This is a genomic window from Spongiibacter marinus (genome assembly GCF_016906995.1).
Lineage (GTDB): Bacteria > Pseudomonadota > Gammaproteobacteria > Pseudomonadales > Spongiibacteraceae > Spongiibacter > Spongiibacter marinus.
In genome coordinates this window covers 1-57,671 of record NZ_JAFBBD010000011.1, presented here as the reverse complement: position 1 = coordinate 57,671, position 57,671 = coordinate 1, and the positions used below count along the sequence as shown (strand labels likewise).

At 51.8% G+C, this 57,671-nt stretch carries 53 protein-coding genes, 1 tRNA gene and 4 pseudogenes (1 of these 58 running past the window's edge); 28 read left to right on the top strand and 30 right to left on the bottom strand.

Features of this window, described 5'->3' with window-relative positions; all coding sequences use genetic code 11:
* Nucleotides 1–923, bottom strand: partial view of a tRNA uracil 4-sulfurtransferase ThiI gene (gene thiI / locus HNR64_RS15720; protein ID WP_204997360.1) — the 5' portion only. 532 nt of this gene lie to the left of the window's left edge; 923 of the gene's 1,455 nt are visible here — the first part of the coding sequence; it begins with the start codon at nt 921–923; its stop codon lies off the left edge, out of view.
* 382 nt (nt 924–1,305) lie between these two features.
* Between thiI and glnA the strand changes: the two genes are divergently transcribed.
* The 4 genes from glnA to ntrC all read left to right on the top strand — a co-directional run bounded on the left by glnA (nt 1,306) and on the right by ntrC (nt 6,037).
* Nucleotides 1,306–2,712 carry a glutamate--ammonia ligase gene (gene glnA / locus HNR64_RS15715; RefSeq protein WP_204997359.1) on the top strand — a complete coding sequence of 469 codons (1,407 nt, stop codon included), beginning with the start codon at nt 1,306–1,308 and terminating at the stop codon, nt 2,710–2,712.
* Between the two features lie 117 nt (nt 2,713–2,829).
* Nucleotides 2,830–3,330, top strand: a complete 501-nt coding sequence (locus tag HNR64_RS15710; RefSeq protein WP_204997358.1) for a DUF4124 domain-containing protein — start codon at nt 2,830–2,832, stop codon at nt 3,328–3,330.
* A gap of 218 nt (nt 3,331–3,548) precedes the next feature.
* Nucleotides 3,549–4,622, top strand: a complete 1,074-nt coding sequence (gene glnL / locus HNR64_RS15705) for a nitrogen regulation protein NR(II) (RefSeq protein WP_027873073.1) — start codon at nt 3,549–3,551, stop codon at nt 4,620–4,622.
* A complete protein-coding gene (gene ntrC, locus HNR64_RS15700; RefSeq protein WP_027873074.1) occupies nt 4,619–6,037 on the top strand; it encodes a nitrogen regulation protein NR(I) in 1,419 nt (472 codons plus the stop codon). Before glnL ends, ntrC begins: the two co-directional genes overlap by 4 nt.
* 20 nt (nt 6,038–6,057) lie before the next feature.
* Here ntrC and HNR64_RS15695 read toward each other — a convergent pair whose 3' ends face one another.
* The 4 genes from HNR64_RS15695 to HNR64_RS15680 form a co-directional block, all read right to left on the bottom strand.
* A complete protein-coding gene (locus HNR64_RS15695) occupies nt 6,058–6,525 on the bottom strand; it encodes a tRNA (cytidine(34)-2'-O)-methyltransferase (RefSeq protein ID WP_204997357.1) in 468 nt (155 codons plus the stop codon).
* A gap of 90 nt (nt 6,526–6,615) precedes the next feature.
* Entirely contained in the window at nt 6,616–7,101 is a 486-nt protein-coding gene (gene secB / locus HNR64_RS15690) for a protein-export chaperone SecB (RefSeq protein WP_204997356.1), read from the bottom strand.
* A gap of 38 nt (nt 7,102–7,139) precedes the next feature.
* Nucleotides 7,140–7,397 (bottom strand): glutaredoxin 3, encoded by a 258-nt coding sequence (gene grxC, locus HNR64_RS15685; protein WP_027873077.1) that lies wholly within the window; start codon nt 7,395–7,397, stop codon nt 7,140–7,142.
* A 6-nt stretch (nt 7,398–7,403) separates the two neighbouring features.
* Nucleotides 7,404–7,820 (bottom strand): rhodanese-like domain-containing protein, encoded by a 417-nt coding sequence (locus HNR64_RS15680; RefSeq protein WP_204997355.1) that lies wholly within the window; start codon nt 7,818–7,820, stop codon nt 7,404–7,406.
* A gap of 211 nt (nt 7,821–8,031) precedes the next feature.
* Here HNR64_RS15680 and gpmM point away from each other — a divergent pair, with 211 nt between their 5' ends.
* The 3 genes from gpmM (at nt 8,032) to HNR64_RS15665 (ending at nt 12,207) form a co-directional block, all read left to right on the top strand.
* A complete protein-coding gene (gene gpmM / locus HNR64_RS15675; RefSeq protein WP_204997354.1) occupies nt 8,032–9,585 on the top strand; it encodes a 2,3-bisphosphoglycerate-independent phosphoglycerate mutase in 1,554 nt (517 codons plus the stop codon).
* Nucleotides 9,586–9,622: 37 nt separating this feature from the next.
* Nucleotides 9,623–10,750, top strand: coding sequence for a murein hydrolase activator EnvC family protein (locus tag HNR64_RS15670; protein ID WP_204997353.1), 1,128 nt, complete (start codon nt 9,623–9,625; stop codon nt 10,748–10,750).
* Nucleotides 10,751–10,869: 119 nt separating this feature from the next.
* The gene (locus HNR64_RS15665) at nt 10,870–12,207 is read left to right on the top strand and encodes a S41 family peptidase (protein WP_204997352.1); all 1,338 of its coding nucleotides are present in this window, start codon (nt 10,870–10,872) and stop codon (nt 12,205–12,207) included.
* On the opposite strand, the gene HNR64_RS15660 is transcribed toward HNR64_RS15665, so the two are convergent.
* On the bottom strand, nt 12,201–12,917 hold the full coding sequence (locus tag HNR64_RS15660; protein WP_204997351.1) for a hypothetical protein: 717 nt from the start codon (nt 12,915–12,917) through the stop codon (nt 12,201–12,203). The two genes, HNR64_RS15665 and HNR64_RS15660, sit on opposite strands and share 7 nt — an antisense overlap.
* Nucleotides 12,918–13,107: 190 nt before the next feature.
* Here HNR64_RS15660 and HNR64_RS15655 point away from each other — a divergent pair, with 190 nt between their 5' ends.
* Nucleotides 13,108–13,353: a Rho-binding antiterminator gene (locus HNR64_RS15655; RefSeq protein WP_204997350.1), complete on the top strand. Its 246-nt coding sequence runs from the start codon at nt 13,108–13,110 to the stop codon at nt 13,351–13,353.
* A 60-nt stretch (nt 13,354–13,413) separates the two neighbouring features.
* On the opposite strand, the gene hisF is transcribed toward HNR64_RS15655, so the two are convergent.
* The 4 genes from hisF to hisB are packed head-to-tail and all read right to left on the bottom strand — an operon-like array spanning nt 13,414 to nt 16,246.
* Nucleotides 13,414–14,190: an imidazole glycerol phosphate synthase subunit HisF gene (gene hisF, locus HNR64_RS15650; protein ID WP_204997404.1), complete on the bottom strand. Its 777-nt coding sequence runs from the start codon at nt 14,188–14,190 to the stop codon at nt 13,414–13,416.
* A gap of 28 nt (nt 14,191–14,218) precedes the next feature.
* Nucleotides 14,219–14,950: a 1-(5-phosphoribosyl)-5-[(5-phosphoribosylamino)methylideneamino]imidazole-4-carboxamide isomerase gene (hisA, locus tag HNR64_RS15645; RefSeq protein ID WP_204997349.1), complete on the bottom strand. Its 732-nt coding sequence runs from the start codon at nt 14,948–14,950 to the stop codon at nt 14,219–14,221.
* Between the two features lie 21 nt (nt 14,951–14,971).
* Complete coding sequence (gene hisH, locus HNR64_RS15640; protein ID WP_204997348.1) at nt 14,972–15,640, bottom strand: imidazole glycerol phosphate synthase subunit HisH; 669 nt, start codon at nt 15,638–15,640, stop codon at nt 14,972–14,974.
* Between the two features lie 12 nt (nt 15,641–15,652).
* Nucleotides 15,653–16,246: an imidazoleglycerol-phosphate dehydratase HisB gene (hisB, locus tag HNR64_RS15635; RefSeq protein ID WP_027873086.1), complete on the bottom strand. Its 594-nt coding sequence runs from the start codon at nt 16,244–16,246 to the stop codon at nt 15,653–15,655.
* Nucleotides 16,247–16,327: 81 nt separating this feature from the next.
* On the opposite strand from hisB, the gene HNR64_RS15630 reads away from it, so the two are divergent.
* From HNR64_RS15630 to HNR64_RS15605, 6 genes are all read left to right on the top strand, one after another.
* Nucleotides 16,328–16,729, top strand: coding sequence for an acetyl-CoA sensor PanZ family protein (locus HNR64_RS15630; protein ID WP_204997347.1), 402 nt, complete (start codon nt 16,328–16,330; stop codon nt 16,727–16,729).
* Nucleotides 16,722–17,792, top strand: coding sequence for an A/G-specific adenine glycosylase (gene mutY / locus HNR64_RS15625; RefSeq protein ID WP_204997346.1), 1,071 nt, complete (start codon nt 16,722–16,724; stop codon nt 17,790–17,792). The genes HNR64_RS15630 and mutY overlap by 8 nt, the downstream gene beginning before the upstream one ends.
* Complete coding sequence (locus HNR64_RS15620) at nt 17,789–18,061, top strand: oxidative damage protection protein (protein WP_204997345.1); 273 nt, start codon at nt 17,789–17,791, stop codon at nt 18,059–18,061. Before mutY ends, HNR64_RS15620 begins: the two co-directional genes overlap by 4 nt.
* A gap of 84 nt (nt 18,062–18,145) precedes the next feature.
* Nucleotides 18,146–18,221 (top strand) — tRNA-Phe (locus tag HNR64_RS15615).
* A gap of 176 nt (nt 18,222–18,397) precedes the next feature.
* A complete protein-coding gene (locus HNR64_RS15610) occupies nt 18,398–19,627 on the top strand; it encodes a tyrosine-type recombinase/integrase (protein ID WP_204997344.1) in 1,230 nt (409 codons plus the stop codon).
* A 54-nt stretch (nt 19,628–19,681) separates the two neighbouring features.
* On the top strand, nt 19,682–21,001 hold the full coding sequence (locus tag HNR64_RS15605; RefSeq protein WP_204997343.1) for a restriction endonuclease: 1,320 nt from the start codon (nt 19,682–19,684) through the stop codon (nt 20,999–21,001).
* Nucleotides 21,002–21,206: 205 nt separating this feature from the next.
* On the opposite strand, the gene HNR64_RS15600 is transcribed toward HNR64_RS15605, so the two are convergent.
* Nucleotides 21,207–21,518: a hypothetical protein gene (locus HNR64_RS15600; RefSeq protein ID WP_204997342.1), complete on the bottom strand. Its 312-nt coding sequence runs from the start codon at nt 21,516–21,518 to the stop codon at nt 21,207–21,209.
* A gap of 835 nt (nt 21,519–22,353) precedes the next feature.
* Here HNR64_RS15600 and HNR64_RS15595 point away from each other — a divergent pair.
* Nucleotides 22,354–23,424, top strand: a complete 1,071-nt coding sequence (locus HNR64_RS15595) for a site-specific integrase (protein WP_204997341.1) — start codon at nt 22,354–22,356, stop codon at nt 23,422–23,424.
* Nucleotides 23,425–24,028: 604 nt separating this feature from the next.
* A pseudogene (locus tag HNR64_RS17580) lies at nt 24,029–24,270 on the top strand (DUF4172 domain-containing protein); the annotation flags it as partial.
* 38 nt (nt 24,271–24,308) lie between these two features.
* On the opposite strand, the gene HNR64_RS17260 reads toward HNR64_RS17580, so the two are convergent.
* The gene (locus HNR64_RS17260; RefSeq protein WP_232787438.1) at nt 24,309–24,545 is read right to left on the bottom strand and encodes a hypothetical protein; all 237 of its coding nucleotides are present in this window, start codon (nt 24,543–24,545) and stop codon (nt 24,309–24,311) included.
* Between the two features lie 68 nt (nt 24,546–24,613).
* On the opposite strand from HNR64_RS17260, the gene HNR64_RS17575 reads away from it, so the two are divergent.
* Complete coding sequence (locus HNR64_RS17575) at nt 24,614–24,844, top strand: Fic family protein (protein ID WP_198571511.1); 231 nt, start codon at nt 24,614–24,616, stop codon at nt 24,842–24,844.
* Nucleotides 24,845–25,085: 241 nt separating this feature from the next.
* On the opposite strand, the gene HNR64_RS15570 is transcribed toward HNR64_RS17575, so the two are convergent.
* The 4 genes from HNR64_RS15570 to HNR64_RS15555 form a co-directional block, all read right to left on the bottom strand.
* Nucleotides 25,086–26,702, bottom strand: a complete 1,617-nt coding sequence (locus HNR64_RS15570; RefSeq protein WP_198570205.1) for a long-chain fatty acid--CoA ligase — start codon at nt 26,700–26,702, stop codon at nt 25,086–25,088.
* 81 nt (nt 26,703–26,783) lie between these two features.
* Complete coding sequence (locus HNR64_RS15565) at nt 26,784–27,974, bottom strand: iron-containing alcohol dehydrogenase (protein WP_198570204.1); 1,191 nt, start codon at nt 27,972–27,974, stop codon at nt 26,784–26,786.
* 43 nt (nt 27,975–28,017) lie between these two features.
* Nucleotides 28,018–29,538, bottom strand: a complete 1,521-nt coding sequence (locus HNR64_RS15560) for an aldehyde dehydrogenase family protein (RefSeq protein ID WP_198570203.1) — start codon at nt 29,536–29,538, stop codon at nt 28,018–28,020.
* Nucleotides 29,539–30,445: 907 nt separating this feature from the next.
* Nucleotides 30,446–31,453, bottom strand: coding sequence for an AraC family transcriptional regulator (locus HNR64_RS15555; RefSeq protein ID WP_204997339.1), 1,008 nt, complete (start codon nt 31,451–31,453; stop codon nt 30,446–30,448).
* 168 nt (nt 31,454–31,621) lie between these two features.
* On the opposite strand from HNR64_RS15555, the gene HNR64_RS15550 reads away from it, so the two are divergent.
* Nucleotides 31,622–31,942 carry a 2Fe-2S iron-sulfur cluster-binding protein gene (locus HNR64_RS15550; protein WP_204997338.1) on the top strand — a complete coding sequence of 107 codons (321 nt, stop codon included), beginning with the start codon at nt 31,622–31,624 and terminating at the stop codon, nt 31,940–31,942.
* Here HNR64_RS15550 and HNR64_RS15545 read toward each other — a convergent pair whose 3' ends face one another.
* From HNR64_RS15545 to HNR64_RS15520, 6 genes are all read right to left on the bottom strand, one after another.
* The gene (locus tag HNR64_RS15545; RefSeq protein ID WP_204997337.1) at nt 31,943–32,467 is read right to left on the bottom strand and encodes an IS630 family transposase; all 525 of its coding nucleotides are present in this window, start codon (nt 32,465–32,467) and stop codon (nt 31,943–31,945) included.
* A gap of 131 nt (nt 32,468–32,598) precedes the next feature.
* Nucleotides 32,599–33,081 carry a DUF3336 domain-containing protein gene (locus tag HNR64_RS15540; protein ID WP_204997336.1) on the bottom strand — a complete coding sequence of 161 codons (483 nt, stop codon included), beginning with the start codon at nt 33,079–33,081 and terminating at the stop codon, nt 32,599–32,601.
* An 11-nt stretch (nt 33,082–33,092) separates the two neighbouring features.
* Nucleotides 33,093–33,935, bottom strand: coding sequence for an alpha/beta fold hydrolase (locus HNR64_RS15535; protein ID WP_204997335.1), 843 nt, complete (start codon nt 33,933–33,935; stop codon nt 33,093–33,095).
* A 6-nt stretch (nt 33,936–33,941) separates the two neighbouring features.
* Nucleotides 33,942–35,327, bottom strand: a complete 1,386-nt coding sequence (locus HNR64_RS15530) for a wax ester/triacylglycerol synthase domain-containing protein (RefSeq protein WP_204997334.1) — start codon at nt 35,325–35,327, stop codon at nt 33,942–33,944.
* Nucleotides 35,328–35,339: 12 nt separating this feature from the next.
* Nucleotides 35,340–36,809 (bottom strand): HAD-IB family hydrolase, encoded by a 1,470-nt coding sequence (locus tag HNR64_RS15525; RefSeq protein WP_204997333.1) that lies wholly within the window; start codon nt 36,807–36,809, stop codon nt 35,340–35,342.
* 63 nt (nt 36,810–36,872) lie between these two features.
* Entirely contained in the window at nt 36,873–39,287 is a 2,415-nt protein-coding gene (locus HNR64_RS15520) for a glycerol-3-phosphate 1-O-acyltransferase (RefSeq protein ID WP_204997332.1), read from the bottom strand.
* A 406-nt stretch (nt 39,288–39,693) separates the two neighbouring features.
* On the opposite strand from HNR64_RS15520, the gene HNR64_RS15515 reads away from it, so the two are divergent.
* Nucleotides 39,694–40,572, top strand: a complete 879-nt coding sequence (locus HNR64_RS15515; protein ID WP_204997331.1) for a LysR substrate-binding domain-containing protein — start codon at nt 39,694–39,696, stop codon at nt 40,570–40,572.
* Between the two features lie 500 nt (nt 40,573–41,072).
* Here the strand turns inward: HNR64_RS15515 and HNR64_RS15510 are convergent, their stop codons facing one another.
* Nucleotides 41,073–42,491 (bottom strand): cytochrome P450, encoded by a 1,419-nt coding sequence (locus HNR64_RS15510; protein ID WP_232787437.1) that lies wholly within the window; start codon nt 42,489–42,491, stop codon nt 41,073–41,075.
* Between the two features lie 14 nt (nt 42,492–42,505).
* The gene (locus HNR64_RS15505; RefSeq protein ID WP_198570196.1) at nt 42,506–42,826 is read right to left on the bottom strand and encodes a 2Fe-2S iron-sulfur cluster-binding protein; all 321 of its coding nucleotides are present in this window, start codon (nt 42,824–42,826) and stop codon (nt 42,506–42,508) included.
* Between the two features lie 132 nt (nt 42,827–42,958).
* Here HNR64_RS15505 and HNR64_RS15500 point away from each other — a divergent pair, with 132 nt between their 5' ends.
* Entirely contained in the window at nt 42,959–44,002 is a 1,044-nt protein-coding gene (locus HNR64_RS15500; RefSeq protein ID WP_204997330.1) for a transcriptional regulator CypR, read from the top strand.
* 58 nt (nt 44,003–44,060) lie between these two features.
* Here HNR64_RS15500 and HNR64_RS15495 read toward each other — a convergent pair whose 3' ends face one another.
* Together HNR64_RS15495 and HNR64_RS17570 are read right to left on the bottom strand one after the other, a co-directional pair.
* Nucleotides 44,061–44,462 carry a TetR-type transcription factor C-terminal domain-containing protein gene (locus HNR64_RS15495; protein ID WP_232787524.1) on the bottom strand — a complete coding sequence of 134 codons (402 nt, stop codon included), beginning with the start codon at nt 44,460–44,462 and terminating at the stop codon, nt 44,061–44,063.
* A 33-nt stretch (nt 44,463–44,495) separates the two neighbouring features.
* A pseudogene (locus HNR64_RS17570) lies at nt 44,496–44,675 on the bottom strand (TetR/AcrR family transcriptional regulator); the annotation flags it as partial.
* Nucleotides 44,676–44,924: 249 nt separating this feature from the next.
* Between HNR64_RS17570 and HNR64_RS15490 the strand changes: the two are divergent.
* Genes HNR64_RS15490 through HNR64_RS15480 form a run of 3 tightly spaced genes read left to right on the top strand, consistent with a single transcriptional unit; the run spans nt 44,925 to nt 46,778 of the window.
* The gene (locus tag HNR64_RS15490) at nt 44,925–45,398 is read left to right on the top strand and encodes a PaaI family thioesterase (RefSeq protein WP_204997329.1); all 474 of its coding nucleotides are present in this window, start codon (nt 44,925–44,927) and stop codon (nt 45,396–45,398) included.
* Nucleotides 45,399–45,406: 8 nt separating this feature from the next.
* Complete coding sequence (locus tag HNR64_RS15485; protein WP_204997328.1) at nt 45,407–45,898, top strand: PaaI family thioesterase; 492 nt, start codon at nt 45,407–45,409, stop codon at nt 45,896–45,898.
* 7 nt (nt 45,899–45,905) lie between these two features.
* Entirely contained in the window at nt 45,906–46,778 is an 873-nt protein-coding gene (locus HNR64_RS15480) for an alpha/beta fold hydrolase (RefSeq protein WP_204997327.1), read from the top strand.
* A 638-nt stretch (nt 46,779–47,416) separates the two neighbouring features.
* Here the strand turns inward: HNR64_RS15480 and HNR64_RS15475 are convergent.
* Together HNR64_RS15475 and HNR64_RS15470 are read right to left on the bottom strand one after the other, a co-directional pair.
* Nucleotides 47,417–47,866, bottom strand: a complete 450-nt coding sequence (locus HNR64_RS15475) for a hypothetical protein (protein WP_204997326.1) — start codon at nt 47,864–47,866, stop codon at nt 47,417–47,419.
* A gap of 29 nt (nt 47,867–47,895) precedes the next feature.
* Nucleotides 47,896–50,397, bottom strand: a complete 2,502-nt coding sequence (locus tag HNR64_RS15470) for a TonB-dependent receptor (protein WP_239547918.1) — start codon at nt 50,395–50,397, stop codon at nt 47,896–47,898.
* Between the two features lie 1,214 nt (nt 50,398–51,611).
* On the opposite strand from HNR64_RS15470, the gene HNR64_RS15465 reads away from it, so the two are divergent.
* The 3 genes from HNR64_RS15465 to HNR64_RS17245 all read left to right on the top strand — a co-directional run bounded on the left by HNR64_RS15465 (nt 51,612) and on the right by HNR64_RS17245 (nt 53,273).
* Nucleotides 51,612–52,814, top strand: a complete 1,203-nt coding sequence (locus tag HNR64_RS15465) for an alkane 1-monooxygenase (protein ID WP_204997325.1) — start codon at nt 51,612–51,614, stop codon at nt 52,812–52,814.
* A gap of 96 nt (nt 52,815–52,910) precedes the next feature.
* A complete protein-coding gene (locus HNR64_RS17250; RefSeq protein ID WP_232787435.1) occupies nt 52,911–53,084 on the top strand; it encodes a rubredoxin in 174 nt (57 codons plus the stop codon).
* A 27-nt stretch (nt 53,085–53,111) separates the two neighbouring features.
* Nucleotides 53,112–53,273 (top strand): rubredoxin, encoded by a 162-nt coding sequence (locus tag HNR64_RS17245; protein WP_232787434.1) that lies wholly within the window; start codon nt 53,112–53,114, stop codon nt 53,271–53,273.
* A 133-nt stretch (nt 53,274–53,406) separates the two neighbouring features.
* Here HNR64_RS17245 and HNR64_RS15455 read toward each other — a convergent pair whose 3' ends face one another.
* Nucleotides 53,407–53,544: an IS3 family transposase gene (locus HNR64_RS15455; RefSeq protein ID WP_198570188.1), complete on the bottom strand. Its 138-nt coding sequence runs from the start codon at nt 53,542–53,544 to the stop codon at nt 53,407–53,409.
* Nucleotides 53,545–54,196: 652 nt separating this feature from the next.
* On the opposite strand from HNR64_RS15455, the pseudogene HNR64_RS17565 reads away from it, so the two are divergent.
* A pseudogene (locus HNR64_RS17565) lies at nt 54,197–55,280 on the top strand (IS256 family transposase); the annotation flags it as partial.
* Between the two features lie 64 nt (nt 55,281–55,344).
* Here HNR64_RS17565 and HNR64_RS17560 read toward each other — a convergent pair.
* A pseudogene (locus tag HNR64_RS17560) lies at nt 55,345–55,440 on the bottom strand (hypothetical protein); the annotation flags it as partial.
* A gap of 368 nt (nt 55,441–55,808) precedes the next feature.
* Between HNR64_RS17560 and HNR64_RS15435 the strand changes: the two are divergent.
* Nucleotides 55,809–56,819, top strand: coding sequence for a helix-turn-helix domain-containing protein (locus HNR64_RS15435; protein WP_198570186.1), 1,011 nt, complete (start codon nt 55,809–55,811; stop codon nt 56,817–56,819).
* The last annotated feature ends 852 nt before the right edge of the window (nt 56,820–57,671 follow it).

The window sequence follows — 57,671 nt, the reverse complement described above, 5'->3', positions numbered from 1 at the left end:
TGATCGATCACAGAGAGGTTGGTTAGCGTCTGACTACTCACCTGAGACACCGCCTCACCAGTCACCAGCGCTGGCGCCTCCAGCTCCGCCGCAACCTGCTCGGCAGCGCGCAACATCATGCGCTTGAGAACCACCCCCATCTGTGAGTTCTCAACATTCTTCAAAATTTCGGCGACAACATCTTCAAATGGCACGCTGATAAATTTCACGCGATGCGACGCACCAAACTTCTGCCAGAGGTACAGCGCGACTTCTTTTACCCCCACCTCGTGCTCACGACCACCGAGATTGAAAAAGCAAAAATGCGTGCGCATGCCCCGTTTCATTGTCATGTAACTGGACACCGTGGAATCAAAGCCACCGGAAATCAGGCTAACAACGGAGTCGACGGTGCCGATGGGGTAGCCACCCAGCCCTTCGTGGCGTCGCCTGACAACAAAGAACTGATTGTGACGGACTTCGACGCGCACCACTTCATCGGGGTTTTTCAGCTTCACCCCACCCGTTTCTGAATACTGATTTAAGCCACCACCGACGTAGCGTTCAACCTCATTGGAATTGAACTCGTGATCACCCGTGCGCTTGCAGCGCACCGCAAAGGTTTTACCACGCAAGCTATCGCCAACGGCGTCCCGGACCTTTTCATAGATATCGCGCACATCTACCAGGGGGTACTCTGCCACCTCGACGACATGAGCAATGCCCGGGGTATTGCCCAACACTGCCAATATCGCCGCAATATCGGCGTCGGCACGACACTGGGTTTCAATAGTGATACGGTCCCATTCACGAACGATCTGGAGTTCAGGGTCAATCGGGATCAGCAGCTTGCGCAGGTTATCGCGCAACTGTTTGATGAACTTTTTGCGAACAGGCTTGCTCTTGATGATAATTTCAGGGAAGAGCTTTACGATGAACTTCATTGTGGCACCACGGAGATAGCTGGGCGGGCATTATAGCGGTTCACTTAAAACGCTTCAGCTCCGCAGAAACCCCGACAACGCACCAAAATGAAACACCAGAGCACTATATTGGTGCGCACTTTTTGGTAAAACGCACAGTTTTCAGGCAAAGTGGGTTTTTCGCTCGGATTTTGAACAAAAAACCAGCACAAAAATATGGCACGCATATTGCTCTATAAATTTCGAACAGAAACAGCGGCGCCACGGCCCGCAGCGCATATGCGTGTTTACTTTCGGTTCTATGCAGATGTCGCTATGCGGCACGCGGCAATGAACCTATAATCGCCACTGCTTTCGGCCACGCCGAATCGACTACAAGACTCTATATTGGAGGATGTTAAGAATGTCAGAGAACACTCTGAAGTTAATCGCCGATAATGACGTGAAGTGGGCGGACCTGCGCTTCACCGACACTAAAGGTAAAGAACAACACGTCACCATGCCGGTGAGCGAAATCGACGCGGGCTTCTTCGAAGAAGGCAAAATGTTCGATGGCTCATCGATCTCAGGCTGGAAAGGCATTAACGAGTCAGACATGATCCTCATGCCGGACGACGAGGCCTCTGTTCTCGACCCCTTCACCGACGAGCCCACTATTATCATTCGCTGCGGCATCGTTGAGCCTTCTACTATGCAGGGCTACAACCGTGACCCACGCTCTATCGCTCAGCGCGCCGAAGACTACATGCGCTCTGCCGGCATCGCCGACAGCGCACTGTTTGGTCCCGAGCCCGAGTTCTTCGTGTTTGACGACGTGAAGTGGAAAGTGGCAATGGAAGGCGCGAGCTACGCGATTTCTTCTGACGAAGCCGCCTGGGTTTCTGGCAACAGCTTCGAAGAAGGCAACACTGGTCACCGCCCTGGCGTTAAAGGCGGTTACTTCCCCGTACCACCCGTCGACAGCCTGCACGACCTGCGCGCAGCAATGTGTAACGCAATGACCGACATGGGTCTGGAAGTTGAAGTACACCACCACGAAGTGGGTACTGCTGGTCAGTGTGAAATCGGTGTTGGCCCTAACTCTGCTGTGAAAAAAGCTGACGAAGTACAGGTACTTAAGTACTGCGTACACAACGTCGCTCACGCCTACGGCAAGACCGCTACTTTCATGCCCAAGCCCGTTGTCGGCGACAACGGTAGCGGCATGCACGTGCACATGTCACTGAGCAAAGACGGCCAAAACCTGTTTACTGGCGACGCTTACGGCGGCCTGTCTGAAACAGCACTGTACTACATTGGCGGTATCATCAAGCACGCTCGCGCGATCAACGCCTTTGCCAACGCTTCTACTAACTCGTACAAGCGCCTGGTTCCCGGCTTTGAAGCACCGGTTATGCTGGCTTACTCAGCACGTAACCGCTCAGCGTCTATCCGCATTCCATTCATCACTAACCCGAAAGCACGCCGCGTAGAAGTTCGCTTCCCAGATCCCTCTGCGAACCCCTACCTGGCCTTCGCGGCCCTGCTGATGGCTGGCCTTGACGGTATCCAGAACAAGATCCACCCTGGCGATGCGGCAGACAAAGATCTGTACGACCTGCCAGCAGAAGAAGCGGCTGAAATCCCGACTGTTGCGTCTAGCCTGGAGCAAGCGCTGCAAGCACTGGATGCAGACCGCGCCTTCTTGACCGCTGGCGGCGTATTCGACGACGACATGATCGATGCTTACATCGAGCTGAAGTCTGAGGAAATCGAGCGCCTGAACATGACAACTCACCCCGTTGAGTTCGACATGTACTACAGCGTTTAATACGCCTTGTGCGAAAAAGCCCGCTTCGGCGGGCTTTTTTTTGCCTGTCATTTTTTAAACCTTGCCGCGCCTATCAACTCGTCGCACACTACAGAAAAGTGATAGCGAGGGCTTTTTATGTATCGTCTGCTGAGCCTTATTTGCGTAGCGAGCGTGCTCTGCAGCCCACTGCATGCAGAAATCTATCGTCATACCGACGAACAGGGCCGCACCGTTTACAGCGACTCTCCCCGCGACGGCGGCAGCCCGGTCGATCTACCCCCGGTAAACACCACGCCGGCTGTGTCGCCGCCACCACCGGCCAAGCTGGACCGCCATGCCACCCCCGTACCGGCCTCAGTCAAGGTACAAATCATCCAGCCGCGCGACGGCCAGGTATTCCCCAATGGCCGCATTCCCACCACCGTTAATGTAAAACTCGAGCGCCCCCTGCGCGGCGACGAGAGCCTGCGCATCGCCGTCAATGGCAAAACCCTTAGCCGGGGAAGCGCCACCTCTGCACGCATTGAGCGCCTGAACCGCGGCCGGCACCAAATCAGCGCAGAAGTCCTCGGCCCAAACGGGGAAAAGCTGAGTCGAGACACTGTTTCAGTCGTGGCCCACTGGCCAAACAACTGACCCTCCAGCCAAGCTATACACAAAGCACCAAATTGGTGCACACTAAGACAATAGCGGCGGTCGAGCGCGCCATCGCGGGGCCAGCCCCAGCGGCGCAGCACCGCGCCACGCCATATACAACGCCCAATTAGCGCCCACTCAATAACAACGCCCCCATTCCGGGGCACTGGCCTAATTATTGCTTTGCAATGAACCATAATGAAGACAGTGGCGAGCCCATGCCCCCAGCGAATTTGCACCACCACATACTCGACAACCTGAAAACGGCGATCCTACTGGTCGAGCCCAACCTCACCGTGAGTTATATCAACCCGGCGGCAGAGTCGCTGCTGGCGGTGTCTGACCAGCGCATCCACGGCGAGGCCATCACCCACCTTTTTCACGAAGACGAAGACACCGTCGTGAAACTGCTGGACGCCATCAACAACCGCGAGGCGTTCACTAAACGGGAAACAGTATTAACCCTGCGCTCCGGCGACGAGATCACGGTGGACTATGCGGTAACGCCGATCGTGGAACACCCGCGAACGTCTCTTATCATCGAGCTGCAGCCGCTGGATCGACTGCTTCGCATCAGTCGCGAAGAAGGCCTGCTATCTTCCCAGCAAAACAGCAAAGCGCTGCTGCGCGGCATTGCCCACGAAGTGAAAAATCCGCTCGGCGGCTTGCGCGGTGCGGCGCAGCTGCTGGCACGCGAACTCGACGACCCGCGCCTGCACGATTACACCAATATCATTATCGAAGAGGCCGACCGCCTGCGAAACCTGGTCGACAATATGCTGGGGCCCAATAAGATGCCCAACCAGCTGCCCACCAATATCCATGAAGTGCTGGAGCGCGTGCGCCAGCTAGTGGAAGTTGAGGGAGGCGAGGAGTTAAGCATCATCCGCGATTACGACCCCAGCATCCCGGACATCATTGGCGATCGCGAGCAATTAATTCAGGCGGTACTCAACATCGTCCGCAACGCCCTTCAGGCACTGAAACAATCCCCTCCTGAAGGCGGCGCACAAATTACCCTGCGCAGCAGAACGCTGCGCCAATTTACCATTGGCTCTCACCGCCACCGACTGGTGTGCCGCGTGGACATTATCGATAACGGCCCGGGCATACCCGAAGACCTGGCACCGTCGATATTCCTGCCAATGATCAGCGGCCGCGCCGACGGCTCTGGGCTTGGACTGTCGATCTCACAGTCCATTCTCAACCATCACCAAGGCCTTATTGAATGCCACAGCGAACCCGGTCGCACGGAGTTTTCGCTGTTTATACCCGTGGAGCAAAACCGATGAGCTATAGCAACACCGTATGGATTGCCGACGACGACAAATCGATTCGCTGGGTACTCGAAAAAGCCCTCAACCAGGCCGGCATTGAAACCCGCAGTTTCGAAAATGGCGATGCCCTGCTTGCTCAGCTGGAGTCGGGGGTGCCCGACGCGGTTATCAGCGACATCCGCATGCCGGGTATCGATGGCTTAAAACTGCTGTCGCGCATCAGCGACATCCACCCCGGTTTGCCGGTGATTATTACCACGGCCCATTCAGATTTGGATAGCGCCGTTGCCTCCTATCAAGGAGGCGCCTTTGAATATCTGCCCAAACCCTTTGACGTCGACGAGGTATTGGCAACAACCCAGCGCGCCCTGCAACACGCCAATAAAAACCGCCCGGTACTGCCCGAGGAAGTGCCGCTGGAGAGCACCGAAATTATCGGCGAAGCACCCGCGATGCAGGAGGTGTTTCGCGCCATTGGCCGCTTGTCCCAGTCCAATATCACGGTACTGATTAACGGCGAATCCGGTACCGGTAAAGAGCTTGTCGCCCAGGCCCTCCACCGCCACAGCCCGAGGGCCAGCAAACCTTTTATCGCGCTGAATATGGCTGCGATCCCCAAGGACCTGATGGAGTCGGAACTCTTTGGCCACGAAAAAGGGGCCTTCACCGGCGCCACAGCCCAGCGTCGCGGACGCTTTGAGCAGGCCGATGGCGGTACGCTTTTTCTGGACGAAATAGGCGATATGCCCGCCGAAACCCAAACCCGCCTGTTGCGGGTACTCGCCGACAGTGAGTTCTACCGCGTGGGGGGGCATACCCCGGTGAAAGTCGATGTTCGCATTATCGCAGCCACCCACCAAAACCTTGAAAAGCTGGTGCAAGACAACAGCTTCCGCGAGGATTTATTTCATCGCCTAAACGTTATCCGCATCCACCTCCCCAAACTTGCCGAGCGCCGGGAAGACATCCCCAAGCTGATGCAGCACTTCTTTACCATTGCCGGCAATGAACTCAATGTGGAGCCCAAGCGCCTGCTGCCCGACACCGAGGAATACCTCAGCCAACTCGATTGGCCCGGCAACGTTCGGCAATTGGAGAACACCTGCCGCTGGCTAACGGTGATGGCATCGGGGCGGGAGATTCACCTTAATGACCTGCCCCCCGAATTGCTGGAGCACAGCGACAGCGAAGCGGCGCCCGCGGCTAACTGGCAGGAGAATTTACGCCGCTGGGCCGACCAAGAATTACTACTGGGCAGGGATAAGCTGCTGGATCGCGCGGTACCGGAGTTTGAGCGAATCATGATCGAAACGGCGCTCAAGCACACCCACGGCCGACGTCGCGATGCCGCCAACTTACTCGGCTGGGGGCGCAACACCCTCACCCGCAAAATCAAAGAACTGGATATGGGTGGCGATGAGGACGAGTAGTCCTGGCTAGCGCAATACCGCTACCGAAGCGCGCCGGCAAACCCCTGCTGGCGCCATGCTTCATAGCTGACCAGAGCCACCGTATTTGACAGATTTAAGCTGCGCGCGCCCTCCATCATGGGCACCCGCAGGCAGTGATCCGGACCGAGTTCATCGCGAATCTCAGCGGGCAGGCCCGCTGTTTCAGAACCGAACAGCAACACATCGCCGGGCTGGAATGCCACCTCGGCATAGTTGCGCTGCCCCTTGGTCGTCAACGCAAAAATGCGTTGCCCCGCCACCGCCTGGCAAAACGCGGCATAGTCGGCGTGGCGGCTAACCCGCGCCATGTCGCTGTAATCCAAGCCCGCACGCCGCAGTTTTTTCTCTTCCAAGTCAAAGCCCATGGGCTCGATCAAATGCAGATGGCAGCCGTTGTTCGCCACCAAGCGAATGATATTGCCGGTATTCGGCGCGATCTTGGGTTCGTGCAAAGCAATATGGAACATGGCGCATTCACCACAGCAGCAGGAAAGAAACAGGCCGAGACAGACATCCCGGCCTCGCCGCGCAGGGAGCGCGGCTGATATGCAGAGAGTTTAGTGAGTGGTCTCTTCAGCGGCAGCTTTTTCATCCGCCTGCGCTTTGGCCTGGCGGTAAAGCGCCTCAAAATTCACCGGCTGCAGTGCCAGCGCCGGGAAACCGCCTTTTACTGCCAGCGCATCAACAGACTCACGCACGTAGGGGAATAGCATATTCGGACAGGCTATGCCCAGCAGCTGGCGCAGCGCCTCACCTTCAATGCCCTCTGCGACAAACAGGCCAGCCTGCTGCACTTCAACCAAAAACGCGGTCTCGTCTTCTTCCAGCTTGGCAGTCACTGTCACCGTCAGCGTCACTTCATAGCTGTTTTCACCCACGGGCTGGCTGCGCGTGTTGAGGTCCACGTGCATTTTCGGCTTCCAGCTTTTGGTGAACACCACAGGGCTGGACGGCGACTCAAAGGAAGCATCTTTTATGTAAATGCGCTGCAATGCGAACTTGGGCGTATTGTCTTGTGCTTGGGCGTTTTCTTGTTCAGCCATTGTCGGGTCTCGACTCCTGATAGGTAAATTTTCGTTATTTAACTGGCTGCCAACAGGCGATCCAGCTTGCCGCCACGCTCCAGCGCAAACAGCTCGTCACAACCGCCAACATGGGTTTCACCCACCCATATCTGCGGCACTGTGCGCTGCCCCGTACGGGACAACAATTCTTGGCGCAGGTCGCTGCGGCCGTCTACCGGCACTTCGTCGTAGGCAACCTGTTTGTGCTCAAGCAAGTGCTTGGCGCGCACACAGAAAGGGCAAAAGCGAGTGGTATAAATAGTGACCTTCGCCATAAGCCCTTAGCCTTTCACCAGCGGCATCTGCAGTGCCTGCCATTCGCTAACACCACCTTTTAAACGGTGCACATTGCTGTAGCCCAGCGCCGCCAGCTTTTTACCTGCCGCACTGGAGTGCTGACCCAATTTGCAGATCAACACCAAGGGCTGCTCCTTGTCACCCGCGACGCGGTCAATCTCCTTGTCCAACTTGGCAAAGGGCAGGCTCACCGCATCTAAAATGTGGCCCTTGTTGTACTCAGCCTTGTCGCGCAGGTCGATCATCAAGGCCTTTTCTTGATTAACGAGGTTCACCACCTGCTGTGGCGTCAACGCGCGACCTGCTCGGCGTGACTCGTGAAAGCTCAATAGCATAAGGCACGACAGCAGGGCAGCTACCAGCAGCCACTGTTCAGCGATAAATAAAATCAGTTTTTCCATGAATTCTCTCGAATCACTCGTGTGAACATCGTCAAAAAAGCCGTAGGCCGGCGCGCGAAAAGGCCAGAGTATACACCGCTAAACGGGAATTCTCACCACGCCAAGCGTGGCCGCCTCCCAAAGGAAAAGTTACAATGCCTTATTTCGTTTTCACCGCGCTACACGCGAGCGGCGATGAGACCTCAACGACTTAAGAATGGATTTTCTACGCATGGCTGACCCACAGGTAAAACAACCCGTCGTTCTGATTATTCTGGATGGCTTCGGCTACCGGGAAGCACCGCAGGACAACGCCATTTACCACGCCAATACGCCCAATTGGGACGCACTGTGGAAAAACCAGCCGCACACCCTGATCTCAGGCTCAGGGCTGGATGTTGGTTTGCCAGACGGCCAAATGGGCAATTCGGAAGTCGGCCACATGAGCCTGGGGGCAGGCCGCATCATCTACCAAAATATTACCCGCATTGACAAAGAAATTGCCGATGGCAGTTTCTTCGACAACGACGTTTACAAAGCCAATATCGACAAAGCGGTCGCCGCTGATAAAGCCGTGCACATTTTCGGCCTGCTATCCCCGGGCGGCGTCCACAGCCACGAAAACCATATACTGGCAATGATCGATATGGCCGCTCAACGCGGCGCCAAAAAAGTGTATGTACACGCCTTTCTAGACGGCCGCGACACACCGCCACGCAGCGCCCAGGCCTCGCTGGAAAAAGTCGACGCCAAATTTGCCGAACTCGGCTGTGGCAGGCTGGCGTCAATGATCGGCCGCTACTACGCCATGGATCGCGACAACCGCTGGGACCGCGTTGAAAAAGCCTATCGCCTGCTGACCGAAGCAGAGGCCGAGCACCGCTACAGCACTAGCCAAGACGCCCTGAGCGCCGCCTATACTCGCGACGAAAACGATGAATTTGTCGCCGCCAGCGTTATTCAAGCCGAGGGCCAGGACAGCGCCGCCATTGCCGATGGCGATACCGTCATCTTTATGAACTTCCGTGCCGACCGCGCTCGTGAAATTACTCGCGCGTTTGTGGAAAACGATTTCGATGGCTTTGAGCGCCGGGTTCGCCCGGCGCTTGCCGGCTTTGTCATGACCACCGAATACGCCGACAGTATCGACGCCCCCGTGGCCTACCCGCCGGAGAATATCCAAAACAGCCTCGGTGAACTGCTGGAGAAACACGGCAAGACACAGCTGCGGATCGCCGAAACTGAAAAATATGCCCACGTTACGTTTTTCTTCAGTGGCGGCCGCGAAGCACTCTATCAGGGTGAAGAGCGCAAGCTGATCAACTCCCCCGACGTTGCCACCTACGACTTAAAGCCGGAAATGAGCGCCCCGGAAGTCACTGAAGAGCTGGTCGCGGCCATACGCAGCGGCAGCTACGATGCGATTATCTGCAACTATGCCAACGGCGATATGGTGGGCCATACCGGCGTTTTCGACGCCGCCGTAAAAGCCGTGGAAGCACTGGACGACTGCATTAAACAGGTGACCGATGCCGTTCGTGAGGTCGGTGGCCACTGCTTGATTACCGCGGACCACGGCAACTGTGAGCAAATGCTCGACTACGACGCCGACCAACCACACACTCAGCACACCACCGAGTTGGTGCCGCTGGTGTACGTGGGCGACGACACCGCAACCCTGACAGCCGAAGGCGGGCGCCTCGCTGATATCGCACCGACGATGGTCGCGCTGCTGGGCATTGCTCAGCCGGAAGAAATGACCGGCAAGAACCTGATCAGCCACTGAGGAATTGCGAATTAGCAGCAAACTGGCACATCTAGGGATGCCGTTCATCGTCCTGCTGTTCGCTGGCCTGCTGGCCAGTACCAGCCTTGCTGAGGATGAAGCCGCCACCCGCCAACAGCTGAAAGACCTCAGCCAGCAGCTTCATTCGCTGAAAAAACAGCTTGGCAGTACCCAGAAAGAACGTAGTCGTGCCGCGCGGGAGCTTCGCGAGGTTGAGGTCGAGATCGGCAAAATCGCGGCTAAACTGCACAGCACTCGCGCAGAGCGCGACCGCCGCCAGAGCAAATTGACCGCCCTTCAGGGCGAACAACAAACCCTGCGCCAGCGCCAAAGCCAGCAAAAAGCACTGATTGCAGAGCAAATTCGCAGTGCGTACACCTTGGGGCAAGAGCGGCAGATCAAAATGCTGCTCAATCAGGAAGACCCTCAATCGCTCAGTCGGCTGATCACCTACTACGACTATTTCAATGCCGCCCGCAGCCAACAGCTCGACAGCTATCGCGAAACACTCACTGCCCTCAACGCGCTGATCCCCGAAATCAGCGCGCAAACCGAGGCACTTAGCGCCACAGAACGCCAGCTGGCCCAGCAGCGCCAGCAACTGGAAGTTCAGCAGCAACGCCGCCAGCGCAGTGTCGCGAAACTCGACCAGGAGCTGAAACAGCAACAGAGCAGCATTGGCTCGCTGGACAAGCAACGCAAGAGCCTGGAGAGCATCCTCTCGGCAATTGAGCGCGAAATTACCGATATCGCCATTCCATCGAGCTACCGCCCCTTCAAACAAATGCGCGGTGCCATGCCCTGGCCTGTTGCCGGTAAGCGGCTGAATCGTTACGGCGCGCCGCGCCAAGGCAGCGCGGTACGGTGGCAGGGAGTGCAAATTGCCGGTGAAGAGGGCAGCCCGGTGCGCACCATCCACAATGGCCGCGTTGTCTACGCCGACTGGCTGCGTGGGGCCGGCCTACTGATTATTGTCGACCATGGCAATGATTATATGAGCCTCTATGCTCACAACCAGAGTCTGCTCCGCCAGGAAGGCGACTGGGTGCGCGGTGGCGAGGCGATTGCCACGCTCGGCAACAGTGGCGGTCAGCGGCGCAGCGGACTGTATTTTGAGATTCGCCACAAGGGCCGCCCTACTGACCCCGCCCGCTGGTGCCGCTGAACGCGGCAGCCCACATTTAGAGGTAGCGACAAATCCCGACAAAGCTGGCTACAATGGGTGCTTTGTTTCTGTCGGCGGGCGCAGGACGCCCCGCCGCATGTTGTATCGGGAAGCTGATAATGCTGCGTCATCTTAGTCGAGCCGCCGTGCTCAACCTTGCTCTGCTCTCTCCCTTTTGTCTGGCCGAGGCACCCGCCTCGCCACACAGCGCGCAAGGCGAGTTGCCCCTTCAGGCGCTGCGAAATTTTGCCGACGTTTTCAACCAAATTCGCCGTAGCTATGTCGAAGAGGTGGACGACGAAACGTTATTGGAAAATGCCATTCGCGGCATGCTCAGCGGCCTGGACCCGCACTCCGACTACCTGGACTCCGACTCCTTCGACAACCTTCAAACCCACACCACCGGCGAGTTCGGCGGCTTGGGTATCGAAGTGGGTATGGAAAATGGCTTTGTCAAAGTTGTTAGCCCCATCGATAACACGCCGGCACAACGGGCGGGCATTCAGCCCGGCGACCTGATTATCCAGATCGACCAACAGCCCATTAAAGGCCTTAGCCTGCAAGAGGCCATCGAACTGATGCGCGGCCCCAAGGGCAGCCCCATCACCCTCACTATTCTGCGCGAGGGGGTAAAAGCGCCGATAGAACTGGAACTGAAGCGCGACATTATCACCGTCGCCAGTGTGCGCGGCCGCATGCTCCAGCCCGGCTACGGCTATCTGCGTATTTCGCAGTTCCAAAGCCGCACCGGCGAAGATCTGCGCAGCGAGCTGGCAAAACTTAAGGCCAACCGCAGTGGCTTGCGCGGAGTGGTACTGGACCTTCGCAACAACCCCGGCGGCCTGCTGCAGGCTTCCGTACAAGTGGTCGACACCTTTTTAAACGACGGGCTTATTGTCTACACCGAAGGGCGCCTACCCAACGCCTTTAGTCGCTATATGGCCAGCGACACCAACAACGCCGACGACACCCCTCTGGTGGTGCTGATAAACGGCGGCTCGGCCTCCGCCTCGGAAATTGTTGCCGGCGCACTGCAAGACCACCGCCGCGCTATTATTTTGGGCACCCAGAGCTTTGGCAAAGGCTCGGTCCAAACCGTGCTGCCACTGGCTGAGGACAGCGCCATAAAACTGACCACTGCCCGCTACTACACCCCCAGCGGCCGCTCGATACAAGCGCAGGGCATCGTGCCGGACATTATTGTCGAGCGTGCTCGCATTGAATCTTTGGGTGCAGAAAAAATGGTTACCGAAGCTGACCTGGCGGGGCACCTGGGCAACGAAAGCGGAAAAGAAAACAACGGCAGCAACCGCATTGTCGACAGTGCTGCCAACGAACTTGCTGCCACTGATAACCAGCTTTACGAGGCACTCAACCTGCTAAAAGGCCTGCATATTATGTCGGCCAATAGTCAGCGTTTGGCCAGGCAAAAACTGGAGGCGCCAAACGCTCAGTGAGCGCTTTCCGCTTCAACACGCAGGGACTCGGCCAGGGCCTTAATCACGCCCTGGCCAAGAGGCAGCAGAAAAATATCGCCATCGCTGACGCCGTCCACCGACACTCCTAGTACATAGCGCTCACTCACGATGTACTCACGCAGCGCATTATAGTTAACAGAGGTGTGCCAGAAGCGTTCTCCCTGACCATTCACCCCCTCGACTTCCAGCGACAGCTTCGGCGACACTCTCACCACCAGTCCTTCCACAATCCCGATGCCGGCACGGGTAATATCACTGGAGGGATAGGACAAATAGCCGCGCAAATTCATATAGGCTCTGCCGGCGTCCACAGGGTACTCAAAGCGAATGGCCGACAGCTCATTGTGATCACCGTACACCATTACCATTTCCGACTTCCCAGCCTCCACCACGGGCACACCTGACACCTCGCGCACGCCGTCAACAATCAGGCGCTCAAAGCGGCGCAACTGCGCATCCAGCTGAGCACTGGCGGCCGGATCGAGAGCGCGCTCCACGGCTTGAAAAACGCGCTGCCAAGAGTTGATGCGCCGCTGATCCTTGCCTTCTGGCTCCGTCAATGCGCTGAGCGATTCAAAGTCTACCGTCAGGCTACGTATCTGCACGTCACCCTGATAGTTGTGGGTCAAAGGCTGATTGGCACAGGCGGCCAGCAGCACTGTCGAAATAGCGAGTATCGCTCGCAGCATGATGAATTCCTCAAAGCTCGCCCCCGCCGGATGGCGCGCACGTTGCTGCAGATAATAGCGCAATACTCAAAGTTGGGAAGTAGCCGCAGCACCGCGAGTCGCAAACTAACCGCAGCGCTCTCCCAGCTCGGGCGCATTTGCCTGCGCGGATGCGTTATGCTGCGATTTTCCTTCTCGGATATTTAGGATAATGATTCGCTGCGAGCTGCACGATTACATAGAAATTGCCTGCACCTTTCGCTACCCCGTGCGCTTAACCATGCGAACCGGAGAGGTACTAGACGGTGTGGCGGTAGACACCAGGCGCGACGCACAGGGCGAGGAGTGTATCGCCATCCGCGTGGATGGCGCTGAATGCTTGGTTGTACTGGATAAACTGGCGAGCATGAAAGCAGGCGTACAGAACCCGCATTTCGACACAGTTTGCTTTGACTAAGCGGCGCTCATTGCACCCGGCAAGACCGTGAACCAAAGGCCTGGGGGCCTTGGCAATGCCTTACAGCCGAACCTCAACACCTTTGTCGGCCATATACGCCTTGGCTTCGGGCACTGTGTGCTCGCCAAAGTGGAAGATACTGGCCGCCAACACCGCGTCGGCTTTACCGGCGGTTACCCCTTCGACCAGATGGTCCAGGGTACCGACACCACCCGAGGCAATAACAGGCACAGAAACCGCGTCGGCCACCGCGCTGGTGAGCGCCAGGTCGTAACCGGCCTTGGTGCCGTCGCCATCCATACTGGTCAGCAAGATTTCGCCAGCGCCCAGCTCAACCATTTTTGCCGCCCACTCCACCGCATTGATGCCGGTAGGCTTGCGGCCACCGTGGGTAAATATCTCCCAGCGCGGGCTGCCATCGGCCTCATCGTCGACACGCTTGGCATCGATCGCCACCACAATACACTGCGAGCCAAAGCGCTCGGCGGCGTCACGCACAAAGTCGGGGTTGTGAATAGCCGCAGAGTTGATCGCCACCTTATCCGCCCCCGCATTCAGCATGGTGCGAATGTCTTTAATCTCGCGAATACCGCCGCCCACGGTAAGGGGAATAAACACCTCGGCAGCAATCTGCTCAACCGTGTGCACGGTCGTCTCACGTCCCTCGTGGGTGGCCGTGATGTCGAGAAAGGTGATTTCGTCGGCGCCCTGTTCGTTGTAGCGCTTGGCGACCTCAACCGGGTCGCCCGCGTCGCGAATACCGACAAAGTTCACGCCTTTTACCACGCGTCCTTTATCAACGTCCAAACAGGGAATAATGCGTTTTGCCAGAGCCATTGCTGTGCTTACCTTGTTGTTAAGGGGCTTATTCGCCGTCGCAGTAGCGCTGCGCTTCTGCCAGATCCAGCTCGCCTTCATAAATCGCGCGACCGGTAATCGCACCGAGAATCCCGGCATCGGCCACGGCCTTCAGCGCGCGAATATCGTCCATATTCGTCACCCCGCCAGAGGCAATAACTTTCAGACCAGAGGCCTGGGCCATGGCAACCGTGGCATCGATATTCACGCCCTGCATCATGCCGTCGCGGGCAATATCGGTATAAACGATGGACGACACACCGTCTTGCTCGTAGCGCTTGGCCAGCTCTGTTGCCTGAATATCAGACACTTCCGCCCAGCCGTTGGTGGCCACCAGGCCATTTTTCGCATCCAGACCAACAATTACCGCACCGGGGAAGGCTTTGCAGGCCTCGGTAACGAAGGCGGGCTCTTTCACCGCCTTGGTACCAATAATCACGTAGTTCACACCGGCATCCAGGTATTGCTCAATGGTATCGAGCGAGCGGATGCCACCGCCAATTTGTATTGGCAGATCCGGGTAGGCCTTGGCGATCGCCATCACTGCGTCGCCATTTACAGGCTTGCCGTCAAACGCGCCATTCAGGTCAACCAAATGCAGGCGGCGAGCGCCCTGCTCTACCCAGCGGGCAGCCATTTCTACCGGATCGCTGCCATAAACGGTGGCGTCGCCCATTTCACCTTGGCGAAGGCGCACGCACTGGCCGTCTTTCAAATCAATTGCGGGAATCATTAACATAATTACAAAACCTGATAACGCTTAGGATACGGGCCGGAAGGTCGGTTGCCCGCCATCCCAGCGCAGAAAATTACTGAGCAGACGCAGACCGGTCTCGCCGCTCTTTTCCGGGTGAAACTGCACGGCAAACACATTCTCGCAACTCATTGCGGCATGTATCTCTACCCCGTAGTGAGCCGTGGCGGCAACAAATTCAGGCGCGTCGATATAGTAGCTGTGCACAAAGTAGAAACGGCTATTATCGGCAATACCTTCCCACAGCGGGTGGTCGATGGTTTGGCTAACCGTGTTCCAGCCCATGTGCGGCACTTTCAGGCGCTCGCCGTTTGCCTCGCGCAGGTCTTTACCGAAAAACTTTACCTGGCCCGGTAGCACGTCCAGGCACTCGACGCCGCCGTTCTCCTCACTGCTTTCCATCAGCGCCTGCATACCCACGCAAATACCCAGCAGGGGTTTAGTGGCCGCCACTTCCTGAACAATTTCATCCAGACCGCGGTTTTTCAGCTCGGCCATGCAGTCGCGAATCGCGCCCACACCGGGAAAAATCACCCGGTCGGCGGCAAAGATGGTATCCGGGCAATCGGTAACCTGTACCTCAACGTCGTCGCCACCGACCTTGTGCAGTGCACTGGCCACCGAGTGCAAATTACCCATGCCGTAGTCGATAACGGCAACGGTTGATTTAGTCATATCGCAGAAATCCTAGAGACACCCTTTAGTCGACGGGGTAATGCCCGCCATACGCTCATCCACCGACAAGGCCATACGCAGGGCACGACCGAAGGCTTTAAACACCGTCTCGGCCTGGTGGTGAGTATTGGTGCCGCGCAAATTATCGATATGCAGGGTGACCTTGGCGTGGTTGATAAAGCCGTGGAAGAACTCTGAGAACAGGTCTACATCGAAACCACCCACGCTGGCACGGGTATAGGGCACGTGGTATTCCAACCCGGGACGCCCAGAGAAGTCGATAACGACACGCGACAGGGCTTCATCCAGCGGCACATAGGCGTGGCCGTATCGGGTGATGCCTTTTTTATCGCCCACCGCCTCGGCAAAGGCCTGACCCATGGTAATGCCGATATCTTCCACGGTGTGGTGGTCGTCGATATGTAAATCGCCCTTGGCCTGCACAGCCAGGTCAATCATGCCGTGGCGGGCAATCTGATCCATCATGTGATCGAGAAAGGGAACTCCGGTCTCAAAGCTGGACTGGCCGGTGCCATCCAGATTTACACTGACCGTGATTTGGGTTTCCAGGGTGTTGCGGCTGATACTCGCCTTGCGCTCTGTCATCGACGTCTCTACTGAAGATTGCGTACAATACGCCATTATAAAAAATCCCGACCCGTATTACAGCCAGCAGAGTGCGGATAAATGCCCGTATATTCAGAATACATTCGCGATCCTGCCCCAGAGGACCGTGTAGACCTAGAACGTCTGTATGCCGACGACGCCGAAAAACTGATCAGCGCCGCGCAAAGTGAGCAACTCTTGCTGATTGGTGGACGCTTTAATGACCGCCTGATTGCCGCGATGACCTTAACGCCGATCCACAATGGCGACTACCAGTTGGCCAGGCTCACCGTTCGCGATATCACCCGTCGACGCGGTGCAGCGCGCCAGCTATTGATCCAGGCGATGAAAGCATTGCCTGAGGACCTGCGCAGTATGTCGGCCGACATCTCCAGCGCGCCGGAACTCAGCCCGCTGCTGACCGAGCTGGGGTTTCAAAATCAAGGATCGACGTGGCAGTGGCAGCGCCCCAGCGGTGAGTGACAGCGACTTCAGCCGCCGCCTGCTGAACTGGTTCGACCAGCACGGCCGCAAAGACCTGCCCTGGCAGCAAGACATCAATCCCTATCGGGTGTGGGTGTCTGAAATTATGCTCCAGCAAACCCAGGTCACCACGGTCATCCCCTACTATCAGCGCTTTATGGCCCGCTTCCCCAGCGCAGAGGCGCTGGCGCAGGCAGATATCGACGATGTTCTCGCCCTTTGGACGGGGCTGGGCTACTACGCCCGGGCGCGCAACCTGCACAAAGCGGCGCAAACCATTGTGAACGAGCACAACGGCGAGTTCCCGCAAACACCGGAGACTATCGCGTCACTGCCGGGTATTGGTCGCTCCACGGCCGCCGCAATATTCAGCATTGCCTGCGGCGGCAGCGCCGCCATTCTCGATGGCAACGTCAAACGCGTGCTCAGCCGCCACAGCGCCATCGATGGCTGGCCGGGCAAGCGCGAGATTGAACAACAGCTTTGGCAGCTCGCCGAGGCTTACACCCCACAACAACGGGCCGCCGACTACACCCAGGCCATCATGGACCTCGGCGCCACCCTTTGCCGGCGCAGCAAACCCGAGTGTGATCGCTGCCCCGTCAGTGACGATTGCAAGGCCAAGGCCATGGGCCGCCAGAGTGATTACCCCGGCAAAAAGCCACGCAAAGCCCTGCCGGTAAAAACCACCCATATGCTGCTGATTGAAAACCTTCAAGGGGAGATCCTGCTGGAAAAGCGCCCCAGCAGCGGCATTTGGGGCGGCCTGTGGAGCCTGCCGGAGCTGGACAGCGACGGTGATATCGACGACTACCTCGACGCGACGGTTGGCCACATTGGCGTTGCCGAAGCGCTGAGTCCCATGCGCCACACCTTTAGTCACTACCACCTGGACATTCAACCGCAGCACATCCGCCTGCAGCGAGAGCCGACGCGGATCATGGAAGGCACTCGCCAGCTTTGGTATAAGGGTGGGCAACAACAGCTCGGCCTCGCGGCGCCCGTCAAAAAACTGCTCGACAGCCTGCTGCAAAACGACTTATTTACGGAACCTCAGCCATGACACGCACCGTTTTCTGCAAGAAATACCAACAAGAACTCGAAGGCCTGACAAAGCCGCCCTACCCCGGCGCGAAAGGTCAGGAAATTTACGAAACCGTTTCCAAAAAAGCCTGGGAAGAGTGGCAGGCGCACCAAACCATGCTCATCAACGAGAAACAGCTGAGCATGATGGACCCCGGCTCGCGAAAATTCCTCCAGGCAGAAATGGAAAAATTCTTTGCCGGCGAAGACTTTGAACAAGCCGAAGGCTACGTGCCGCCCAGCGAGTAACTTCCTGTTTTCAGGGGCTTGACTCCCTGAATCGGAACAGGTTTAATACGCGCCTCTTGCGAAGCACATCAGATGCGTCGCCATGCCCAGATAGCTCAGTCGGTAGAGCAGTGGATTGAAAATCCTCGTGTCGGTGGTTCGATTCCGCCTCTGGGCACCATTTAGCACTCCTCCTTACTCCCAAAAAGTCTAACAAACCCACTGATAGCGCGGATTTCGGCGCTATAATACCCCATATTCATCCAAGTTAGCCTACTACAATCTGGGGGCAACTGGGGGCCACTCTGGGGGCAAGAACCACAACCCAAAACTTGTTGCCCCCAAATAGGGGCATATATGGCGTTAACCGATATCAAAATAAAACAGGCCAAAGCACGTGAGAAAATCTTCAGAATTAGCGACGAAAAAGGCCTGTATATAGAGATACACCCAAGTGGCGCAAAGTACTGGAGACACAAGTACCGCTTCGCTGGCAAAGAGAAGCGAATTGGGCATGGGGTCTATCCAGAAGTCACACTCGCGGAAGCACGTATAGCGCGAGACGAAGCCCGCCGCCTCCTTCGCGAAGGTATAGATCCATCTCAACTCAGAAAGACCACCAAAGCCAAAGCCAAGTTCGAGGCCAACAACACTTTTTCAGCTTTGGCAGCCGAATGGTACGAAAAACAACGGCCATCTTGGGCACTTTCTACCGCCGTAAAGCGAGAAGCCCTTATACGTAATGATCTAAACCCTTGGTTAGGCAACACCCCCGTCAACCAAATTGATACCCACTCTCTACTATCTACTCTACAAAGAATAGAAGACCGGGGGGCCATCGACACCGCCCACAACGCCCGCCAAGTCCTGAACCAAATATTCCGCTATGCAAAGCAAACACAAAGAGTCACCGAAAATCCTGCAGTTGACCTCCAAGGTGCACTCCGTCCGAAAACTACAAGGCACCGACCAGCTATTACCGACCCTACCGAACTAGGTAAATTACTCACCGCTATCGACAAGTATGATGGCACCCACATTGTTCGCTGCCTTCTGAAACTTTGCCCCCTTCTATTCCAACGCCCCGGAGAAATGATTGCCATGCGCTGGGACGAAATAGACCAAGATGCGGCTATCTGGAACATACCTGCCAGCAAAATGAAAATGGGTATTGCTCACACTGTGCCACTATCCCATCAAGCACTCGCCGTACTAGAAGATATAAAGCCCCTGACCTCACACCGCGCCTATGTTTTTCCCGGCGCAAGAAACCCACGGAGCCATGTTAGCGCCGCCACTATCAATAATTCCTTACAGAAATTGGGGTACGACACCAAGACCCAGCACTGCGCCCACGGCTTTAGAGCGACAGCTAGAACTTTACTGGATGAGGTCATGGAGTATCGACTTGAATGGATTGAGCAACAGCTGGCGCACCAAGTCCGCGACTCGCTGGGCCGAGCTTATAACAGGACTAAGCACCTACCTCAGCGCGCTGAAATGATGCAGGCATGGGCGGATTACTTGGACAAACTAAAGGCGAGCCATAATAGTCATGACAACATCAAAATTTACAAATCATTCTGAAGTAGAAAACGACATAGGGCACCTGAAAATTCACTTCAATTTCATGGGTAAATAATGAACACCACATCACAATCACCAGAATTTGCTGAATACATCCAAGATTCGATGATCAGCACTCCGATCTCAACGAAACTTTTTGTAGTGGATTTCATTATTGATCAATCCATTTATAAGAAAGTAAGTTTCTGCGGAGACAGTCTGCTAATATCCAGCGAGGACTATCTAGGGGGTTATAACTACAAAATCTCGCTTAGCTCCGACGAGCTCATAGATATTCTCGAAAAGCGGACTTCGTTTTGTCAGTTTATGAACGATGTAAGCAACCGCTCAATTATAGAAGTAAGCTATGATATTGGGAGCTTTAATAGAACCGAGCTTATTAGCGCCTTTCAAAAATATTTCTTTGACCCATACCCAGACTTATGCGGACGAACCGATGGTGAAGGAGAGCAAATAATAACCCTAGCTGATCTCTTGCGTGACAACCCTGATATATTTGATACAGTCCCTTCGATACTATTAAAAGCCAGTTCTTCCGAAGCTGTAGCAAGAAAGTTATGCCGTGTTTGCTTTTCGGATTTAGAGTTTTCTGCAAAGCACCAAGCTTCGCCTTTAATTGCGATAGTAAAAGAAGAGCTTCACCTTCAAGATCTTGATGGGTATGGTTTTGAATTGCATGAAGACAACATCTTTGTTGACAATCTGGATGCCAGCAAGGTCCTAGTCTACTTTTCGGGGTTCATTGCAGAAGGCTTAAAATACTTGGCAGATAATTATGAAATTATTCAAAAGGATGTGGCAGAAGTTAGAGGCACATTGCTACGAAAAATGAGGGCTTCAGAAGTTCCGGATGAGTGGGGAAACGTTGATAGCGAGGATATAGAATATGTTGCCCAAGAATATTTCGAAGCAAGACATAGCTATACGCTAAACACTGGCAACCTTGTTTGCACTCTTGCTGTAAAACTCCTTAAAGGCTTCATTGAAGAAACGGCTAATGAGATTGAGCGAGAGTTAGATAACTCGCCTGAATTGAGCGGAATCGATTTCGAAAATTCAATAGTTGAGCTGTTGGGGGAAGCCGGAATCAAGAGTTTTGTCACCAAAAGCTCGGGAGACCAAGGAGTGGATGTTTTGGCTGAAGCTGAGGGGAAGCGAATTGCAATTCAGGCCAAATATTACAGCTCGAATGTTGGGAATAGCGCAGTTCAGCAAGTTTACACCGGGAAAGGTTTTTACAGTTGTGACCATGCTGTAGTAGTCACTAACTCTCAATATACGAAATCTGCACGTGAACTAGCAGCCACCCTCGGAGTCTATCTTTGTCATTACAGCGAACTAATAAACACTATTAATCATATCACAGAACCATAGACCCAATAATCACTTCATACCAGATGAAGGTGCGTACGCTAAGGAATCTCTGCATAACCCCCGAAATTTTAGATAATTTCGCAGCCACCCCTTTCAAGTGGAATATAGCTCAAGCGAACTTCGAGAGAATATCTAGGTCGTTTGCTTATCAGCTTACTCTCTCACGGAAGTCAGCCTCCGAGAAACCCGGAGACCAGCTCAAGATTTACAGCGGATTATCCAAAGAGCCGAATTGGCATTGTTCATCAGTTTGGTAACTTACTCCATATCTGTCTCGCGGCTCTCTTGCTATAAATTTACCAACCATATCTGCAACAGAGGTGGGACAACGACCATACATGTCTTTATATTCTTGAGCAGACATTTCCAAGACCGCAATGTCAGCCATTTCTCGATTGTTCATGGCTTGATCTACCTTTTTTTCCTCCACCGCATTATTAATACTATTAAAGATAAATGGTGATAGCACTATAGCCGCAGCAATAATTAGAGCAGCAATAATAATCTTAAAACCCATAAAATTTGATCTCCCTCAAATGCTTCCTTTCAGTCAAGCTAGTGTATAAATATATCCGACTTAATCGACCACTTCGGTATTTTCATTGGAAACTGTCAAACAGCTGGGCAACCTAGAGCAATGATTGGTTATTTCAAGTCGAGCTGATGGACAGCACCATCACGAAACTGGACACAGGCGTCCTTTAATCGGACAGCAGAACAAATGAACCGAACAGACCATTGATCGACGCGTCAACTACTCCCCTTTTGCGGCAAGATGTCTTTTGTTTGCTAGATTAGTCAAATACCCATATGCGGAAAGTCGTTAACGCTCATTTTATCAAACGCGGCGGGAAAGATATTTCGTGCCCAGCCGATAGCTGGACGTTTTTACGACTGAATGTCCAGTATGGGAAAATTGATTTTATTATAGGGCTATCGAATCTGACCATAATTAGCATGCAGCCGCCCAAAGTACAGACGAGTATAACTTCTGGCGCAGTTGATCACACCCAGTATCATTGACCAATGAAGCTGGATGGCCAGCTCTTTGCCTGCCACCATCTTCCTTGAAAATTGAATCATACGACCCAGGCGCAAAAACCGGGGGCATAAAAGGGGGCATATACTAATTTTATCAATAAAATAAACTTAATAATCAAATAGTTAATACGTTAATTATGTTATGCCTCTGCACCACTTAATTTCTTGATATTCCTAGACTTTTAAAAATTGCGATGTGGCAATGCCGCCGTTTTGGACCAATCCTGGACAAATGCGCGCCGCTCACACGCTAACTATGTTCCGCACTCTCCCACTGTCTTCTCGAAACCTTCCGACGGGAGAGACAGGCATTGAAATTTTTTGGCTCTATCGACAAACGGGGTTCTCGCTACCGAGCACGGGTGACGCAACAAGGGCAGCGAATCAGCAGAAGCTTTGATACCGAAGAAGCGGCCACACAGTGGCTAAATCAGCTTGCCAAAGCCGCCCGCACCCACCGCTTTGACGCCGCATTACGGGGCGCCACCATCACGGTTGGCGAACTGCTCGATGTCTTCATTGAGCAGAAAACCGAAGAGTGGAAACCCAATACTCGACGCACCACCACCTCAAAAATTCGCTCTTTGCAGGCACAGCACCCAGATTTGTTAGGCATTCCTGCGGACTCCTTCTGCACAAGCCACATTGCCGAGATGGTAAACCGGCTCCGCAAGGCACACCCACCCGTAGCAGCCGCCACGATCAAGCAAAATGTCGGCTTTATTCGCACTGCCTATAATCTGGCCAATGCACGACTGGGCTTCAATCTCGACAACCCCGTAAAACCCGGCTGCCTTCCCAAAGTAAACAACGCCCGAGACCGACGCCTACTCCCCAATGAGGAAGAAAAACTTCTGGAAGCCTGCGCTAAGTATGAAACAGACACTCGGTGCACAACCCCAATAGGCCTAATAGTACGATTTGCACTGGAAACCGCAATGCGGCAGGCGGAAATCGCCCAACTGCGCTGGCAAGATATATACAAAGACCCGCAACTGGGCGTCACGTTCGTCACGGTAGACCGCAAGTTCTCTAAGAACAATGATGCGCGGAAATTCCCCCTCTCGTACAACTTAGCGCAGGAGATTACGTCGCTGCGAAGCGAGAGCACAGAGGAAGGCTCCCGCGTGTTTGGCAGCAACGCACCTCAGATCCGGCAAGCATTTGAACGAAGTGCAGCGAGAGCCAATTTACAAGACCTTCGATTCCACGACCTGAGACACGAGGCAACCAGTCGATTATTCGAACGGCACCACCTTGAGCCCCATGAAGCCCAACTGATTACTGGCCATCGAACCATCGCCATGCTCAATCGATATACACACCTGAACGCACAGCACTTACTCGGCAAAATGAGGAATGTGTTGCCACCAGCATCGTAAATGCATACTCCAATATAGATAACCGGGCAGCCTGCATGGCTAAAAATAGGGGCGATGCAGCCCCCACCTCAGCAAGGCTAACGAGCCGCCCGGAAATTTCGAGCCTTTCTCGAAGCCGACGCTCTTTTTGGCATCGTTGATATCCAGGATTCAACGTCCGACCGCAACCAAACCCGACACCGGGGAGAAAGCTCCCGATACGGTGGAAACGCCCCCCCTCTCGCGATTCGATTGGTTAATGACTGAGGTGCTATTCCCAACAAGGCGGCTACTTCTTCTCGATTAAGAATTTCTCGTTCTGGCACTGTATACCTCCGGAAATGGAATTTCAGACATACAGTGGGAGATAGAGGAACAAACACAGTAAAAGAACGATAGTGATGCACGACATCAGAGCTATGTGTCAACTCTGAAGCACGACCTTCGGGTTATGAGAAATCCAACCAAGTCCTAAGCTACTGTTTTTAAGTTAAAAATATCCGAGGCGTCCGTTGTTCTGGGTATAGTTTGGCATAGCAGAGGACATGTGCCCCCACAAATCTCCCACTAGACCTCGCGAAGCAATACTCGTGGCTTTGGCGGACATGTCAATTTTGCGGCGATTATGACAGAGTATATTCACGAGCTACCCAACTGGCCCAACTTCAGCTTCGATGAAGGCTTCATCGCGGAGCGGCTACCCGCGGTGTTTCGCAAGCAGGGTCGCTTGCTCGTAAGAATGAATCTCTGGGCTTTGAGTTACAGCAAGAGGCCGAGCTCTACACACTGACTGAAGATGTACTACGCACCAGCGAAATTGAGGGCGAAATCCTCGACAAACAGCAGGTGCGCTCCCCTATTGCCCGGTATCTGGGAATGGATATTCCACCGCTGGTTAAAGCTGATCACGCCGTGGAAAGCGTGGTGAAAATGATACCGGAGCCACCAAGCACTTCGATAAGCCTCTTACCTGTGAGCGCCTGTGTTCCTGGGATGCAGCGCTGCTTTCCATTGGACGTAGCGGCATGCACAAAATCACCGTCGGTGACTGGCATCAGGCCGAAGGCGGCCCTATTCAAATCGTATCCGGTCCAATAGGCCGCAAATCCGTCCACTTTGAAGCGCCGGATGCTGGTTACCACAAGAAGTGGCGCGTTTCCACGAATGGTAAGAACCCCCTTTCAAGGGTGACCTCAATCTAAAGGCGGATATTGCCCACCTCTGGTTCGTCACGATTCGACCCTTTGAAGACGGCAATGGGCGAACAATAAGAGCGACGGCGGATATGCAACTGGCTCGAGCAGAGGGCAGCCCACACCGGTTCTACAGCATGTCCGCTGAAATACAGTGGCGGCATAAATCCTATTACGACATCCTGAAAAATCCCAGAAGGGCCGTCGAGATATCACGCCCTGGCGGTGTGGTTTCTGGAGGCCCTTGAGGCAGCCGTTGATGCTGCGGAGCAGCATCACAGGATAATGCTACACGGGATATTAATGACTTGATCGAAAAAGGCACGTTGAAAAAATTACCTAGTAGAGGCCGAAGCACCAACTATGCATTGGTCACTGCATAATTAGCTGAAACAAAGCAATGATCCTAATTCTTTGGTACTTTCTGGTATGCGCGCCAACTGGCAATTTTCAATGCCATTTTATAGCCTTAAAGATCTAAGCATACACTTATCGCTCACTTTTTAAGTAGTGATCTTCATAACTCAGGCGCAAATCCCGTTTCAGGATTTTTCCTGTCGCGTTATAGGGTAATGCATCTACAAAGATGACATCGTCAGGAATCCACCATTTAGCGACCTTACCGTCGAAATAGCCGATAAGTTCGTCTTTGCTAATTGTTGCCATCGAATGCTTGACGGCGATCAGCAAGGGGCGTTCGTCCCATTTTTCATGGTGTGCCGCAATGACGGCGGCTTCTTTTACACCGTCGTGACCAACGGCGATATTTTCCAGTTCGATTGAACTGATCCACTCACCGCCAGATTTGACGACATCTTTTTCCCGGTCGACAATGGTCATGTAGCCAAGCTCATCAATGCTGGCAACATCGCCGGTGTCGAACCAACCATCTTCCGTCAATGCGGATTCATCCGCTTTGTAATAGCGCTCAATCACCCAAGGGCCTTTGACCAGTAATCTTCCCACCGCGTTACCGTCCTGGGGGAGTTCCTCATTATCCGCGTTCACAATTTTTAGTTTGATCCCGAAGGAGGCTCGACCCTGCTTCTTTTGCAGTTGAAGCAATGCCGCCTTCTCCAGATGGGTATGGGTGATAGATGCGGTATTGATTGTACCCAGAGGGCTGAGTTCGGTCATTCCCCAGGCGTGGATGACACGTACGTCGTGGATATCTTCAAACTCACTGATCATACTCTCAGGCGCAGCGGAACCACCCACAACCACTTTTTTGAGGCTGGGCAGGGTGGTGTCATTGCTTTTCAAAAAGGCGAGCAGGCTAAACCAGATAGAGGGAACGCCTAGCATACAGTCCACTTCACAGCGTTTCGCTAACTCAGACAGCGATTGGCCATCCAGCGCGCTTCCGGGTAGTACCAGATGCGCACCGCACATCAACGCGGCATAGGGCGTACCCCAGGCGCTAACATGAAACATAGGGACGACTGGAAGGATGACACTGCTTTTGTCAAAATCGAAAATATCGGGGCGGCAGGCATTCATGGCGTGCAGAATCGTCGATGAGTGCGAATAGAGCGCGCCTTTTGGATTGCCGGTTGTGCCCGAGGTATAACAAAGTGCGGCGGCGGCTTGGTCATCAAAGCTCGGCCAGCCGTTCAGAGGTGTGGCCCCTTCAATGAGATCTTCATAATAGAGCGCACCTTCAAGTGCTTGCTCCGCCGAAGTAGGTCTTTCCGTCATGAGCACAATGGTAGGCTTTGATGTAAAGCTGGACTGGAGTTCGCGGACGATGTCGACAAAGCTTTCGTCGACAAAAATCATCTTGTCTTCAGCATGATTGACGATATAGCTAATTTGTTCGTGGAACAGTCTCGGGTTAATGGTGTGAGTAACGGCGCCTAAACCGGAAATAGCATAGTACAGCTCCAGGTGGCGGTGGTTGTTCCAGGCGATTGTTGCGATGCGGTCGCCGAGGGCTACGCCGAGTTGGTCCAGGGCGCTGGCGAGCTTTAAAACACGTTGGTAGAGTTCGCTGTAACTAAATTGCCGAATGCTGCCGTCGTTGTCGCGGCTGGTGATTTTAGAGTCAGGGTTGTGGCGTACGGTATATTCGAGAATATCTGAAATCAGTAGACCGTTGGTTTGCATATTCCCACAGAGCATTGTGATTTAAACCTTCTTGTTGTTTGAGTTCCTCGGCCCATTCCATTGGATAGGCCGAGGGTTGGATCAGGAAACGGCTTGAATAATCTTAGAAACCGCGTCGGCAGGGATGGGATAGAACATGGCGGCAGGGTCAGAAGCAATAGCAACCACGATTTCACCCTTCTTATCTTGGGTGGCATTCCAGCGCGAAAACTCAGTCGTACAACCAATATTGCGTTGAAAATCCTTTAGAAACCCAATGCAATTGTGGACCAGCTCCAGATCGTCACCTTCTTGTGGCAAATTCAGTGCTTTAGCCAGACGCCGGCCCTTCCCGCGATAAAAGTCCTGACAGGCTTCCATTACCACCGGCAGCAGTGCGGCGTTCGCATCACCGTGGGGAATGTGAAACATGCTGCCAAAGGCGTGGGCACAGTTGTGAACCGGGATGGCATTCAAGCTACCACCAAAGGCATCAATCGCCATACTGCTGGCCTGTAGCATATTGGATCGGGCGATAACGTCGTCGCCGCGTTCAATCACCTTTGGCAGGTTTTCGACGATTAACTGTGCGGCATGAAAGGCGTGGGCATCGGTCAAGGCATTGGAGGTGGGTGAAGCAATCGCTTCCAGAGCATGGGTCAATGCGTCCATACCGGTCGCTGCAGTGAGCGACGGCGGCAGGCCCAGGGTTAAATTTGCGTCTAGCACGGCCATGTCGGGTTCTAAAAATGGGGCAACGAGATTGGTTTTGATACCGAGCGATTCGTTATAAAACACCGCTACAGGGGACACTTCGGCGCCTGTGCCCGCCGTTGTTGGAACACCGATATGAGGAATGGCTGAATGTTGCGCCTTTGGCCATGACTCAAGTTTAATACCGCTCTGGAGCAGTTCGGTAATATCGGAGGCGCCGTGTTGCAGGGAATATTTAACGCCTTTGGAGGCGTCCAGTACGCTGCCGCCGCCGACCGCCAATATGGCGTCTGCACCCACTGAGCGCGCGAAGGCGGTCGCTTCGTTTACTGATTCGCATCCGGCATCCTGACTGATTTCAGTGTAAACACCGACTAATTTCGCCTTATTGCTGGCTCCATTCGCAAAAACCGAGATGACCTTGTCGACAATGCCGGCTTGTCTTAATCCCGTGTCGCTGTATAAGACAACGCGTTTTGCGCCCATGCCGTCAAATAAAGCTGGTAGCCGAATGATAGATCCCGCTGCACAGTGCAGAGCAGTGCGCATAGTGTATTGATAGTAATGTGATGATGACATCTTATTATCTCGCTAATTGTAAAAGTTGACCTGAGAGCGCCGATTAAAAGGAATGCACCAATTGATAGGTTGATTTCTTTCTAGGGTCGCGTTCGAAAGCTGTCGAAATCGCTTTGATTTCGGTGTACGAGTGCAGACTCAGTTCACTCATTTCTCGGCCATAGCCACTTTGCTTCATGCCACCAAATGGCGCGTCGGTGCGCATCATATGCCAGTCGTTAATCCACACCGATCCCGCCTCCAGACGTCGGGCGATGGCCTGGGCTTCAACAACATCTTCGGTCCAGATGCCGGCGGAAAGTCCATAAACAGAGTCGTTGGCGGTGTCTATTGCAGCATCAATGTCCCGGTATTTCAGCACCGAGAGTACCGGTCCAAAGATTTCTTCGCAGGCGTGCGTCATATCATTACGGCATTCGGTGATAATAGTCGGCGCAACGAAGTAGCCGTTTTCGCAGCCCGCTACGTGACGGCGTTCCCCTCCGCAGACTATCTTGGCACCTTGCTCTCTGGCCGAATCGATATAGGCTATGATTTTGTTAAATTGCTGTTCCGAAATAATGGGGCCCATTCCTGTGTTGGGGTCGAATGGGTTGCCGACCGCAATCTTCTCTGCAGCCTCTGTCATCTTCGCCACCAACTCGTCGTGAATGTCTTCGTGCACAATAAGACGGCTGGCTGATTCACAGGCTTGCCCCGCGTTCATCATAATGCCGAACAGTGCACCGTGGGCGACAAGTTCAAGATTGGCATCGGGCATCACTATCGCGGCACCTTTACCACCGAGTTCCAATGTGACGCGCTTCAGCGTTTCTGCGGCTGCTGTTTGTATTTGCTTGCCGGTTCGGGTTGACCCGGTAAATGAAATCTTGTTGACCTTGGGATGTCTTACCAGGGCGTCGCCAACTTTGACGCCAGTACCACTGACCAGATTAAGTACGCCAGGTGGGAGTAGGGTGTTAAATAGTTCGATAACTCGATAGGTAGAGGTTGGTGTAAGTTCAGATGCCTTAACAACAACCGTATTTCCGGCGGCTAATGCTGGGGCAATTTTCCAGGCAAGCAGGAGTAGGGGGAAATTCCAGGCTGTGATGACACCGCAGACGCCAACTGCTTCGCGAACCACCATAGTATTAACCTGCTCTGGAAGCAGTTTGGGCGCCAGGTTCTCGATAAATGGATAGTCTTTAATTGACTCTGCCAACGTAAAGAACAAGTCGGCAATGGCCAGCATATCCAGCCCCATTACTCGTTTTATGGTTCCCCCGGAAGCTTCAACTTCCAGTTGGGCCAATTCCTGTGCGTTGGCCAGCACGGTATTGCCCAATTGATAAAGTAGTTTTGAGCGTTGTTCTGGCGCCATAAACCGCCAATCTTTATTTTTAAATGCTGTGCTTGCTGCCTCTACAGCCAGATCGACATCGCGAGCGTCGCCGTCGGCAGTCAATGCAATAATTTTTCCCGTAGCGGGGCAAATCACATCAATGTAGGCATTTTCCTTCGGTGGTGTATCCTGCCCATTAATGATGTGGTTGTAACATGGCGGTTCGGCTATTGATACCATTTCACTTCCTTAATCGATTATTTTTTGATGGAAACAGACTTTAGCGTCATTGCTTCTGACGACAGCTTATTCTTTCGCTTGGATGGAACAAAAGTATTGGCAGTTGAGGACAACTTTTAGCGGTACGAGTCACGCGCGATACGATCAATCCAATCTATTTATATCTTTAACGTGCGCCGGCAACCATGTGTCCTCCAATGTCAACCAATTGTCCGAATGCGATAAGACAATCCCCAAAATTAGGTGCACCATTACTAAGAACGGCTCAACCAAGGGAATACAAGCCATCCGGAGGAAAATCCGCCCTTAATTATTTAATTAAAATATAAGTAGTATTTTTTGAATTTTTGACACTAATAATGTGTATTATAATTTTTACCGAGAATGCTCAGCTATACCATATAAAATTATAATGAATCCAATAAAATATTCGAGAATGAGGCCAGTCGTTAATTTCCGGTTGTCCATTATGATTGCTGAACTAATCACAACACAGGGAGCACTGCCGAAGGCAGGCATTGTAAAATCAAGAGATTTCGTAACCTCCTTAGAATTTGCATGCCGGCAATAAGGGTGCCAAGATCGAGAAACTTAGTTGACAGAAAAAACACCCTTCGCAAAGCATTGTAAATTCTGATTTTTGGCGATGAGAAGAAGAGGAGTGAGAAAAAATCTGCAAAACACAGATAACTAAAAAACTATGGTGAACGACCGAAACTACTTAAAACCTTATTAAGGCATAAAATTCGCAATATCGGGAAAGAATCCTTTTGTTGTGAGATCGATTACTATATTTTAATTAATTGTTGCAATGATATTGCATGATGCTTCACCGTCCCACCCAGCTTGCGCGATAATTTATCGCGCTTTTTTTAAGATAAATTATTGAGGGCCTTTTCTTTTGCAATTAGAGCTGATTTTTCTCGCGAAACTGACTGGGAGTGATACTTTTCCAGCGCTTGAATGCTCGCCGAAAGCTAGCGCTGTCGTGATAGCCAATAATTTGCGCGATAACTTCTACTGATAGCTGAGTTTGGCTAAGATACTCACAAGCGAGAGTTGCCAGGACCTTGTCACGTATTTCGCGGAAACAACTGTTTTCATCATTAAGCCTTCTAGCCAAAGTCCGCTTATTCATTAACAGCAGTGATGCCACTTCTTCTGTGCTATGTATAGACCCTCGTGAAAAAATGATGCTCTCAACTTGATTAACCACCCCTCCCCCCAGCTGCCTTAAACGCTTTTTGCATTGCTGCAAGGCGATTCGATAATTTTCCTGATCGGCGTTTGCATTACGCTTCTCGCAAAGCTCGATTGGTATGAATAGTACAGATTGTGATTTTGAAAACGAATACTTAAAGTCGATATAGCGCCCATAGATTCCAGAATAATGTGGCTGAGAGTATTTGTATTCAATTAGTAATTCTGCGGGCGTATATCCTAGAACAAAATTGACGATCGAAACCAGCGTGGCACTAAATGCCTCGATAAAAAAGCGGTATATTTTTTCATTTGTTTTTATATCAAGAATAAGATGACACTCTAGGTATCTCTCAGATTTTTTCGTCGTTAAATGGGTGAGAATAATTCGTGTTGGCAGATAGTTGCAGAAAGCTTTTATTGCATCCATTAACGTCGGACTGCTGTAGGCGAGCAAACCCAGTGGTCCGTGACTAAAAGGGGTGATTTTATGTCCGACCTGTAGCCCCAGCCCCCTGTCCCCATAGATTTCCAATGCATTTTCAATAATGTTTAGTTGTTGAGTTGGCGTTAGCAGGGTGTTTGGATCCATAAATTCACGCGGCTTGAGATTAGTGCCCTTAAGGAATGGCCCTAAGGCGTCTTCGCTAAGATTCAGTTCTCTCGCGATAACTTTTGAATAGCTTGTGGAAATCGTTGCCCTGTTGTTTATCATACTTTAATTCATATTGTTGATATTAAAACTGCTGCAATTAATTACTAATTATTATACATAATATTACCCCATTTGTCTTAAATTGCCCCCCCCCTTTGTCAGATAATAACCTGTAACATTTTTAAATCGCTGCCATTATAAAAATGTGTTTAGAGGAGATAGCGAGTAATGGTCAAAATAAGATTTATTGAACACACCGGCGTTGAGCACAACGTTGATGCTCTAGAAGGTGAAAACCTGATGTCTGCCGCAATTAATAATCTGGTCCCAGGAATCGATGCCGATTGTGGCGGAAATTGTGCATGTGGAACCTGCCACATAGTTATTGAGAAAGAATGGCTGGGTAGCTCCGGAGAAATTGGCAGCGATGAGCAATCATTGTTGACCATGACGCCGGAAATATCCGAGGGTTCTAGATTAGCTTGCCAGGTTGTCGTAACTCCCGCTCTTGAAGGTGCTGTAGTTAGACTTCCCGAATTTCAAATGTAATTAAATAGAGGCATGTGTCCGGTTTCCAATTCGACTCGGGCTTAGAGGAAAGCCAGGTTGCGTCCTATCCAAGGCCTGAATTTGTGTCTTCTCTTCAACGCTCATAACGACAGCATTGTCCGGCGGATTCATGTACAGCCCAACAATGTCGATCACCTTATCAGAGAACTTAGGGTCATTACTGATCTTGAATGTCTTTAGCCGATGAGGACGCAAATCAGCCGCTTCCCATATCTGGCGGACCTGCCATGGCGTCACTTCAGCGTACTTAGCCATCAGCTCAATACTCCAGTGCGTCGCTTCTTGTGGTATCCGCTTTGTCGTTAGAAACAGAACCCGGTCTACGGTCTTCTTATCAATGACGGTAGGTCTTCCGCTGCGAGCGCGTTCTTGTAGCCCTTCAACGCCTTCTTCTTCGAAGCGGTTGCGCCAGCGGTGAACCGTCTTTGCCGAGGTCCGCTGTGCGGTGGCAACCTCTGTGGGAGTCATACCTTCGCTGAGCTGAAGAATAATCTTCGCTCGCATGATCTGCCCGTGCGGCAAAGTCGTTGACCGGCACCATTCGTTAAGAGTGGCTGCGGTATCGTCAGAAACGTGTAGAGATTTGGGAGTACGCATAGGAAAAACGCTATACACCTCCTCGTCTTAACGTTACATTATTTTCCGCATGAGCCACTAGATGGAAATAAAAAAAGTTGCCGGAGCCGCTTAATATTAGCGCGGAACGCCCTGCGCAGCGGCTCGCGCGCCGGAAAATCCTGTTTTTCGGCGAGGGGGATATTGTCGGATTTGCTGCTTGCCAAAAATTGGAGTGCGGCGACCATCTCCTCAATGAATTCAACAATAAGGGTTTTGGTGCCGAAGCCGGCCTGGGTATACAGACGCATGTTTCCCATGCCGCCCATATTGCCGTGAATACCTTCGTTCAAGGCGTAGAGCACCCCGCGTTGGTTGCCATCGGCGAGCAGCTCCCGCAGGGAATCCAGTCGTCGACGTATTGATCGGTAGTCGTAATGACCGGTTCGGTCAGTCTCTTTCCAATAATCCATGCCGGTCAGCTCGTCGAGCTTTTGCGCAGCGTTCCGCCACTCCTCATAGCAGGAGGCATTGGCAAGGGTATTTTCAAGAGTGCGTATCATCGGCCTGGCCTTTAGCTCACCTCGGCATTGGCATAGCGGGTATGCACCCAGTCACTGATATCCGCGAGTACCCGGGCGCGATCCTCGGGTAGTTCGTTGAGAATCTCGTGGTACAAGTGAGGATAAATCTTCAGGGTTTTGTCTTCGCTGGTGCAGTTGTCATACAGCACCTTGCTGGCCTCGGCGGGTATCAATTGGTCCTCGGCGCCGTGCATTACCAACAGCGGCAGAGTGATTTTTGAGAACTGCTTGGGCATTGGGTCAATCGCCGCTGCCAGTTCAGCAACGGTGCGAATGGGCACGCTGCCGTGAAGATTCAATGGGTCATCCTCGTAGCCGCGCACTTGTTCCGGGTCGCGACTCACAAGGCTGGGGTCGATTTTCAGCACCGGCAGAAACGGCACCGCCTTAGCCAGATATTTACTGATGAGCTTCATTGGCCCCGGTACCAGCTCGGTAGACAGGGCCGGGCCAGAGAGCATTAAAGCGGCGAACTGGCCCTGATGTTTTAAGGTGTAACCGGTGGCAATGGCGCCGCCCATGCTATGGCCAAACAGAATCACTGGGCAACCCAATGGGCGCACCACGGTGCTGATCAAGGTGGCTAGGTTGGCGATGCAATCTTCAAAGTTGAAAATGTCGCCGCGGCGTCCGGAGGACCGGCCGTGACCCCGGTGGTCTATGGCAAAAACATTATAGCCATCCCGGTGTAGCCGTTCCGCCATGGGTGCATAACGACCGCCGTGCTCGCCCAGGCCGTGAGAGATCACCACCGAGGCGATGGGCGCGTCCTGTGTCCAGCACTGCCACGCGATGCTTTCGCCGCGGCAGCCTTTGAATTTACTTAGTTTCACGGTCTGTTAGCCCTCGTTGAAAATGTCGTTAAAGCCCTGCTGAATCATCTGCTTGAGCAGGGCTTTGTCGGTGACCGCAGCGCTGTCGAGATTCAAGCCGACATAGCAGTCTTCGGCGATAGAAACCAGCGAGATCATTGCAGCGCAACCCGGTAAGGGCGCGAAGGGATAGAGGGCAGTGACGGGCCTACCCGCCAGGCTGGGCCGATTCTGAGTGCCTGGCACATTGCTCATCTGAATGTCGGTGCCGCGCAACTGCTGAGACATCTGCCGGGCCACCAGCGAATCCGGAAGCGAATTCAGTACCGGCATCAGTAACATGGGCGCGGTCAGGGCGACCTCCCGGCGCTTGCGCTGAACCTGCCGATTGACGACGGAAATCAGCTGAGCGGTATCGCCGCACAGCGGCCCGGAAATCTGCAATGGTACAAAGTGATTGCCGCCACCCTGTTTGCCTTCCGGGCGGACATTCACCGGGATGGTGACCGGCACTGCGGGGTGTTCAACACCGGCGTGCTCGTGGTACAGCCAAAAGCCGCGCAACACGCCTGCGATAAAGATGTCGTTCAGTTTGACCGAGCGGCTTTTTGCCGCGCCTTTCATCGCGTCAAGGGGAAGGGTGAAGCCGTCAAATTGCCAGCGGTCGTTGCGGTGGGACATCAGCGGCGAGGGCTTGGCATCCGGCGGGGAGAGTACCCGGCTCAGGGATGAGACATAGCGGGCGAGCTCGCTGGCAGCGCCTTTACGGCGGGAAAGTTTGACGAGCAGGGCGCCAGAACGTTGGGCGCGGGTTTTGAGTGCTTCGCGAGAGAGCAGTGAGCGTCGCAAAACCGTCAGCGCCGGTGTTTTGGGCTGGCCATCCTGGCTGCCAAAATCGTCGACCTGTTCGGGAATATCGCTGTGAAGAATGTCGAGCAGTTGCGCGATTCCAATCCCGTCAGACATGGCGTGATGAATCTTGATGATCAAGGCCGATTGATTGTTTTCGAGATTCGAAACATACATCAGCTCCCAGGGGGAATGCGCCCGGTTAAAGTCATCCATGGCGAAATCTGCGGTTATGTCGAACACCTCGTCGAGGCCGCAGTTGCCCCCGTCCACCAGGATCAGGTGGTTGTCCAGAGAGAAGTGGGTGTCGGTCTGCCAGACCGGATTGGTAAAGGGCAGGGCTTTTACCAGGCGTTGCGACAGTCGGGGTGCGCGCTGTAGTAAGTAGTTACATACCTTGCGGATCTCGTCGCTCGAAAGCGTGCCTTCAATGACTTCTATGCCGCACACCGCTGAGCGCAGGTTGTCGTATCTGTCGAGGCGCCACATCAGCGACTCAAAGGCGTTGAGGCTATCATCTGCATGCCAGATTGTCGGCTCAGGTGAAGGGGTTGTTGCTGTCATGTTCGGATCCTTTCAGGCGATAGCGTACTGGGTGGTGCCGGGCCAGTCGGCAATGATTTCCCGGTAGCTGTTTTCAATCTCATCGATGTGTGACTGCATGTTGTCGAGGGTCCAGTCGATACAATCGATGGGGGGCAGCACACAGACATCCACCGTGCCCGGACGCATCCACAGGCTGTCGCGTGACATGCACTCGGCGGCGTTGCGAAGGACCACCGGAACAATGGGCACACCGGCCTGCATGGCAATATGGAAGGCGCCCTTTTTGAATTTGCCGAGCTTGGGCGTATAGGATCGGGTGCCTTCAGGGCAGAGACCCACTGAAATTCCGCGGCTGAGTTTTTCGATGGCGGGGGCAAGCATCTCTTTGGCCTGGGCGGTATTGCCCCGGTCGATAAAGGCCATCTCCGAAAACTGCATAAAATGGCCCCAGCCGAACATGTCCTTGGCTTCTTTTTTCACCACCCCGGTGAAGTCCCGCCCGATAAGATTTACGCCAATAATCAGGTCCAGTGGTGACTGGTGGTTGAAGATAAAGACCGCCGGGCGCTGGGCCCACAAATTCTGTTCGCCGATAATATTCAGCTTGATTCCCGCCGCGGCCAGGCCGATATCACTACCCAGATTAAACAGCCGGTTCAGCGCCTTGCGCTTGGGGGTGCCGGCCACGGTTGAAACCAAGGTGCCGAGCAGCGACAAGCCCATGCCGGCGTCGCTGGCGATAGTGCGCACTTTTTCATTAACGCTGACCTTGGTCGGCGAGCGAAAGCGGAGCTGTGGCCAGGCATTTTTGCGCGCGGCGGCGGTCAGTCTTGATGAGGGGTTTACCGCGCAGGGGTGACCAACGCCGGAGAGAAAGTCGACATCTTCGCTGCCGTTGGCATAGGCGAAACAGTTATCGAGATTCAACTTATGGCGTTTGGCGTAATCGCTTACGGCCTGGGCCTTACCCTCTCCCCACAGGGTTGGTGCGTCGATGTCGCCGCTGAACTGGTCGTCGACCAGCTCAGCACGGGATGCCAGAATCTCATCGATCTCCAGTGCCTCGGCGCAGTGTTCGATCTGGTATTTCAGCGCTGACGAGGCCACCACAATCCTGTGACCACGGCGTTTGTGGGCGCGAATAATCTCGCTGATTTCCGGGTAAATGCGGGCGCCAAGTTCGGCAATAAATAGCTCCAGCCAAAGTTGGCGTACTTCGTCTTCGGTTTTGCCTTTCCAGTTCTTCAAGCAGCATCGAAGCAGATTGGCAAACTCGTCGTCGGTGGGGTCTTCCAGAAAGAGAAAGCTGACTATCTCCACGTAATCACGGGGTGACAGGCTGCGCTCCTTAAAAAGCCTTTTCAGATAAAGCCCCGCCGAGTAACCTTCGATAATCGTGCCGTCAAAATCAAAAAAGGCGACGATTTTCTTTCCCTTGGGTGCGGCGTCGATGGCGGCTTTCAGGTCGTTCAGGGGTTTGGTTGTGGTGATCGATGGCATGGCTGCTCTCACTAAAGTCGTTTGGGTCGCTTCTGCGAAGGGCCGCTATTCCGTATTGGCAGACTAGTGCTGAAGAGAAATGGCCCTCAGTCTTTCCAGGCGGCGAGCCAGCATTCTGATTTCCTGGCTTTGTTCCCGCCGAGCCTGTTCGATGTCCTCGCCACCGCTTGCCATCAGGCTCCGGGAGTCGAGAAGCTTGTACGCATTTTGAAAAGTCACCTTGCCAATAGAGGCCGGGCTGCTGATGCGCCGTTGCAGTAGGGCCTGCTTGCCATAGGCAAGGGCCTTGTTGAGCACATCCTTCTCGGTGGGCGACTCGTTGGCGGTGTAGAGCGAGATGACCTCGGCAACCACCCGATAGCCTTCGATATAGGGGAGTAACACGGCGTGAGCGGTAATCGGCGTAAAGCTCAGCAGCAGATTGTTGGCGTAAGCGGTGTCTGCCTGCAGTTTTGCTTCCCACTCGGTGTCATAGATGGCGAGTTCGGATTTGATATTGGTGAGGGACTGCTGTTTGTCGGCGTAGAAAAACTCAAACTTGAAAAAGTCCCGCAGGCGTTCCACTTCTTCCCAAAAGGCCTCAACGGGGGTTTCCGGTGAGACTACGGTCAGCTTCATCAGCGCCATCTCGGTGATCGCTTTTGAAACAAAGTGATGGGCGACGGTATTGCGGTAGTAGCTGGCTTCGCCGTGCTGGTCTTCGGGAATGGCGTAGACCACTTCCGGCCCGCCGTCATAGCGGGTAACCAGATTATTGGTCACCAGAATATCGAGCAGATTCAGCAGCGCGGTTTGCGGCGAGGTGGATAGCTCCTCGGTAAGGGGGATATCGCGCACCCTGGCCCATTGAACGCAACGGCTCATGTCTAACAGTAGTTCTTCAGCGGTCAATGCGCGAGGCGAAGCACCTAACAATATCATGCAGGCGATAGATGCCGAAGTGAGCGGTGATACCCTGTTGGCCTCGACTCCCACCCGGAAAGCCAGCTTTTGCAGTTCCAGTTTGTCGCTGAGATCGGGGGCCTCAGGCACTACCACCGCGTCGCCAAAGTCCATATGAATATGGCCCATGGGGCGTTGCATGCCCCGCAGGTATTCCAAAAACCACTTCAGGGATTCCGGGCGTTTGATGCCACCCTGTTGCTCGGTTGCGTAGTCTTTTACGTCTTCGATCAGGTCGTAGTTAATCGATACCGGAATAATGTGCAGGTTTCGAATGTCCCGGGGCTGCATCGACTCAAGTACGTATTTGAGGATGCCGTAACGTGGGGGCATCAGCTTGCCGGTGCGGGAGCGGGTGCCTTCAAAGGCCCAACTCATGGGAAAACGCTTGTTCAGCAAATAGCCGAGGTAGTGACGCAGTACCAGCTTGTAAGCTGGGCTGTCCTGAAAGTTGCGCCGTATGAAAATTGTGCCGGCGTGATGGGCAATAAAACCGAGGCCGAAAAAGGCCATATTGTTGCCGCCAATAATATGTGGGGGCGGGAAGTCTTCGTCAAATAATACGGCGTTAAGTACAAAGCCATCGATGTGAGACTTGTGAGTAAACAGAAACACGGTAGGGTGATTGCGGGCGATTTTCCGCACGTTTTCCAGCTTGTCCCGGTCTAGGCGGACATGCTTGTTGTAACCCAGCGAGGAGATAAAGCGGCTGAGCCCGCCAAAAATGTCTTGCCAGAAAGTGCTGGGCTTAGCGATCAGTTCTTCCATGATACGGGACACTTCCCGATCAACATGCTCAGGTGTTTGGTCTTGCGCCTGCTGGAGTGCTTCGAGCTCGGTGCGGAAGCGTTGGTCATTGCGCAATGCTTCGGCAACGCGGCGGGGCACTTTGTAGCGCCCGCCACGCAGCCTGCGCTCTTCAACATCAAGGGCGAGTCCGGCCTGACCGGCAATGTATTGGGCAAATGTTTTGTCATTGGGGTCTGTTTGACCGGTTTGGGTCCGATAGCGGTTGAGCAATTCGCTCATGCTGGCGGCTTCGGCAACAATAAAGCGGGAAAACTCGGGGTGGTGCTTGAGAATGGACGCCGCCTTACTATTGTTGGGTTTTCTCGGGTTTGCAAATAACAGATCCCGCACCCGCGGGGTAGCGTTTTTACCGTCGACAGAGGTCAGCCAGGTCAGCCTGACCGGCACGATGATACTGGCGGCGTGCTCGGTAATCTTTTTGGCAAGAGAGTCTGCTGAGATGTTCTCCTGGGAGCGTGCGATATCAACACAGACTTGGTCGCAGCGCCCGGCAAAGTCGGTTTCCATTTGCCAGGCGACGATTTTGTCCTTCAGGAAACGGGCTTCTACATCTGTGCCGGCGTCCATCAAAAACAGCACGCTTTCAGTTTGCAGGTTAGGGATACTTTCCGTGTTCGTGCGGTTTGGGCTTTCAGTGTTCATCGGGGTGGCTGCATGCTGGGTGTTGGCTTGGCCTAGCTGCGTATTGGCGGCGCCGTGAGGGCTCATTTCGGTGCGATCCAGCATGTTGAGTTCCTTCGCTTGTTCTGGCCATTTGGGGCATTTGACACGCTATAAGATATACCGTCCAATACTATTATTTTTGTAATATACGTTTTACGCATACCATGTCACAGTACTGGAGCCTAGGGCCTGTTGACACTAATTGGATTACGCCTGTTGTTGTGGCTAAAAATTCACCAATCAAGGCGTGAGGAGAGAGGTTTGGTTATTCCAAATGAACGACGAACAACGAAGAGTGGTGGATTTTTAGCCACAACCCGGAGGGCTGGGGCCATTTTTGCCCCCAGCGTTGTTGGAGTTCGCTTATTTGGAATGACCAAACTGCGCTCACTCCGCCTAGCTGGAGGCAAAAATGACCGCCAGCAGGTGCAATTCAATTAGTGTCAACAGGCCCTAACGTGGGGGCGGTGTGAACACTAATAAACTGCGCTACATTGTTGCAGTGGATCGCTATGGGTCGATGAGCGCGGCGGCAGAGGCGATTCATGTTTCCCAGCCCAGTCTGACCCGCACCGTGGCAGAACTGGAAAAGGAGCTGGGTTTCGCGTTGTTTGAGCGCCGTGCGCGGGGTATGCGGGCAACCGCGTTGGGGCGCAATATTATCGACAGGGCGTCGCGTATTCTGGCAGATATCGATCAGTTAAGTGCGGATGCCCGAACCTTTCGTGAGTACCGAGAGTCCCAGCTGCGGCTCTGCATTTCCCCGCCACCCCTGGTGAGCTTGTTGAACTCGGCGCTGCCCCAGTTGCTGCAGTACTACCCGCGTCTGAAAGTCGAAATCAAATCGGTGGCGAGTGAACGGGCTGTGAGTCTGTTGCGGGCGGGCGACGCCGACATGATCATCGGTTCAAGCCGGGCCTTGAGGGAGCATTCTGAGCTAAAAACCATTCCGGTCAGGCCTTTTGCCGGTTGTTTCTTTGTGCGCGCTTCCCACCCCCTGGCCAGGTTAAAAAAAGTTACTCCTAAGGAAATTCTGGATTATCCTCTGGTGCTGCCTGAACGCGATGGTGGGTCGCCAGAGATTACCAGCAAGCTGCTGGGTAAAACCGAGATTCCCCTCGACCACCAGATTCATATCATCGGCTATTTTCCACTAGTTTGTGAAGTGGTCGCGGCAACGGATGCAGTTGCCTTTGTTGGTCGCGCGTATCGCAGCAATGCGGACTTTCTGACGCGCTTTTCTCTGTTACCTATTGAATACGTGGGCTCTGTTGAGCTTTGCTGCGCCCACCGCCATGGTACGGAGTTGTCAGCGCCAGAACGGGTATTAATTGAGATGATGCAGTGACGTTACACAGAGCATCATACTGACATTGAGTAACTAATAAGGCGTGGCCTTGGAGTGGACTCGTGGTCCATGCGGTTAATTCTGTAACGATTGTTTTGCGCGCTCCACCGAGGCCAAAATTTGACCTGCAGGCTTCGTCCATTTAAATGGCCTCGCTCTCCCGGACTAAACCGCGCCATCCACAGACGAAGGTATTTGTGAGCGCCTTTATAGGACGATACTACAGGAATTTTATCAACTCGCTCTTCACCCAAAGAGCTCCGGACTGATTTGGAAAACTGGCTGGACTACTGCGACAATCAAGAAACCCCTCAGGGCAAGAAGTGCTGCGACAGAACACCGCTGAAAACCCTGTTCGATGGTAAACGAATTTGGAAGGAAAAGTTCGCAAACTGAGTCTGACCTGACAGACGCCCGATAATAAACCGGTATCTGTCAGGTCAAGTCTGAACTACTACGCCTGAGCCGCTTCAGCTCAAGTTATTTTTACTGTATACCCGTCAACTGTCGTTTTTTGGGGATAGCTTAACCATAAGTTCTGAATAGCCGCGTACGAAGTTTGACTGAACCAACTCAGGCTCGGCAACTACTTCGATTTTATCAAAACGTTTAAGAAGCTCTTCCCAGAGAATGCGGAGCTGTAATTCAGCTAGACGGTTACCCATACAACGGTGAACTCCGTATCCAAACGACATGTGATTCCGCGCATCTCTGCGATCAATGACAAAATCATCTGGGTTTTCGAACTTTCGTTCGTCCCGATTACCCGAAGCATACCACATTACTACACGGTCACCCTTTTTGATGGTATCTCCGCCCAACTCAACATCCTGCTTCGCGATTCTGCGCATGTAAGCCAGCGGAGTTTGCCAACGAATGATTTCCGATACCATGTTAGGAATCAGCTCCGGCTTTGCCTTCAGCTTTTTAAATTCTTGAGGGAATTTTTTCATGGCCACTAAACCACCACTCATTGAGTTACGAGTAGTGTCATTGCCACCAACGATAAGTAGCGTCAGGTTGCCAATAAACTCCATCGGGCGATTGATAAGATCTTTAGTGTCTTCGTTGCTCTGTAGCAAGCTGATCAAGTCGAAACCAGCCTCTTCCCCCGCCGCGCGCCGGGCCTCCTTATCCCGCCAAAGCTTGGAAAAGGATCTTGCCATGTCTGCTGCAGCATCAAACATTGACCCTTCATCAGCAAACTCGCCACCAGTCGCTGATGCCGCACCAGCCATACGGTCCGACCATTCAACTAACTTGTGACGTTCTTCATAAGGAAAGTCCAACAGTGTTGCAAGCATTCGACCCGTCAGCTCCTTTGATACCATGGGTACCCAGTTGAAAGGTTTTTCCAAGGGCAAGCTATCAAGTACATCTTTGGTACGAGATCGAATTAAATCTTCCAATTCCTTTAAATTTTTCGGTGCGACCACTCCCTGGACCGAGCTGCGCTGCACATCGTGCTTTGGCGGATCCATCGCTATAAACATCTCCACCGACAGCCCCTCCGGAGGGTCACCCAGAATAATCTGCGGCTCGGCGGAAAACAGGTCGTGCCTTTTATCTACAAACATGATGTCTTCATATCGAGTTACCGACCAGAAAGGACCAAAAGGACTCTTCTTTTGGTAATGAACCGGAGCCTCATCACGCAACCGTTTGAAATAAGCGCGCCACTGATCCTGCCTATATAGAAATGGATTGCTGACATCGATATCCTCTAGGGCGAGCGTGTTTACGTCCGGAATCGCTGACTCAACAAATTCAGGTACCGGGCGGCGTGTACCGAAGGCTTTCTTTTTAGCACCCATCAATAGTTTAAGCCCGTGAATTTGCCTGTGCATCGGCACGATTTTGGATGTAGCATTAATCACATGGGACTGAATATCGTAAAGCGTTTTGGATATTGTTGACATGCGCTCTCCTATGCTCACATTTGGAACTCGGGTAAATAGACGAAAATGCCGTCCATCGCGTCAGTAGCAATCACCTGGCAGCCCAGGCGCGACGTACTGGCTCGCTCAGGTGTCATCGACAGCATCTGCTCCTCTTCTTCATTAGGCACACCGGTCTTGCTGAACCATTCGTCTGCGATAATGACGTGGCAAGTGCCACAAGCGCACTCTCCTCCACAATCACCGTCGATGCCAGGAATAGCATTGTCTACGGCAATTTGCATTAGCGAGGAACCATGCTTGAACTCAGCGACATGTTTGGTTTGATCGTGCTCTATAAATGTAACCTTGCCCAATATCCTTCTCCTGCGAGTTGTTTTGAGATAATAATTTTCGCTTTATCACAACACAGGCGTCAGGTCATTTCTTGACAAACCCGGGTCATTTTAGGACACAATGTATCTGCTTTATCGGAAGGAGAACTAACAGTGGTAGCGCAAGAATTAGAGGGTTCGCAACGCCGCAGAAGCGATGTCCCATCGAATTATTCGCGACTGATAGCCCGCGAGCTTGGTTTGACCGCCAAACAATTACCACTACTACTAAGGGGCACTGGCATCGGAATAACGCAGTTTTTGGCAGACGATAGCCTGATAACTATCGAACAGCAGATCCGTATCTTACACAACGCTATGGAACTATCCAACCAGCCTGAATTAGGGTTACTGCTTGGCAAGCGACTGACCCCAGCAACTCATGGAACGATGGGATTTGTTGCCTACAGCAGCCCCAACTTCCTCACTGCGCTTCAAGCGATTCATGTATACCTGCCTACTCGCGCGAGCTTCACTGAACTACGTTTGCAGGAAGTCGGTGAGCATCTTGAATGTACTCTAGACTTTCAGGAGGCCCTAGACGACAACATACAGCGGTGCCTAGCGGATGTGATGGTCAAGGCACTTTTCGAATTCGGCGAATTCATGATTGGCCGGCCCTTGCACGGTGCAGAAATATTCTTCGCTCATCCTAAGCCCGAATACCATTCGATATATCCGGAATTCTTGTCCGGGCGTATTAACTTTGGCTGCGAACAGCTAAAATTGAGATTTCCGATGTCATTGTGTCGGGAACCCAACGCCTCTGCCAACCACGAAAATTATCGTCTCGCCTTACAGCAGTGTGAAGTCATGCTTGCGCAGCTTCAGTCTGATCAACCCACCTATCAGACGCGGTTGAAGAAAATGATGTTATCCCGACCGCCGGGAACGCTAAGTGAAAATGAGGCCGCAGCTTCATTATTTATGAGCAAACGCACACTCGCACGTAAGCTCAAAAAGGAGTGCACTAGCTTTCGCGAAATTCGCGACGAGATTCTGTCTCAGCAAGCAGCGAGCTACCTACTAAATACCCAATTGTCCATCGAGGCCATTGCCGCGTTGATGAACTATCACGACGGAGCCAATTTCAGGCGTGCCTGCAAGCGCTGGTTTGGCCGACCACCTGAGCAAATCAGGAGAAGTGGTAGAGCATAAACCTCGCATCGCCCTCACGGGCGGCCCTATACAGCTCCGGCGCCTGCATAGCCAGATACTATGTTTGCGTACCTTTATTAACCACCCCGTCGATAGCGATCTGCCAGATAAAGTCACCGATAGCGTCCAGCGAATGATCACCGTTTGGGTCAAACCAGGTCGCGACCCAATTCAGTGCCCCAAGCCCGAAGAGTCGGAGCAAACGGTGATCGATATTCTTCCGTGTTACGCCGTTTTCAACCGTGTTTTCAATGATTCTTGACCACAGGGATTCGTATTGGTCACGCAGGTCGATGACATCTTTGCGAGCCTCCGGACGCAGCGCTCGCCACTCAAACAGCAGCACGTAAACCGCGTCCGAGTCCACCAACAAGGCTCGCAAATGCGCATTGATGCAAAGTCGCAATTGCTCTGCCGGGTCATCAGAGCTCTCGTACGCCGACTCGACCTCAGAAGACACTAAGTCAATTCCCCAACGCATCAGCTCGACAAGGAGGGCCTCCTTAGTCTTGTACCGATAATGCAAACTCCCAGGAAGCATGCTGCAGGCTTCCGCAATTTCTTTAAGCGAAGTCTTCTCGAACCCTTTCTCACGAAAAAGTCGAGCTGCATGAGTCAAAACATCGCTCTTATCGCCTAGCTTTCCCGCGGAAAAAATCTGTCTGTTAACCATGGCTATAACAAACCCTTGAGCAATTTAGATTATTATTCGTAGTAGTGCCTCGTCGCCTCGATCGTACTTCATAAAACTGGTGATCCGCTAATAACACATAAAAAACCTTGACCTTTGGTTGGTTAACCAACCAAAATTAGACACGAATGATATGCGGGCTGTCAATGCGATGACAATGACCAATGAAAAAGTAGCGATTCCCGCCAACGCTAACCAGTTAGAAATATAGAGCAAGCTGCGAAATCCTAAATGACAGATTCGAAGCATAATCAGTGGAATTCAGCCACAGCGATAGCTTGGCAGTTTACCGAACAAGTCCCTCACAGCAGGGATCTGGGCATGCAGATTATCTCTATCACCAAAAACCAAGCATGTATTCGCTTGCCGCCCAACCCGCGGTTGTTCGTCGACGATAATACCGAGGAATTCTGCGCCAGTGTGCTTTACTCCCTGGCAGACTCAGCCAGCGGGTTAGCCGTGCTTGCAGAGGCAAGGGATTCGTCACCAATTGCCACGCTAGATTTACGGGTGGATTATTTTCAACCAGCCAAGGGCGATCGCGCCCTATTGGCGGTAGCAACCTGCCCCAAGTTAACAGAGGAGGTCGCATTCATTCATTGCGACATTTTCCACGAAGGCTGCCATGAGCTACTGGCGACAGCGAATGCAACCTTTATGCGCAACACTCTAGGTGGAAGAATTCTAGCAAATGAACGCGCCTAGGGGGATGTATGTGCACTACCGGTAATTCGAAACACCAGGCCGCTGGCGCCGCCAATAGCCCCGACGAGTGCTTAGCCTGGCAAGGCTTACTGGAACGCATTCCGTATGCCCGGCATCTTGGGCTTCAGGCCCAAACTGACAATGGAGGAGTCTTAATTCATTTGCCCTATCGTGAGGCATTGATCGGCAACTTTAAGCTACCCGCGCTCCATGGCGGCGTTCTAGCCGCACTAATCGAGCTGACCGCACGGACGGCTGCTCAACGTCGAGATAAAGACCACCGTTGCCCACGCATTCTAGACAGCCACATTAACTATTTGCGCTCCGCGGCTATCCTTCCGACTTTCGCCAGCGCAGAAATTATTCGACAAGGCAGGCGAACAAGCCTGGTCGAGGTAATGTGTTGGCAAGACAATAGGGCTGCACCGATTGCCAGCGGACGAGTCCAGCTGTTACTCCCGGCAGTAGTCGCCACGAATACAGAAGCTCAGGAGCAGTAGACAGACCATGCCTCGGCGAAGCGAATTTCAAGCTACAGACGGACAAGCAATCACATTCTGGCGCTGGCCACAGTCTCAATCGCGCCCAATGCTTCACTGGGCACACGCTACGGGATTTCATGGTCGCCTATACCAGCCACTCCTTGATGATATTCAGGCCGAATGCAATGTCCTGGCTTGGGACATGAGAGGTCATGGATTCAGTGCCAATGCAGCAGAAGCATCGACATTCCGCGGATGGGAAACCTACTATCAGGATTTAACTACGCTACTGGATCACCTCGATACACCGATTTGGTTGGCCGGCCATTCAATCGGTGGAACCGCAAGCATCATGGCCGCGGCCCGTCGCCCAGAGAAAGTGCTCGGATTGATTCTTGCGGAGCCTGTAATTATGGATAGAAAACAGGGTCTGGAGATGTGGCTCGCCAAACGGCTGCGCAGGTCACAACGCCTAGCGCTTGCTGCGGGAGCTGCGCGTCGGCGCGCAGTCTTTGAGTCGCACGAAGCTGCGGTGAATCACTACCGTGGCAGAGGTATTTTCAAAACTTGGCCTGATACCTGGCTAGAGGCCTATGTTCGCTTTGCTTTCATGGATCACGAGGATCACATACGCCTTGCTTGCTCGCCGGAGTGGGAGAGCACCACCTTTGCTCAGACTGAACACAATCCATGGCCTGGTATTCGCCAGTTACGTTGCCCAGTAGTCGCTTTGTCCGGGGAGCGAGGATCAACTTTCTCGTTAGCCGCACGCGAACGCTTGCAAACCTTACTACCTTCCGCAGACGTTAAAGTGATCGAGGATACGACCCATTTTCTTCCGATGGAAAAAAGCGATACAGTACGCGCCGCCATTCATCGTCTTGTTTCGCAAAAGTAAGACAATCAACGATTATAGCTACCGATCCCACTGCTTTTGCTAATCGAGACGCGCGCGGGCATTACGACTGAATACTGTACCTGCAGTGACTGACCTTTCCGCTATTTAGCAAGCACACCCAAAACCCAGTCGTTCATAGTAGAAAACTCTGCTAAACCTAATGTCAGGGGTTTTCCTATGCGGACTACGACATGACAGCAGACATATACTAACAATATAAAACATAACGAAAATCGTGGCTCACCTCCACCTCGGGATGAATATTCGAGAGACGACTAAAACCGCATCAATGCTTAGCGCAGTTTACGGTCAAACCCAGGCATGGTACCGCGTTAGTAAAAGTTTGGGTTCGGGTTTGGCCCAACGCTTTCTTGATGTTTTAGCATTGCGAACGAGTGCGTTTAATCCAAACGACGATTTGTCTGAACTAATTTGCCACTACTATAGTGGCGAAGGTTAGCTCGGTAAAACCGTATTTCTGGCATACGTTTACCTTTTATTGGTATTGCTAACCCTCGCACGATTACCCGAAAGTATTCAGCCTAACACACTACATCTCGGCCGACCTTCCTCGTAGAAGCTGGTGATAAATTTCTGCTTATAGCGCTAAATCCATTCACACTCAAACTGCCGCGCCTCTAGTTCTCCAGCACCGCATCTAGAGCAAGGAAATCCGAACTCGGCAGTATATTACCGCCCAGTAAAAGATTATAAACTCCTGCGCCATCTAATATAGCTATGTCACCATCACTCAAAACTGGGGTTATTAACACAACCCCCAAAAGCCCATTAACGATGTTAACGGCCTCTTCTACTCCGCCAACCACCGGAAGGCCACGACCATCTAGGGGCGGCAGACTACCAACAATTGGCAAACTCGACAACACAGTAAGATTTTCATTAAACAACACTTTGTCGACTATATTGTTGTCCCCGATCAAAACTGAAGTAGCAGGAAGTATCGCAGCCAGGCCCTGCCCCTGGTTCCCAACTGTTAAGGATCCTAAAATTGGCACTTCAAGAGCCAATGCAGGCACTTTCCATGAAAAAAAAGCAAAGCAAATCAGTAAGACCTTTAATATTTTCATATAACACCTCTCAATTGTTTATTACTTTTTTAATATCTATAGGTAAATTCAAGCCCATAAGTTGCCGGCGCACCTTGCTGGTAGTAATCAAAACCAAAACCTGCTTGTAGATTTATTGCATACGCGTCGTACTTGGTTTCCGTAATGTTTTTCCCCCATAACGCCACACTATAATCTTCATTGTGTGAAAACCAGGTAACTCTTGCATTATATATAGCGTAAGCATCTTGCTTAATTTTGTCGTAACCGATTTTATCATTGTACGCGCTGTACCACTGATCGTCCTGATAATTACCGTTTACATTTAAGCTAAGATAGCCGTAGGAATTACTTAACAGCTCCCAGTCAATTGAAACGTTAGCGCTTATTTTCGGCGCCGAAATTAACTCATTCCCAGACAGGTCAACAACATCATCGTCATCATTAACGGTCTGAACATTTGAAAGCTCAAGCTCAGTGTATTCAGTTTCAAGAATACCAACACCAATTTGCGCCGTTAGCTTCTCTGTAAGGGCAAAAAACATCTCCGACTCAAACCCGATTATCTTCGAGCCACCGGCATTTTCGAGGAAGTTAGACACACCAACCACATTAATAAATTGTTGATCTGTGTAGTCATAATAGAAAAAGGCACTATTGACACGGCCTCTTCTATCCCAAAAGTCAGCCTTAAAACCTAACTCATAAGCGTCAAGAAACTCTGGCGAGGCATAGGCATTCTCAAAATCACGCTCCTCATAGTACACACCTGAATTGAAATTGCCCGAGCGAAAGCCTTTACTGTATGACGCATAAACCATAAGCGAATCATTAAATCTGTAGTCAATGCCAAGCTTACCCGTCCACTCTTTCTCCTTTGAGCTCATCGGTGTTGCCGATTCTGTGGTGTACGGGCCATGGGTATAGCCTGTACGAGCTGTTAGCAAAATATCGTCCAATGTTAGATCACCACTCAACAGCTGTTGTATGAGCAGCCCAGGCTCTAACGGACTCTGACCAGCGACGTTGAGGGGTATAAAAATGTTATCGACTCCTGTCGTATTCCCCGGTACATATGTTCCGCGGGGTGATCCATCATAGCCGACGCGGGAGATGTTCAAGTAGCGAAGATCAACACTGTCCTCCGTATAGCGTAGCCCAAAATCCATGCCGAGCTGCGCCGTAATATTCCATCTCAGCTGAGAATAAACAGCAAGGCTTTCCTTCTCTGTGTCCATTTTCTGGTCAAGAGCACCAAAGTCAAGAAGATAGGGATAGTAACCGGTAACACCAGGAAAGGTCACCGCAGTTCTCAAATCCGGAGGCGTGCCATAAAGGCTATAAATATTATGGAGTTGCTGATCTTCCCAGGCATAGTACGCGCCAGCAATTAAGTCGACATCGTCGCCAAGGGTTGTAGATAGCCGAAGATCTTGACTGAAGGCCTGGGTTGCTACGGACCAGTTAATTTCGAGATGCTCCTCGGGACTACCATCAACGTTTTGAGCCTGGGCGTAGTCGTTGTCTGTATATGAGGTAATAGATGTCAATGTGTATGAATCATTCAAATATTCAATCTTATGCACCAACTGATCCAGATTAACGACCAAAGGACCAGTGAAGTTGTCGTCAACTTCATAATAATCCAGACCTTCTGCCGGCCGAGAATAGCCAACTATATCTATGTAGCCATTATTTGGCCGATCATTTACACCGACGCCAGCCGTCTCTAGCGCTGTAACCAATGCAGGGTTTTTTGATAAATCGCCACGAGGTTCGTTTCTACTAGGGCTAGCTAGGCCGTCATTTCTGGCCTTGGTGTACTTAAACACCATATTTATATTGTCGGAAACATTTGCATTAAGAACTAATCTGGCCCCCTGAAAATCTTGCTGGGAGAGGTCATTTCCGCCAAATCGATTTTCGTAGTAACCATCTCTTCGCGAATATGAATACGCCAATCTTGCTGCCAGAACATCCTCTATTAACGTACCCTCAACACCATAGTCACCCTTCTGGCTATTATAGTTACCGATACCTTGCTTAATATTGTAGTGAAACCCCTCATTAATTTCTGGGGTCTTTGTTATGATGTTTATCGCACCACCAGTCGTATTCTTACCATACAGCGTTCCCTGCGGCCCCCGTAGTACCTCTAGGCGAGCCACATCAAAAAAGCTCATCCCATGAGTATATACCGCGCCCATGTATGCCTCATCATTGTACACACCGATAGGGCTGGCTTGATTAGAGGAGTAATCAGACATACTCACCCCCCTGATTGAAAATATCGGCTGAACATCCCCGTAAGGACCACTAACCTGCATATTTGGTACTTGAGCCGAGATATCGTTAGCACTGGAAAAGCCAAATTTTTCCAATGTGTTTTCCGACATCCCCGTTATCGCTATAGGCGTATCCTGGGTGCTTTCAGATTTCTTTTGCGCAGTTACCAAAACCTCCTCAAGCATTGGCGCCGCATGAACAGCTTTCATACAGCCAAACCCGGAGACCAGCACTAGGCCACCAAGATATACATAACGATTAAACATCAATCACCTCAAAAGTTTGTCGATTATAATTATGCCAACCTTCTAACTGGTTGACGGCAAACCACAACCTCTGCTCCAGGGCCAAAAATTCCAGCCAGCCATCGGCCAAATGATGGACGTTCTAAAAGCGATTCCTCGAACGGAGCCACATACTCATTCAAGGCTGCCCCCTACTGGCACGTTCCGGACTGACGCAATTATTCTAAACCCCCTGCGCCAGCAGTTTATTGCAGATATAGATGAGCGATACTACCCAACAACAAAGCAAATTAATTGCCTTATCAGGACTTTCTCTTTACATTAGCGGTCACACACATCATCTCCCCAACGGAAGAAAATTACCCCTCCCCATACTTAGCCCGAGCGGCCTTCGCAAAGCCAGGTGCCCCGCTTGCAAAGCGGCCCCTCATCCTCCCGTAACCCATCACCAAACCAGGTGAGCGACTCAATTTAAAACAATTATTGGTATGTGCAATCCGCAGCAGCCAGACCGCACGAAATCTCGCCTTACGCCAAGTAAAATCGACCCCAAAGCACCAATCACGACAGGCGAATAACGACCACAACCTGAACACTGATGGGCATTGACTTTATATGCGACAGAAACCCATAGAGACACCCAACGATCCGCCAAGCATGAATGCCTATTTGTCCAGCTATGACAACCCAATGGCACACAAAGATAAAACTCTTCGCAACTTTTTAGCTATGGTTGCTTTTCACAAGCCAAGACACTAAATCAGAAGTATTCCAATCTCCACACTCAGGATACACCTCAACAAAGGCTATAAAATAGAAAACACCTAAACCAATGTGGCACAGAATTATTCTACGACTGACGCGACCAGGCCTGCATACGCACCTCACCACATCGACTTAGCTGGAATCATTATTACTCGTGATAAATGGAGTCCCGACCGAGGCGCTCTTGACTTAATCGATTTTAGACCCCTACTTACAAGGTTTTGCAACAGTAATTCACGAATCGAAGTCACCAAAAGCCACTAGACTTAGAACATCGTTCAGGACCTCTAAGACAGCCGAACTCCACGAAAAAATACGCCGAACATCGTCCGAAATGATAAATATACATAACGAGATGACAATACATAGTGCGCTCTCATTATATAATTTACCGTTGCCAATATGCCTTAACGTATCAATTCCGCCGCCTGTTATTTTTCAGATAAAAAAGGGCGCCCCAGGAGTGCTTTATGAAGAAGATTGCAGCGAACGATCCTTTGGGACATTTATCTTTGGCGAACACGGCATGGGTCACAAGCAAAAAATATTTATATTTGTCGTCCCTCGCCCTGCCTCTAGTGCCGATACTTTCTGCGTATATCGCTCTAAAATCAGGTAATGGTGCTTGGTTCTGGCTATTTGTTGTCTTTTTTTATTTAATATTTCCCTTTATAGATCACCTGATGGGAGATGACCCCGCCAATCCGAATGAGGATCTTTCCGCAGAGTTATCGAAGGATCGATATTATGTAAAACTTATGTATTTTGCTACAGCTATGCATTGGGTGGCGGTTTTTGCAATGTCCTATGCTGTTGCGAAGAACGGGCTGTCATGGGGCTGGCTCAGCATCTTGGGCGCCGCTCTTTCCCTAGGCCTTGCAAATGGCTTGGCCTTGGTAGCAGGACATGAACTTGGACATAAAGTAAATGACAAGGGGCAATTAGCTGCGGCAAAAATAATCTTGGCATGTAGTGGATATGGTCATTTTACGATAGAGCATAACAAGGGCCACCATAAAGATGTTGCGACACCCGAGGACCCAGCCTCTAGTCGCCTCGGCGAGAACATCTATAAGTTTATGCTAAGAGAAATACCCGGCGCAGCCAAAAGAGCCTGGCACTTAGAGAAAGCGAGACTCGCAAGACTCGGTAAATCATCTTGGTCATTTAGTAATGAAATTATTCAACCAGCATTAATAACGATAACGGCCTATTCAATCATTGTATCGCTCTTTGGCTGGATTATGATTCCCTTTTTATTACTATCTGCCGCATATGGTTGGTGGCAGTTAACATGCGCCAATTATACTGAACATTACGGGCTATTGAGAGAAAAGCTTCAATCGGGTAGATATGAAAGGTGCCAACCACATCATTCATGGAACAGCAACTCCAAAGCCTCAAACCTACTCTTGTTGCATTTACAGCGTCATTCGGATCATCACGCTCATCCAACCAAACCGTATCAGGTTCTCCGGGATTATGACAACGTACCAACGATGCCATTTGGGTATCCCGCCATGTTCGGTATTGCCATGATCCCTCCATTATGGTTTGCCTTGATGGACCAGAGGGTTATTACCTGGGCTAATGGTGACCTCAACAAGGTTAATATCTCGCCAGACAAAAAAGAGAAATACAAAAGCTTGAGTCTGAAGTTAACAGGGGCTTGAGTTTTATATTATCGCCCTTCTCCAACGTAAATAATTAACCGGAAAAGCTTCCTGCCAGCTTTTAAACGCTGGCAGAGATGTAATGTAGGTGAGCACATGTCTAAAGATTTTCAATGTCCTGATTGTGGATATATCTATCGAAATGAGGATGGCTGCCCCAGAGAGGGCTACCCCAAGGGGACGCCATGGGATGATTTGCCAAAGGATTTCCCTTGCCCAGATTGCTTTGTTCGCGAAAAACCTGACTTTATTGCTATAGATAAAACATAGCTCATCGAACAACGGGGATACATTTTTATGGCTAAGTTTGAGTGTTCTACATGCGGGTTTATATATGACGAGGCACTAGGCTGCCCAGAAGATGGCATCGAGCCGGGTACGCCATTCTCCGAGCTTGATGACAGCTGGTGCTGTTTAGAGTGTTCGGCACCAAAGGAAGATTTCTTTCATATTATTTAGCAACCCAAAATAACATCCGACATATAAAGACAATACCATATCACAACGGAATGCAAGCGCGGGGCGAACTAGAAGGATAAACGGTACCTCTTGGGATATTATAGATTTACAAAGCGTCGCTTTTAAAGTGGCTTCAAAGGCTTAAGCTAACGCTGCCGAGGTGGCTGTGGCGGCGGGTTTGATTGTAGAACATCTCGATGCAGTCGAACACATCGGTGCGGGCAACGTCACCGGTTTTACAGATGCGTTTCTTGATTTGCTCCTTTTTCAAACCGATGAAGAAGGACTCCGCAGCCGTTTAATCACGGCAGTTGCCGCACCGGCTTATACTGGGTTGTTAGTCGTGTTTCGTACAGAATCGCGGTCAAGCATGACTGCCGTATTGGTTCCTGATCTGTTTCTTTGGCCTCACGCTACCTCGGGCGCCGACGCCAAGCGGCCGCCAATATCTCTTCTAGACCACTGTTTTTTTGAATTAGGCTTCATCAAGCAACCCCGGATTATTCTGTAGGGCAGGTCGACTACAGTTGCGAGATAGCTCCAGCCCAAGCCTGGTTCTTATAGTGGTGATATCGGTGACCGAAAATTGATCTGACTGCTCAGCAATAACTCAATAAATGCCCGAGTTAGCTAATTCGGTGCAATTATCGCCGTTCAGCGAGTGATCGTACACGATACCTTATAGCCACGATCTGACTTGATTTGGTGATTTCGGATGATTTTCATTAAGCGCTGAACACCGAACGGCTCGCCAATTTCACGGAGTTACTGAAACACCCTGGGGAAAACATAAATATCATAGCTGGCATATTAAGATTTGCGTATAAGCAACGGCAATACTCAAAAGCTCGGTCAGGCAGCCGTATAGCAAGCCGCTTATAAATGCCTACGCCCAACACATCGAGCAGTTGACACATTCAAAGCATGCCGAGGCCGATGCCATGTGCGGCGCCCAACGCTACGAGCGCAGCCCAGTTCGCGTTGATACGCGCGCGCACGCTCCACTCCAAGGGGGGGGGTGAAGTCAAGCTGCAGATGCCCAAACTGCGCAGGCAGGCCTTTGAGACTGCCATCATTGAGCGCTACAAGCGACGGGAAGCTTCCATCAAGGAGGCGCTGATGGAGATGTATCTGGCAGGTGTATCTGAGCGCCGGGTCGAGGATATTACCGATGCCATGTGTGGCACCCGTTTCAGTTCTGACACTTTCAGCAAGCTAAACAAAAAAGTCTATCAGCACATTGAGACGGGGCGTGACCGGCCCATTAAGGGCAAGCTCGCTTTTGTCCACCTCAATGGCATCGTCCTGAAGCACAGCTGGACCAGCGAGGCCAAGAATGTCTCAGTATTGGTCGCCATTGGGGTTGATCAAGACGGTTACCGTAGCATTCTCGATGTTCATGAAGGCCACGAGGAAGACAATACCGGCTGGGGTGGCTTCCTGGCACACCTCAAACAGCGCGGTTTGAAGGGCGTCCAGCTTATCATTTCGGATGCCTGCCCGGGTCTGGTGGAATCCATCGCCGACTGCTACTCCGATGCCGACTGGCAGCGCTGCGCCGTGCCGTACACTTCTTCCGCAATGGCTTCAGCCATGTACCGCGCAATAAAATGCGGCAGGTGGCCGCGATGCTCAAGGCCATTCATGCCCAGGAGAATCGGACTGCGGCGCAAGAAAGGGCCGTCAAAGTCGTGGCAGAGCTTTGCGAAATGGCGCTGGCCAAAGCCGCCGACCTGATCGACTCCAAGTTTAACGGAACCCTCACGTACTACAGCTATCCCCCCAACCCCTTGGTTTAAGCTCAAGACCAATAATCCGATGGAAAGAATCATGCGGGAGATTCGGCGCCGGACTCGGGTAGTCGGAGCGTTTCCTGATGGGGAGTCGGGAGTGATGCTGGTCGGAGCCAGGTTACGCCACATCACCATCACCAAATGGGGCACCCGCAAGTACGTCTCAATGGACTGGCTAAGGCAGCATGATTTGGAGGCACAACACTCAGCTTGAGAAGCCACCGCCAAAGAATGTGCGAAAGATTTTTGACCCTACCCGTCGCGGCGTTAACCCTCTTTTACAAGCTGTGATCAGAGACACCTATCCACTCCGATGCATCGCTGACTGAATATTTCGTTTCAATGATCTGATGAACGGACTCATCCTTAAATTCTGCTGTATATCTTAGATATGCTCATAGAGTTGCGCGGAGTTGCCTGAGTTATCCGGAAAATCCCGATCCCCGATGCGCTAGCCACAACAAAATGACGCCAACGCCCGAAGCAGTGTAGCTTCGGCCGCGACTTAATGCTAACAATACGATAGTGAAACCTGCAGCTTTGCAAAAGGAACGAAGCTTACAGCCCAGCGTGATCGTGCAGGGAAACTGCGGCATAATGCTACTTTTGTACCTTTCTTCAACCACTAGATAGAGAACAAATTAAAGCGAGAAATTGCAATAAAAAAAGAGCTTACTAAAATAGCAGTAGCGTCACCCATCATGCTCGTTGAATTCTTTCTTACAATCGGAGATTTTTACCAATGGATTATTCAAAAAATTATGTAAAGCCGACATGTTTAAATGGATTTTGTGAATTGGTGAAAGAATTAAACGGTGACCCGGCTCTAATTTTGCAAAAGCATGATATAGATGTAAAAAAACTTACAGACGAAAATTATATATTCCCTTACTCAGAATTTTGCAATTTATTGGAGGACTGTTCTAAAATATTTAACTGCTCCGATTTTGGCATTCGTCTAGCCAAAAAGCAGGACCACAATATACTAGGGCCTGTCGCGTTTATAGTGATATCAGCGGCTACGGTTGAAAAGGCTATAGTAACAGTTGGCGCCTACCTTTATTTTTTTACACCAGCAATAAAGCTTTCTCTGGAAGACATATCAGGTACCACAATTGCAAGCCTAGAAATACGTGACAGAACGGGCGAGCAGTTCCCTCAAGCTACAGAGCACATGGTTACAGCGTGCTTTGAAATTATTCGGATTATGATAAATCACCACCTTATTGTCGATGCCATATGGTTTAAACACGCTCCGATTTCCAGTGAAAATACATACAAGAAACATTTTCCCGTTACAGTTAAATTCAACAGAAGCCATAATGGCAATTTACTCTCCCCCAAAGCCCTTCAGGAAAAAATACCATCTGGTAACTCTGCGTTATACAAAATAATCGTGAAATATCTTGATGAAAACAAACATGAGGGACTACATCAGTCTTTGGACACTGAAGTTAGGGATTTAATTAAAAAAATAATGCCTACCGCAAAGCTATCTCGCGCTTTTATAGCTGAGCATCTCAACATGAACGAGCGATCCCTACATCGTCGCCTTAAAGAATGCGGATACACTTACGAACAGCTGCTAGATTCAGTCAGGAAGCAGGAGGCTGAAAAATTCATGAGAGATAATAGACTACCAATATCTCAGATCTCCGGCTTATTGGGCTATTCTGAACAAAGTTCTTTTAACCGCGCATTTAAACGCTGGTATGGTGTAGCACCAAGAGACTATTTTAAGAATAAAAATTAGGACACCTTTGATTATAGCTGCCAACGAACGAAGGTTACTCACCCTGATCATAGAGGCATCGCAAAAACGATAAAACAACTTTCCCTGACAAAAAGCCTCGAGAAGCACTCCTGGAATAGTCTCAAGTAGCATTTTCTCGAAGACATGTGACCTTACCCCCTAGCTTGGAGTAGTCATAGCAATTGCCCCACCTCTACCCCAATCCACAGGCAACGAGTCGTAGGCCGAGCAGCGTCGAACAAGAGCTGATCTTTGGCGAGTGGGTTTAGAACGGAAAATGTAGTGCGATCTGCAAGGATCACTCCACGCTGGACTAGACTTAAAAGACAGACAGCCGATATCGGACATTTACTGAAGCTCAGTTCGACTTCAACTTAAGAAAGTCGAGAATCCGCGCTCGAGTGGAACATGGCTTTGGCATTATGTAGGGTCAGATTGGCCCCGCAATGCCTGTTCTAATGGTGGCAAAAAAAGCATATTTCGAAACAATGGAGCAAACCCCAGCGGCAGCCTCCCGATAACCACCGCTAAGTGCGCCATGCACGTACCAGCGACATCTCGTTAAAAAACCCAGAAACGAGTGAAATGAGCACCTGATTTTTGCAAATGACTGCCTTCATGTTAGTTTGCTTCAAGCTAGAAAACCCTACCTTCAAGGACTCCATCAAGTAGAGCGGAATATCAAACGAAGGGCCGAGTTAACGCTCGAAGCTCTATCAAAGCAGCGCTCCTCCGCTAGCGTGTTAACTAGACGATACGTAAGCGGTCTATAAACCCCACCTAAAATTGCTGCCGGGACTTCGCTACGCTCCAGACTTTTCAGATCTGGAGTATCCAATGAGCACCGAGTCA

Bases quoted from the DNA above. Each gene is read 5' to 3' on its own strand.
- HNR64_RS15470 (WP_239547918.1), bottom strand. From the start codon at position 50,397: ATGTTTAATCGTTATGTATATCTTGGTGGCCTAGTGCTGGTCTCCGGG.
- HNR64_RS15600 (WP_204997342.1), bottom strand. From the start codon at position 21,518: ATGGGTTTTAAGATTATTATTGCTGCTCTAATTATTGCTGCGGCTATA.
- HNR64_RS15710 (WP_204997358.1), top strand. From the start codon at position 2,830: ATGTATCGTCTGCTGAGCCTTATTTGCGTAGCGAGCGTGCTCTGCAGC.
- gpmM (WP_204997354.1), top strand. From the start codon at position 8,032: ATGGCTGACCCACAGGTAAAACAACCCGTCGTTCTGATTATTCTGGAT.
- HNR64_RS15510 (WP_232787437.1), bottom strand. From the start codon at position 42,491: ATGTCAACAATATCCAAAACGCTTTACGATATTCAGTCCCATGTGATT.
- HNR64_RS15555 (WP_204997339.1), bottom strand. From the start codon at position 31,453: ATGATAAACAACAGGGCAACGATTTCCACAAGCTATTCAAAAGTTATC.
- HNR64_RS15525 (WP_204997333.1), bottom strand. From the start codon at position 36,809: ATGCCATCGATCACCACAACCAAACCCCTGAACGACCTGAAAGCCGCC.
- HNR64_RS15485 (WP_204997328.1), top strand. From the start codon at position 45,407: ATGTGCACTACCGGTAATTCGAAACACCAGGCCGCTGGCGCCGCCAAT.
- HNR64_RS17250 (WP_232787435.1), top strand. From the start codon at position 52,911: ATGTCTAAAGATTTTCAATGTCCTGATTGTGGATATATCTATCGAAAT.
- hisF (WP_204997404.1), bottom strand. From the start codon at position 14,190: ATGGCTCTGGCAAAACGCATTATTCCCTGTTTGGACGTTGATAAAGGA.
- HNR64_RS15490 (WP_204997329.1), top strand. From the start codon at position 44,925: ATGACAGATTCGAAGCATAATCAGTGGAATTCAGCCACAGCGATAGCT.
- glnL (WP_027873073.1), top strand. From the start codon at position 3,549: ATGCCCCCAGCGAATTTGCACCACCACATACTCGACAACCTGAAAACG.
- HNR64_RS15605 (WP_204997343.1), top strand. From the start codon at position 19,682: ATGAACACCACATCACAATCACCAGAATTTGCTGAATACATCCAAGAT.
- HNR64_RS15620 (WP_204997345.1), top strand. From the start codon at position 17,789: ATGACACGCACCGTTTTCTGCAAGAAATACCAACAAGAACTCGAAGGC.
- hisH (WP_204997348.1), bottom strand. From the start codon at position 15,640: ATGACTAAATCAACCGTTGCCGTTATCGACTACGGCATGGGTAATTTG.
- HNR64_RS15655 (WP_204997350.1), top strand. From the start codon at position 13,108: ATGATTCGCTGCGAGCTGCACGATTACATAGAAATTGCCTGCACCTTT.
- HNR64_RS15670 (WP_204997353.1), top strand. From the start codon at position 9,623: ATGCCGTTCATCGTCCTGCTGTTCGCTGGCCTGCTGGCCAGTACCAGC.
- HNR64_RS15610 (WP_204997344.1), top strand. From the start codon at position 18,398: ATGGCGTTAACCGATATCAAAATAAAACAGGCCAAAGCACGTGAGAAA.
- HNR64_RS15695 (WP_204997357.1), bottom strand. From the start codon at position 6,525: ATGTTCCATATTGCTTTGCACGAACCCAAGATCGCGCCGAATACCGGC.
- HNR64_RS15660 (WP_204997351.1), bottom strand. From the start codon at position 12,917: ATGCTGCGAGCGATACTCGCTATTTCGACAGTGCTGCTGGCCGCCTGT.
- HNR64_RS15570 (WP_198570205.1), bottom strand. From the start codon at position 26,702: ATGCAAACCAACGGTCTACTGATTTCAGATATTCTCGAATATACCGTA.
- HNR64_RS15530 (WP_204997334.1), bottom strand. From the start codon at position 35,327: ATGACAGCAACAACCCCTTCACCTGAGCCGACAATCTGGCATGCAGAT.
- hisA (WP_204997349.1), bottom strand. From the start codon at position 14,950: ATGTTAATGATTCCCGCAATTGATTTGAAAGACGGCCAGTGCGTGCGC.
- HNR64_RS15540 (WP_204997336.1), bottom strand. From the start codon at position 33,081: ATGATACGCACTCTTGAAAATACCCTTGCCAATGCCTCCTGCTATGAG.
- HNR64_RS15545 (WP_204997337.1), bottom strand. From the start codon at position 32,467: ATGCGAGCGAAGATTATTCTTCAGCTCAGCGAAGGTATGACTCCCACA.
- HNR64_RS15520 (WP_204997332.1), bottom strand. From the start codon at position 39,287: ATGCTGGATCGCACCGAAATGAGCCCTCACGGCGCCGCCAATACGCAG.
- HNR64_RS15630 (WP_204997347.1), top strand. From the start codon at position 16,328: ATGCCCGTATATTCAGAATACATTCGCGATCCTGCCCCAGAGGACCGT.
- HNR64_RS15475 (WP_204997326.1), bottom strand. From the start codon at position 47,866: ATGAAAATATTAAAGGTCTTACTGATTTGCTTTGCTTTTTTTTCATGG.
- HNR64_RS17245 (WP_232787434.1), top strand. From the start codon at position 53,112: ATGGCTAAGTTTGAGTGTTCTACATGCGGGTTTATATATGACGAGGCA.
- grxC (WP_027873077.1), bottom strand. From the start codon at position 7,397: ATGGCGAAGGTCACTATTTATACCACTCGCTTTTGCCCTTTCTGTGTG.
- HNR64_RS15560 (WP_198570203.1), bottom strand. From the start codon at position 29,538: ATGGTATCAATAGCCGAACCGCCATGTTACAACCACATCATTAATGGG.
- HNR64_RS15665 (WP_204997352.1), top strand. From the start codon at position 10,870: ATGCTGCGTCATCTTAGTCGAGCCGCCGTGCTCAACCTTGCTCTGCTC.
- hisB (WP_027873086.1), bottom strand. From the start codon at position 16,246: ATGACAGAGCGCAAGGCGAGTATCAGCCGCAACACCCTGGAAACCCAA.
- HNR64_RS15565 (WP_198570204.1), bottom strand. From the start codon at position 27,974: ATGTCATCATCACATTACTATCAATACACTATGCGCACTGCTCTGCAC.
- secB (WP_204997356.1), bottom strand. From the start codon at position 7,101: ATGGCTGAACAAGAAAACGCCCAAGCACAAGACAATACGCCCAAGTTC.
- HNR64_RS15480 (WP_204997327.1), top strand. From the start codon at position 45,906: ATGCCTCGGCGAAGCGAATTTCAAGCTACAGACGGACAAGCAATCACA.
- HNR64_RS15550 (WP_204997338.1), top strand. From the start codon at position 31,622: ATGGTCAAAATAAGATTTATTGAACACACCGGCGTTGAGCACAACGTT.
- HNR64_RS15465 (WP_204997325.1), top strand. From the start codon at position 51,612: ATGAAGAAGATTGCAGCGAACGATCCTTTGGGACATTTATCTTTGGCG.
- ntrC (WP_027873074.1), top strand. From the start codon at position 4,619: ATGAGCTATAGCAACACCGTATGGATTGCCGACGACGACAAATCGATT.
- glnA (WP_204997359.1), top strand. From the start codon at position 1,306: ATGTCAGAGAACACTCTGAAGTTAATCGCCGATAATGACGTGAAGTGG.
- HNR64_RS15435 (WP_198570186.1), top strand. From the start codon at position 55,809: ATGGATTATTCAAAAAATTATGTAAAGCCGACATGTTTAAATGGATTT.
- HNR64_RS15680 (WP_204997355.1), bottom strand. From the start codon at position 7,820: ATGGAAAAACTGATTTTATTTATCGCTGAACAGTGGCTGCTGGTAGCT.